Source organism: Oceanococcus sp. HetDA_MAG_MS8 (assembly GCA_019192445.1).
GTDB lineage: Bacteria > Pseudomonadota > Gammaproteobacteria > Nevskiales > Oceanococcaceae > MS8.
Map to the genome: position 1 here is coordinate 398,585 of JAHCMK010000003.1, position 57,671 is coordinate 456,255.

Sequence of the window (57,671 nt, forward strand, 5' to 3'; positions counted from 1 at the left end):
TAGAAGAGCTGCTGTTTCGCTTTAGGGCGCGACATGCCGCCGAGACCCTGAGCGCCGCTGAACAAGAAGAATGGCAGCGACTCTCCCGCCAGCAAGTCGAATTTGCGCCGCACGGGGGTCTGAGCTTGGAAGACTTCATGACCCAGGTGCAGGTCATGGGCCAACAAGCCCAAGGGGAGGACAAACGGGTATTGGGCGAATTATGGCGCTGGGGTCAGGACACGGCGCGCAGCGTAGGGCTGCTCTAAAGTCTGGTTGCTGCGCTAAACCATTTAATCTGCAGAGGAGAGAGACGTGCAGCCTTTACTGAGTCCACTCGCGGTGCCTGTGCGGGTTGCCTACGGTTTGGGCGCTATGGCCGAGGGTGCTAAAGACACCTTATTTAGCGTTTTCCTCTTGTTCTACTACCACGGTGTTGTGGGTCTGGATCCCGCCTTGGCTGGCTTGGCGCTATTTCTAGCCTTGTGTCTGGATGCGGTCAGCGATCCTTTGATGGGGGCCTTGTCCGATCGCTGGAATAGTCGTTGGGGGCGGCGCCATCCATTCATGGCGCTGAGTGTGCTGCCGGTTGTCGTGGCGCTATATGCCTTAGTTCAGGTCCCCCAGGGACTCAATCAGCTTGGGATTTTTCTCTGGCTATTGGGCTTTTCTATACTCGCGCGCCAGGGGATGACGCTGTTTGCGGTACCTGGTAATGCCATGCTGCCGGAGCTTTGTCAGGGCTATGACGAGCGCACCGAAGTGGTGGGGCTGCGATTCTTATTTGGCTGGTTAGCCGGGCTGGGAGTCGCGATCGTCGGTTATGTGGTGTATTTCCAAACACCGCCAGGTATGCCGGATGGGCGCTTGGATCCACAGGCTTGGCCACCCTTCGTGGGCTTTGCCGCAGCCGTAGCGGTGTGTGGCATTGTGATTAGCACCGTGGGAACCTATCGGAGTTGGCAACAACGAGCGGCACCGCGCAGCTCCACTTTGCAATGGTCCCTGCTGTGGAGGGATGTGCGCGCTGTGCTGGCCCTGCAGGCTTTTCGTCCGCTGCTGTGGTCGGCGCTATGCAGCGCTGCCGCCTGGGGCTACATCAATGCCACGAGTTTGTATGTGAATACCTGGTTTTGGGGGCTGAGTAGTCAGGCCTTAGGCGGCTTAACCATATCCATGGTCATTGCAGTGATCATCGCCGCTGCGGCTGCGCCAGGACTGTCGGCGGCGACCGATAAGCGTCAATTAGCTTTGCGCTTAAGTCAGTTTGCCTTGCTCTTTGGCCCTTTGGCCGTTGGGCTCAAGCTGCTCGGCTGGTTTCCCGCTCAAGGCAGCCGGGAGGCCTTTGCCTTGTTATTCATGCATACCCTGATCCTGTTCACGGCCCTCATCAGTATCTCGATTTTGGTGGCTTCTATGCTCGCGGATTTGGCCGACTGGAGTGAGCGCCAACATGGCCAGCGGCATGAAGGTGTGTTTGCCGCAGTGATGGCTTTTGTGATTAAGGCAACCTCAGGCCTGGGGGCTTTGTTGGCCGGCTTGGTTCTGGCCCTCATTGGCGCAGACCCCACGACGGCGATCGCCGCTGGTGGGGCTGTAGAGCAGGCCATGCCCGCTACCAACGCCAACGCTCTGGCCTTGGCGCTCGCTGGCGGGATAGCTCTGCTGTTCACTCTCTCGGTGGTGTTTTTGGCGCGTTATCCCTTGCGCCGCGCCGACTTCAGCCGCGCTGCTTGAGTAGCCATGGCAGCCATTGCGCAAAAATTTGGCGCAGGCTGCGCGCTAGCAACGGACGGGTGAGGCGCTGTACTCGTTCACTGCGCGACTGCCAGCGCAAAAATGCGGGCAAAAGCGGCACGCGCCCCCCGCTGAGTAGCTCAAGACTGTGGGCAAGTTGCCACATGTTGTCCCAAGCATAGTCCGCCATATGCTCCCAAAACGCGGGCTGTGTTTTTGCCGCCTGCAATCCAGCGCTGAGTAGAGGGAGCAGATCCAAGCGGTTGTTGATCTGAGATTGCGGCCGGTAGAGCTGCGGCGCAGCGCGCAGAAAATCCGTACAGCCTGCTTGGCGGGCACACATGATGATGAGCATGCCCAGGTAGCGTTCGGCGGTGCCCTCGGTCACAAAACGCCGGGCGGAGGTATGGAGTTGGCCAGGGAGGGTCATCCATTGGCCTTGCGCCCGAATGGCCTCGCCAATGGCTTGGTCTTCTAGGAATGGCAGTGTCTGGTCAAAGCCGCCCAGCTGTTGCAGCCAGTCGCGGCGAATGAGCAAGCCCTGATCTCCATTGAATGTTTGCGGCAGGTTGAGCCCAGACTTGGACTCCAGGCGGGCGAAGAACCACTCATACCCAGGAGGTTGATCCACAAAACGCAGCTGAAAGTGCGCTGCGGTACGGGCTGGTGCTTGCTGCCAAGCCCTGAGCGCCTGCGCTAACAGCTGCGGCTGAGGGAGACGACTGTCTGCGTGCAGAAACAGTAGGGCCGCGCCTGCGGCTGCGCGCCAGCCCCGGTTGAGCTGGCGCCCGCGGCCTGGAGCACTATGTAGCACTTCAGCGCCGTGCGCTAGGGCGATCTTGGAGGTGTTGTCCTCGGATTGGCCATCAACCACCCAGATTCGCAAGGCCACATCGCGTTGCTCGCGAAGATCGGCCAGGAGGTTTGGCAGTGCCTGGGCCTCGTTGCGGGCTGGAATAATCACCTCCAGCGCTTGCATGCCTACCATGGGCTCTTTAGTGTCAGGTTTCAGCTAACAAGGATGCCCGAAGCCATGAATTTACGGCCCGCTGTTTGGACTCAAGCTCCTGGTTTGAGTGAGCCCGCTGGCAAGGTAGAGGTGAAGGCCCCCTTTGACGGGCAAGTTATTGCGGCTGTGGAAACCAGTACGCCTCAAGCTTTAGCCCAGGCTATGGATAGGGCGGCGGCGCTCTTTACGGACCGCGAGGCTTGGCTGCCAACGCCTGAGCGCATCCAGATACTCGATCGCCTGGGTCAGCTCATGCAAGCACAGGCGGATGAGTTGGCCGTAGAGGCTGCACGGGAAGGGGGTAAGCCTCTGACGGACTCGCAGGTGGAGGTGCAGCGGGCCATTGATTGCGCTCGGATTTGTACCGAAACGCTGCGCAGCCAAGCGGGTGACATGGTGCCTATGAACGTGTCGCCCAGCAGCGCTGGGCGTCTAGCGCTGACGCTGCCCGAGCCGATCGGGCCGGTGTTGGCGGTGTCGGCCTTCAATCATCCCCTCAATCTCATTGCTCACCAAGTGCTGCCGGCCTTCGCCGTTGGCGCTCCGGTGATTGTGAAGCCGGCGCGTAGCACTCCATTGTCGTGTTGGCGGTTGTGCGCCCTGCTGGCTGAGGCTGGTGCTCCGGATGGCTGGGTGACCCCGCTGCTCCCAGACAGTAACGCGGCATTTGCTGATGTGATTGAGGATGCGCGTTTGGGCTTTTTTAGCTTTATCGGCAGCGCGAAAGTCGGCTTTAAACTACAAAAGCAGTTAGCCCCGGGTGTGCGTAGCGCACTCGAACATGGCGGCGTCGCCCCGGTGATTGTTCGTGAGGATGCCGACTTAGACAAAGTGCTGCCTGGATTGGTCAAGGGCAGCTTTTATCACGCTGGCCAGGTCTGCGTGTCCGTGCAACGCATTTTTGTCGCCCGTTCTCGCGCTGAAGAACTGACTCAGCGCTTGGTGCAGGCTGCACAGGCACTCAAGCTGGGCGATCCCATCGAGCACGACACCGAGGTTGGGCCGTTGATTGCCGTTGAAGAGCGTGATCGCGTGGCCGAATGGGTGAGCGAGGCTGTGGCTGCCGGAGCCCAGTTGTTATGCGGCGGACAAGCTCAGGGCTATGCTGGCTACTCTCCCACGGTGCTGTTGAATCCGCCGGATCAGGTGCGCGTATCGACCGATGAAGTCTTCGGCCCGGTGGTGTGTGTATACCCGGTAGATGATGATGCCGAAGCCCTCAGCCGTGCGAATCAATTGCCGGTGAGCTTTCAGGCGGCCGTCTGTACCCAGGATGTGGATGCGGCCCTGCATTTGGCGCGCAGCCTCAAGGCACAGGCGGTGATGGTGAACGATCACACCGCATTCCGTGTGGACTGGATGCCCTTTGGGGGGCAGCAGCAATCTGGCTATGGCCTTGGCGGTATTCCGTACTCCATGGCCGAAATGCAGGTGCAAAAGATGGTTGTGATTCAATCTGCTGCGCTACGCTAGCAAGATGAAATGTAGCCTTGTGCAGGCCTCGGCGGGGGCTGCCATTGGCGTAGGAGTGTGGCCGCGAGGGCGGTCTGGCCATGTTGAGTGGAGTGCGCGGTGAGTAAGTTACAACCCCAGGCTGATCAATGCGCACTAGAGCGCTGCAAAGCCTCCGATTTGTTCGTGCGTTGCCTGGAAGACGAGGGAGTCACCCACATTTTTGGGGTGCCTGGCGAAGAGAATGCCGACCTGATGTTGAGCTTAATGGACTCATCCATTGAGTTCGTGCTCTGCAGGCATGAGCAGGCCGCAGCCTTTATCTGTGATGTGTATGGGCGCCTCACGGGAAAAGCGGGAGTGTGTTTGTCCACCTTGGGTCCCGGAGCGACCAATTTGGTCACTGGTCTCGCCGATGCCAATATGGACCGCGCACCTACCGTCGCCATTATTGGGCAGGGTTCCATTAAACGGCTGCATAAGGAGAGTCACCAAAACATGGACGCCATCGCCATGTTGCAGCCGGTGAGCAAATGGGCGCGCTCCATTCCCGACCCAGAGGTCATTCCGGAAGTGGTGCGCAAGGCCTTCAAGTTAGCTGAGGCCGAGAAGCCTGGTGTGAGCGTGGTGGAGCTGCCGGAAGATATCGCCAGTGCGCAGATGCTTGGGCGCCCCATGCATGTGTACAAAACCCGACGCCCGGCCGCCGACCATAAAGCGGTGGCGGCTGTGGTGGACCTATTACTACGCGCCGAGCAGCCGGTGATCCTGGCCGGCAACGGCGCCGTGCGCAAGCGCGCTGCCGCGCAGCTCACTCGCTTTGCTCAGCAGACGGGCATCCCAGTGATCAATACATTCATGGGCAAAGGGGCGATTCCGCGCTCAGACCCGCATTGCTTGTTCACCATGGGCTTGCAGGGGCGCGACCATGTCAACCAGTTGATGCATGCTGCCGATGTGGTGATCTGTGTGGGCTATGACCTTGTGGAATACAGCCCACACTTTTGGAATGAGTCTCTGGATAAGGCCATCATTCATATTGACTTCACTCCCGCCGAAGTCGACACCCATTACACCGTGGCGGTGGATGTGGCTGCGGATATTGCTGACGCCTTGTGGCAAATCAACGAAGCCTTGGCGCAGCAGCATCAACCTCGCCTGCCGTTGAAGGATATTGGTGGCTGGCAGGAGCTTCGGCAAACGATCTTGGAAGACTTTGCCCTGGAAAAAGACTGTTTGCAGATGCCGATGAAGCCGCAAAAGATTCTGTGGGACGTGCGCGAGTTTCTAGGCCCCGAGGATATCCTGCTCGCTGATGTGGGGGCGCATAAGATGTGGGTGTCGCGCTACTACCAGTGCGATGTCCCGAATACCTGTTTAATTTCTAATGGCTTTTGTTCCATGGGCTTTGCCCTGCCTGGGGCCATTGGGGCGAAATTCGCCAGGCCAGAACAGCGCGTGTTGGCCATCTGTGGCGACGCTGGTTTCCTGATGAATGTTCAAGATTTGGAAACCGCGGTGCGCCTGCAACTTAATGTGGTGTACGTGGTGTGGGTGGACGGCAGCTACGGTTTGATTAAGTGGAAGCAACAAAATGAGTTTGCTGGGCGCCATTCCAATCTAGATTTCGGTAATCCCGACTTCGAGCAACTCGCTCAGGCATTCGGGATGTGGGGGCGGCATTTGCAAGAGGCAGCCGACCTTCCGGCGGCGCTAGAAGAAGCCTTCGCGCAGCAGGGGCCGGCACTCATCAGTGTTCCCGTAGATTACGCCGAGAACCGCAAGCTCACCGAGCGCTTGGGGCAAATACCCACCAGTTTATGAGTCGCCACAGCGCCAAGCCTCAGCGGCGCCTGGCGGGTGCTCCGCAGCAGCTGCGCATCATTGGTGGTCAGTGGCGTGGACGTAAACTGCCCGTGGTCACCGCAACAGGTTTGCGACCCACATCGAATCGGCTCCGCGAGACGCTGTTCAACTGGCTGCAGACGCGAATCTACCAAACCCATTGCTTAGACCTATATGCCGGCAGCGGCGCGCTAGGTTTGGAGGCCCTTTCGCGCGGCGCAGCGCATTGCACTTTCGTCGAGCGTCAACCGGTGGCCCTGCGGGCTTTGGAAGAGAGTATTGATCTGCTGGGCGCCCATCAGGTCAGCCAGGTGATTGGGGCCTCAGCCCTGGACTGGCTGGGCTCTACCCCGCAAAGCTTCGACGGAGTATTCATCGATCCGCCATTCGACCAAGACCTTTGGGAGGATAGTTTGCAGACCCTGCGTTCCCGTCTTAATCCGGGCGCTTGGGTGTACCTGGAGCGCCCATCCGGCTACAGTGCGCCCTGGTTGCAAGACTGGGATGTGCTGCGGGAGAGTCGGGCTGGTGAGAGTCTGGGTTGCCTGCTGCAACTCCCGCCAGGAGATTGACGGATGATTGCCGCTTATACAGGCACCTTTGACCCTATTACCCTCGGCCACGCGGATATGATTGCGCGCGCCAGTCGCATGTTCGATACCGTGATCGTGGCTATTGCGGTGTCATCGGCGAAGAAACCATTGTTTGATTTGCCCACGCGAGTGGCTATGGCGGAGGCCTCATTGGCTGACCTGCCCAACGTCAAAGTGCAGGGCTTCCAGGGTCTGATGGTGAATTTCGCGCGCGAAAACAATATTGAGGTGCTGGTGCGCGGGGTGCGTAACGTCACGGACTTTGATTACGAGTCGCAAATGGCGCGCATGATCAAGCACCTGGATGCCGAGCTGGAGACGGTGATCCTGCCGCCGACGGCGCAATACGCGCATATTTCTTCCACCCTGGTTCGCGAAATTGCCAGCCTCGGTGGGGATATTTCGGGTTTGGTGCCGCAGCCTGTGTTGGAAAAGGTGAACCAGCAGCGCGAGGGTCAGTCTTGAGGAGCGTTAAGCGCCTATCCCAAGCCGGCCTCCTGGCTCTAGTCTGGCTGAGCACTTCGCTGCACGCGGGTCTACAGCCTCCCCAGGCGGCTGTGGCATCAGCGCACCCTCTGGCTACGCAGGCTGGCGAGAACATATTGCAGGCTGGCGGCAATGCCTTTGATGCAGCGGTGGCCGTGGCGGCGATGTTGGCCGTGGCTGAGCCCTCAGGTTCGGGCCTGGGTGGCGGTGGATTTTTCTTGTTGCATAGCGCGGAGGATGGGCGAAAGCACTTTCTGGATGCTCGGGAAACGGCGCCGGCAGCCATTCGTGCCGCCATGTACTTGGACGAAGAAGGCCGACCACAGCGTGAGCTTCTACGTCGCGGTCCGCTCGCAGCGGGAATTCCTGGCTTGCCAGCAGGTTTGGTTCAGTTGGCGCAGGAGTTTGGTTCCATGCCGCTGAAGCAGCTATTGGAGCCGGCTATTCGCGTGGCTCAAGAGGGCTTCGAGATTGATGCCAAATTAGCACGCACCATGGCTTATCGAGAGGCCGATTTAGCGAGCTATGCCCATAGCGCTGCCGTGTTTTTAGATGAGCAAGGCCAGGCCTTGGCAGCCGGCACAACCTTAAAGCAGCCGGATCTTGCACGCACTTTGCAAAAGTTGGCTACCTTTGGCCGTGCCGGGTTTTACTCGGGCAGTGTGGCTGATGAAATGCTGCGCAGCGTTCGCAACGCCGGTGGTGTGTGGACCGCGGAAGATTTGCGCGATTATGCGGTGAAGATGCGCAGGCCCTTGGTGCTGGGTTTTGGTGACTGGCAAATTGTGACCGCCCCTCCTCCATCCTCTGGCGGCCTGGTGCTTGGCGAAATCTTCCAGATGCTTGATCTGATGGGTTTCACCACGGTGGAAGACATCGGGCTGCGCCGTCACATGCTCATCGAAGCCATGCGCCGAGCCTATTTTGATCGGGCGCGCTATATGGGCGATGCCGACTATGTTCCGGTCCCCAGCCGGCGTTTGTTGGCCAGAGAACATGCACAGCAGTGGTTAGAGTCCTATTCGCCGCGCCATGCCACCCCCAGCGCTGAGCTTTCACCCGAGCCCATTGCCTCGGTAGGCATGGGCATGAACACCACGCATTTTTCCATTCTTGATGGGCAGGGCAACCGCGTATCTGCGACCTTGTCTATCAACTTTGGTTTGGGGGCGGCATTCGTTGCGGGCCGCAGCGGTGTGTTGCTGAACAACGAGATGGATGATTTTGTCATTGCCCCTGGTGTGCCTAACGGTTATGGCTTGGTCGGTGGTGAAGCGAATTTGGTGGAGCCCGGCAAGCGCATGCTGTCGTCGATGACGCCGACCTTCTTGGAGGGGGCGGAGCGTGTGGCCATTCTGGGAACGCCAGGCGGTAGCCGCATCATCACCATGGTGTTGCTGGGGCTATTGGACTTAATGGAGGGGCGCAGCGCGTCTGAAGTGGTCGCAGCGCCGCGTTTTCATCACCAGTATTTACCCGACGTGGTGCAGCTGGAGCAGGGTGGTTTTGACGACGAGGCCAAAGAGTTGCTGCAACTGCGCGGCCACCCAATCAAAGAACTCAGTCGCCAGTATGGCAATATGCAGGTTGTGGTCTGGGACCAGGACAAGGCCAAGGTAGATGCTGCGGCCGATCCCCGGGGTGTGGGTAGGGCGAGTAGTTTTGTAGTCCGCCCCTCGATAGAACAACAAGCATTGGAGCTGATTCCTTGATAACCGTTCACCATTTGGAGAACTCTCGCTCGCAGCGGGTGCTGTGGCTGCTGGAAGAGTTGGGCTGCGAGTACGAGATCAAGCGTTACGAGCGCGATCCCAAAACCAGCTTGGCGCCAGCCGAACTCAAGGCGATTCATCCTCTGGGCAAGTCCCCGGTGATTAGCGACGGCGACACGGTGGTGGCTGAGTCCGGCGCCATTGTGGAGTATTTGGTGGATCGCTTCGGGGGCTCATCCATGCGCCCTGAGGCGGACACTCCGGAGTATTTGCAGTACCGCTACTGGCTGCACTACGCCGAAGGAACCCTCGCGCCTTTGCTGGTGATGAGCCTCATCTTTCGGCGCATTGAAACCGCACCTATGCCCTTTTTTATTCGGCCTATCGCTAAGGGCATATCAGCCAAGGTTAAGCAGAGTTACCTGGGTCCTAATCTCGATGCCAACCTGCAGTTTATGGAACAACACCTGCAGGCACATGCGTGGTTTGCTGGGGATAGCTTCACCGCTGCCGATGTGATGATGAGTTTTGGCCTGGAAGCAGCCGCGACCCGCAGTGGTATGCAGCAGAACTACCCAGCTTTAGCGAAAATGCTGCAAACCATGCAGGCTCGGCCGGCTTACCAACGCGCACTGGAGCGCGGGGGTCCTTACTCTCTGATGAGCTAGGCGCTGTTGCGCATCAAGAGTCTGTAAGCATGAGTTCTTCCATGTTTTTCGCCGCTGGGGGCGTGGTGCCGGCAACAGGGCAAACCGTGTCCATGGTGGTGAAGCCAGCTGATCTTCGTTCCATGCAGTCGTTGGTGAAGCTTCGCCAACGCACCTTGGGCGGCACTGTGGAATCTGTGCGGGACGATATCGCTCGCGAGCTTGGCTATGCCAACTGGACGGCCGTCGAGCGATTAGCAGACATGACTGCCAAGCTTGAAGATAAGGTCCGTGATGGCCTTTGCATGTTGCTCGAAAAATCCCGCGTTGACCCCGCCAAAATGGCGGAGTTTGAACGCGTTCCTCTGCTTTGGGAGGTGCGTAAGCGCGACGTGGTGGCCTGGTGGCGCTCTCAGGAAGACAAGCAAGCCCAGCACCACCCCGGAAGCGACGTAAAACGCGCTAGTGTGAAAGAGCTAAATGAGCAGGTGCCACAGCGGTTTATGGGCTTTCGGTATCGCGGAAGCCGCACCCTGCCAGATGCTATTGAACTGCTTACCTGGTGCGATGAACAACAGTTGCCGTTCCCCGATATCGCCTGGATTGACGGGGAATGCGTGACACCGGAAGTGCTGTTCTTTTATGGCCGGCACAGCTAAGCGCTGCTCGCGTGCCGCGCTACTCCAGGGCATCTCGATTTGCTGCGGGGCGTCTGGACGCTAAAACCAGTCCGATACCTCATGCGATAGGCAATAAAAAAGCCGGTGAACAATCACCGGCTTTTGGTTATTTCTGCCTGCCCGCTTACGGCAGCAGCGAAGCGTTGAAATCATCCCAGGTCACGATATCAAGATCATGACCGAGGTAACGCTCCGCATATTCGATGGCCTTAGAGATGTTGGTGTAGTTATTCGACAAGGCGAAGGGGGCAAGTGCCAGCGTACTGGCGACGCCCAGGGCACGGCCATCGTCGGTGATGATGTGGCCGCCGCTATCTCCAGGAATGCCGGGCGTGGCGAGGTAGACCGTGTAGCTCCAGCCCTCATTCGCCGTTTGCAGCACAAAGCCGGCTTTAGGGTGGAGTGGGGACACGCCCAGCTTAAGGGTGCTGGCTCCGTAGCCCCAAATCATGGCCCCTGCAGGCTGCAAATCTTCTGCGGTGGACGGAATTCCGGTAGGGGCACGGAAATGGAGGCTGGCCGGGTGGAGTAGATCAAGATGCTCAGCAGGCACTTCGAGCAGGGCGAAGTCGTTGCCATTACAAGCCGCCGATGAGCTCTCGTTGAAGTCTTGCATGGCATGCCAGGAGCTGTAATACGCTGGCAGGTCAACACTGCTCTCAGGAATCGAGTTTGATGGGTCGTAAATGTCCATCCGGCTGACTGTGGCAGACAGGTCAGTATAGGTGGCTGAGCAGCCATCCACAGAGGTGGACTCCCCAGGAACAATGCAGTGCGCGGCGGTGCTGACAAAATACCGCCCTTGATTATCCGTAAAAATAAAGCTGGTGGTGCAAGATGCACCACTGGTGGTGATGTTGTTGCCAGGGCGAATGCCCTTGGATTCAGGGTCGCCCCAGTTCGTGCTACTGCTAGCGGTTGTCGATTCCCCCAGCAGCGAACCCAGCAGCTCTGCATGGGCAACTGGCACTGCCATGGCGATGGCTAGAATGCCGGCACTGGTAGCTTTGAGCATGCTGCTGCGCTTCGACTGCTTTAGGGTCTGAATGAGCGTTGTCATTGTGTGTCCTTCCGTAGATACATGGCTGTTGGCATGGGCTCACGAGCACGGGGCTGTCTGCCTAAGGAGGCGACAAAGTCGCGTGAGCCATGAACGCTTTCAGCTTGGGGGAGAAGGTCGGCGATGTCTGTAGTGGCGCTGTCGCAACCCTGTGGTGTTTTCACTACAGCGCTCTTAGCGGAGCTATGGGAAAAGCTGAGGACTGTGGTGCTCAGTGAGACGCTGCAACCGCCAATAGCCTTGGCTAACTACCGGAGAGAAGTGTGGCGTCGTGTTTGCAGCAGACCGTGCACGAGGTAGCCACCGCCATAGCGGTCCGCTAGCGCAGACGGCAGCGGAGCCTGATCGTCCTTTCAGGCTGCTCCAGTTCCCGCTAGGGGTGACTAAACACCATCCTCAACATACGGCATGGCAATGAGGTCGTGCTCGGTAGCATCGACGATTTCTGCCTCAATCATTTGGCCAGGGCGGCCGGCGCCGGCGGGGAGGTGGACTACGCCATCAATTTCTGGGGCTTCGGCATAGCTGCGGCCGATGCAGCCTTCGGGGCCAGCCTCGTCAATAAGAATGGCGCAGATTTGGCCGATGCGGTTTTGTAGGCGTTGTGCACTGATGCGGGCCTGATGGGCCATGAAGCGGGCTTTGCGGTCTTCTGCCAAGTCAGCCGCGACTGGGTCGGGCAGCTCGTTGGCGGCGGCGCCGTCTACAGGGGAGTAGGTGAAACAACCCACGCGATCCAATTGGGCTGCGTCCAGAAAATCCAGTAGTTCCTGGAATTCTTCTTCGGTTTCGCCAGGGAAGCCCACAATGAAGGTGCTGCGCAGGATCAGCTCCGGGCAGATTTCGCGCCAGCGGCGCAAGCGCTCCAGGGTGTTTTCGGCGGCGGCCGGGCGGCGCATGCGCTTCAATACACTAGGGCTGCCATGCTGCAATGGAATATCCAGGTAGGGCAGGATGCGCCCCTGGGCCATCAAGGGGATGATGCGATCGACATGCGGGTAGGGGTAGACGTAATGCAGACGCACCCAAATGTCGAGTTCGGCCAGAGCCCGGCCCAAGTCTTCTAGATTGGTGGCGTAATTCTCGCCTCGCCATTCGCCTTCGCGGTAGCGAATATCAACCCCATAGGCACTGGTGTCCTGGGCAATGACCAGCAGCTCTTTGACGCCGGCGCGAGCCAGCCTTTCGGCTTCGCTCATCACATCATCAATGCCGCGTGATGCCAGCTTGCCGCGCATGCTGGGAATAATGCAAAAGCGGCATTTGTGATTGCAGCCTTCGGAAACTTTCAGGTAGGCGTAGTGGCGGGGGGTTAGCCTTAAACCTTGGTTGGGAACCAAGCTTTGGAAGGGGTCATGCGGAGGCGGTAGCTGGGCATGCACAGCCTCCATCACCGCTTGGTAATCCTGCGGGCCGGTAATGGCCAGCACATCCGGAAAGCGTGCGCGAATGCGATCATCGCTTTTACCCAGGCAGCCGGTCACGATCACTTTGCCGTTTTCGCTCAGGGCCTCATCGATGGCATCCATGGACTCCTCAATGGCGGCATCGATGAACCCGCAGGTATTCACTACAACCAAGTCTGCTTCGCTGTACTGCGGAACAATGCCGTAGCCTTCGGCCTTGAGCTGGGTCAGAATGCGCTCGGAATCGACCAGCGCTTTGGGGCAACCCAGGGAAATAAATCCAATGCGTCCAGCAGGAGCGCTGGCCAGGGCAGTATCAGACATCACAGGCAAGGACTGAGGCTCAATCAGGCGCGCAATCATGCGCGCTGGCTAAGGCGCTTGCAACCCAATCCTGAGCTTGCTGGGCATATTCTTTGCGCGATTCCCGTGGCGTGAGCCTGGGGCCAAAATGCAGCCTAGCCGTAATGCGCGGTTCCGCCAAACAGTTCCACAACACGCCAAATAAGGAAGGGCCGCCATCGATGTAGGCCACGCAGCTTTGGCCGTAGTGCAGCATGAAAGGCTGCACGGCGATGTTGCCGTCAATGGCTGCGCCGAAGAGCCGGGGTTGGAAACGGCGCAGGCCTTGACCGTCGGTCGTCGTGCCTTCCGGAAAAATCACGATGCGAAAACCCTGCTGCAGGCGCTGCAACATGTCTGCACGGAGTTGCGCCGTGTGATTGCCGCCGCGGGCAATAAACAGTGTTTTTGCTGCCTTGGTTAGAAAACCAATGATGGGCCAGCCTTTGACGTCATCTTTGGACACAAACAGCACTGGGGTACTGGCGCAAAGAACCACAATATCGATCCAGGATATGTGGTTGCCAACCAATAGCACCGGTGGCGACAGAGCCTCGCCGCCGGTTTGGATGTGCAGCCCCATGGCCCGTGCCAGGCAGCGAAACCAGTGCCGGGCTATGCCCTCGGGATGTTGCTTGAGGCGAGCCGGAATGGCCAGCAGCAATCCATAAAGTATGACGATGAATACGGCGATCAGGCGCCAACTACGACGCCAGGTACGCGCGACGCTGGCGTTTAACCGGCCAGGCGCGGACCCAGGAACCGCCGCCGATACCGCGGATGCAGTTCCTTGATGTTCAGCAGCATGAACACGTCGACGCAATGGAATTCCTCGTCCCAATAAGCCTCACCACAAGCGCGTGCGCCCAGGCTCACATAGGCCTTGAGCAGGGGCGGCATGCGTGACTTGGTCGCAGCGGCCTGAGGTGCTTGCGGATACGTTTTTCGAGATTGTACGCGCAAGTCGGGGGCGCTGAGGTAACGCTCGTTGATGCTTTGTAGGATGTCCAGGGCTTCGGCGGTGTTATCCAGGCCTATACTGGCGCAGCCAAACAAGTAGTCAATATTGTTTTTGGCGACATAGTCGGCCAAGCCCGACCACAAAGTGGCGATGGTCGCGCCGCTGCGGTAGGCAGCATCGACACAGGTGCGACCCACTTCCAATTTCGCGCCCACCAGCATCTTGATGCTTTCAATGGCGAACTCGTGTTCGGAGTAGAAGCCGCCGGCCATGTCTGCTTGCTCACCTGTTAACAGGCGCGTACAGGCCACGATACGGTCTTGGTCGTTGCGCACTATGAGGTGATCGCAATAACGGTCTAGGTTGTCGGCATCAATGCCCAGTTCGCCGCCGTCAATATCTGCGCCCATTTCTTCGGCAAATATGCGGTAACGCAGCTGCTGCGCTTCAATGACATCGGCGGGCGTCTGCGCCAGGCTGACTCGGAATTTCGGCAGTGCCTCAGCGGCGGAAGAGTGGGCCATTGATATTGACCTCCCAAGGTTGAACTACGCACACCGTAGTGAGCGGGCATGTCACCGAGGTGACGTCCAGATGACGTTATTGTGACACGCTGGCGAAACTCTCAGAGCTCATCCGCAATATGTGCCAGGGAGCCTGATCGCTGATCGCCCGGCTGCTTTTGCCCATAAACAGGTGCAGGCCCGAGGCTGTGATGTAGAGGTTGCCTTGGTTATCCATGGATAATCCATCTGGCCAGCGCAGCAAGGGGTGTTCTACCAGCGTCTGCAGTGCTTGCTGGGGGCCTATGGTGTGGAGCGCAGGGTGTTCGGGGTCGGTAAGGACGATCTGCCCCATGGCTGGGGAAAGGATGCCGTCGCTCATGGTTTTCAGCCCTAGGCGCTGAACCTTGGCGGCCAATTGCGCTGCAGTGAGCTCCACATTCCGCAGATCTTGGGTGCGTACTCGCCAGAGATAGTTGCTGGTGACGCTGGCGAAGTACAGCCATGTGCCCTCTGGGTCCAAGGCAATGGAATCCACGCCGGGACGAATGCTCACCAGCCCGAATAGCTCCATACGCCGGCCCGCTACGACCGGGACGTAACGCTCGGCACGGGTGGAGGCATGGCTCTCAAGCAGCCGCCGCGCCTGTTGGGTGCCGAGCTCGAACACGACCAAGGCGGGTGTTTGAGCAAAGAAGCTGGCGTCGGCTATGTACAAGGTTTGCCCGTCAGGACTAATTTGGAAATCGTTAAAGTGCGAGCCTGGGCCGGCAAGTTCAGCATCAAAGTGATGCTCTTGTTCTAGCACCCCGGTGTCGGCATTGAAGGCCATTACACGCGGTGCATGGAGCCCATGCCGGCCGGTATCCAAAACCCACAGACGCCGACGCGGGGCATCCAAGCGCAGCGAAAGCACTTCGTGAAAAGCCTGAGGGTGCTCGCCGCCCGGCTGCCACTGCGGCCCTGGCCAGGGCCGCCATTCGCCGGCTTCCCACAAGGCGACGTTGGTTGGCGGGCGGCCCTCAGGGTGGAAGCTGAAAAATACGCGCTCTGGGTTATCAGCGGCGACATTGCCTGGAGGGTAGGGCAGCTCTACCAAAACCTCGACGGCGTCGGCGCTTAATTGAGGCGAGGTTCGGCGGTCTGGAAATTCGGCGCCGCCCCCATAGTTCCATTTCAGGAATAAGCCCAGTCCAGCGCTGAGCACAACCACAATCACGCCGATCGCGGCTAGTAAGCGTTTCATGTGCCGCGCTGGCGTCCTTGTGTTTGTTCTTCCCATACGGGCTGAACGGCGTTAATCAGATGGCAAAACAACTCTGCGGTGACTTCAGCGTCATATCTGGCGGAGTGGGCGCCGGCTTCATCCCAAGGTAAGCCGATGGCCTCCACTGCGCGCCGCAATACGGTTTGGCCGACCACTGCGCCCCCCAAGGTGGCGGTGTCAAAAACCGAAAACGGGTGGAAGGGGTTGCGCTTAATGCCGCAACGCTCCACGGCCGCATTCAGAAAGCCCTGGTCAAAATGCGCGTTATGGCCGACTAAGATGGCGCGGGTACAACCCGCGTCGCGGATGGCTTGGCGTACCACTTTAAAGGTGCGGCCCAGGGCATCACACTCTTTAACGGCTGCGCGCAAGGGGTTGAAGGGTTTAATACCCGTGATCGCTAGGGCAGCATCTTCGATATTCGCGCCTGGGAAGGGCTCCACGTGGAAGTGCATGCGCTGGTCGATTTCTAGCCAGCCGTGCTCATTGAACTTGACGGTGCAGGCGGCTAACTCCAGCAATGCGTCCTTGGCTGCATTAAAACCACCAGTTTCCACGTCGACGATCACGGGCAGAAAGCCCCGAAAGCGTCGCGCCATGAGGGCCTTTTGCTGAGTCGAACCAGCGTCGATGTCGGTGTCTTCTTCGGGCAGGTTGTTCAACAATGAGATTCCAGCGGACGAGCGTGCAGGGTAGCTTAAGCGCTACCTGCAGCGCAGTCGCCGCTAGTTCTGGCAAGGATAGAACCAGCCTAATCCTGTCCGAATCGAGATCAAAGTTTTCGACTCAGGCCGCCCTGGATAAGGAGTCGTTTTTGCTGCCCAGCGGATAGATGTTGGCCACGGGGAAGGTCATGCTAAACCGCTTGACGGCCACGCTCAGCAGGGGTGTGGCGCGCTGTAAGGCGGGGAAACGCAGCCCGTCGGCCCGCGCATGAACCAGCTTGGCGGGGCTGATCTGGCCGCTCGCCGTGGGTGTATAGCGAAACTCTTGGCCTTCCCATTCTTGGCCTAGGGTATGTAGCCGTGAGGGCAATATGGCCGTGGTAAAGGGCAGGCTTAGCCTGCGATGCTGGTACTGCAGTTCAGCAAAGGGTTCTTGCGCGTCTTGCCGCAGCGCAATCTGCGTTTGTCCAGGTGCAGTGTCGGCGAATTGAAACTCCGCCTCATCCTTGGGGATGCCCCAGTTGGCGCGCCCATTAACCACGCTGGCCATACTGGAGACGAAAATGCGGCCGATGGTGAGCAGCCGGCCGCTATGCGCGAAATGCAACGATCCTGGAATGAACAACAGCTCGTGATAGGGCCCCACGGCCGAATCGGTGTAATCCACGGCCATCATCCAGCAGTAGCGGCTGGGCTGGCCTGTGGCCTGAACGAGCGGGGGAATACCGGCCTCCTGCAAGCTCAGGGGCTCAGGGAAGCGCAGCAGACTAATAAAGCCCCGGCCGGTCAAAGACCATGGTGGCGGCGCGTCGGCATGGGCTGCGGGGTTGGATGACATTGTGAAATCTCCTCAAGCAATGGCCCGATCATGCCAAAGACCTCCCCAGGGTGGTAGGGAGCGGCCGTATAATGCGGGGCTGATTTGCCCTACGGCCCGCCCATGTCCGCCATTAAAAAAGTCGTTCTTGCCTATTCCGGAGGTTTGGATACCTCGGTCATTCTGAAATGGCTGCAAGATCAATATCAATGTGAGGTTGTGACTTACACGGCCGACCTGGGTCAGGGCGAAGAAGTCGAAGAAGTCCGCCCTAAAGCTGAGGCGCTAGGGGTTAAAGAAATCTTCATCGATGATGTGCGCGAAGAGTTTGTTCGCGACTACGTCTGGCCGATGTTTCGCGCCAACGCCATCTACGAAGGCGAATATCTCTTGGGGACCTCTATCGCGCGGCCGTGCATTGCGCGCAACATGATCGAGGTAGCACGCAAGACCGGCGCCGATGCCATTGCTCACGGCGCCACCGGTAAAGGCAACGATCAGGTGCGCTTTGAGCTTTGCGCCTACGGTTTAATGCCTGACATCAAGGTCATCGCACCCTGGCGTGAGTGGGATCTGAACTCCCGAGAGCGTTTGCTGGCCTATGCCGCAGATCACGGTATTCCTATCACCAAGAAAAAAGATGGCAGCTCGCCTTATTCCATGGATGCGAACTGCCTGCATATTTCTTATGAAGGGGAAGAGCTGGAAGATCCGTGGACGGCCCCGAAAGAGGACATGTGGCGTTGGACCACGAGCCCACAGCAGGCGCCGGATGAACCCGAGGACATCACGCTGGGCTTTGTTGCCGGTGATGCAGTGAGCTTGAATGGGGAGCCAATGAGCCCCTTTGGCATTTTGGACCGGCTCAACGCACTGGGTGCCAAACATGGTGTGGGGCGTATTGATATCGTCGAAAATCGCTACGTGGGCATCAAATCGCGGGGGGCTTACGAATCCCCAGGTGGAACCATTTTGCTCAAAGCACACCGGGCCATTGAGTCTATTACTTTGGATCGGGAAGCCGCCCACCTCAAAGATTCCCTCATGCCCAAATATGCAGAGGTGGTGTACAACGGCTACTGGTTCGCGCCGGAACGCGAGGCCCTGCAGGCGCTGATCGACCGAACCCAGCACTGCGTGAATGGCGAGGTGCGGCTGCAGCTGTATAAGGGCAATGTGATGGTGACGGGCCGACGCTCCGAAACACATTCCATGTTCGACGCCGCCATTTCCACCTTCGAGGATGATCGCGGCCGTTATGACCAAAAAGATGCGGACGGCTTCATTAAGCTGAATGCGCTGCGGTTGAAGCTGGCGAAACGCTGACTATGGCCACCCCGGATGCGCAAGAGAATCCGCTTGCGCGCAATCTCCATTGGGCCCTGACCCTGTATACCGTTTTCGTGCTGGCTCAAAGCTTGGCTTTTAAGTTTCTAGGCTCGGCCGAGACGGTGTACATCTTTGAGACCGTGCTCGACGGCTGGGCGGCGCAATGGGGTGCCGAGGGTTTGTTCGCAACCGGTGGGGCCTTGTCGGCAACCACCATTGCGGGCTTAGAGCTTTGCGCAGCGCTCATGTTGTTGATCGGCGCTATGCATCCGCGCTTGCGGGCGGTGCAGGGTTTAGGCGCTGTGCTCGCGTTGGTGTTGATTGTGGGGGCGTTGGGCCTGCATTTGTTGAGCCCGTTGGGCGTGGTCGTGCGCAGCCCCGAAGGCACCGGCGATGGTGGCACCTTATTCATCATGGCTTGTGGCGTCGCCCTGGCCTGCAGCGTACTCACCTGGATGCGGCGTGAGGACCTAGGGAGCCTGCTGCACTTTGGGCGCCGGCGCTCCTAAAACGCCAGCGCCAGTGACCGTCAGGCAGGCCACGCTGGCGGATGCCCACGCTTTGGCCTCGCTAGAGCAGGCCGTGTTTTCCAGTGACCGGCTGAGCCTGCGTCAGTTCAAGCATCACCTACGCAGTGCGCATGCCGAGCTATGGCTGGCTGAGGATGATGTAGGTGTGCTCGGCTATGGCTTGGTGCTTCTGCGTCGCGGCACCCGGTTGGCCCGCTTGTATTCGCTAGCAGTGGACCCGCGCGCTCGGGGCCAAGGTATTGCCGGCCGACTGCTGCAAACGCTAGAGCACCAAGCCCGTCAGCGTGGCCGCGTTGATTTGCGCCTGGAGGTGGCCCAAAACAATCTCAGTGCTCAGGCCTTGTATATCCGTCATGGCTACCAGCCATTCGATGTATGGAGCGACTACTACGCTGATCACCAAGCTGCGGTTCGTATGCAGAAGCGGCTGCACCGCTCACATCCGAATGAGTCGGCAATCAAAGTGCCTTGGCTGGCACAAAGCACAGAATTTACCTGTGGCCCTGCGGCGTTGCAGATGGCCCTCGCGGCCTTGCAGCCTGGGTATACGGCCAGCCGCACCGCCGAGCTGCAACTGTGGCGGGAGGCCACCACCATTTTTATGACCTCTGGTCATGGAGGCTGTCACCCCATTGGTCTGGCTCTTGCGGCCCATGCACGGGGGCTACACGCCCAAGTGTGGCTGAGTACTGCCGAGGCGCTGTTCGTGGATGGTGTGCGCCAGCCAGACAAAAAAGAGGTGTTGGACATTGTCCACCAGCAGTTTGTGGAGCAAGCCCAGCAGCAGTCGATTGGTATTGAATACGCGGTGCCCAGTCCGGATCAGGTTAGGCAATGCTTAAGTGAGGGAGGGCTCTGTTTGGCACTCATCAGTACCTGGCGCTGGGACCGGCGTAAGGCACCGCACTGGGTATTGTTGGTTGATGCGGATGAGCATGGCCTTTACGTGCATGACCCCGATGGGGACGAGCACGACCCCGGCGGTATTGATGCCGCGCAAGTGCCGCTGGCGTGGTCAGACTTTTTGTCGATGGCCAGTTACGGCCGGTCCAAACTACGTGCGTATGTGATGCTACATGCGCAGGCCTCGCAGTCGCCCACCCTTGAGGCCTAAGTATTGAGCCAAGGCTCAAGCCTGCAACCAGGGTCGCGCCAGGAGAAAGCCTTATGACGGGCGCCCCCGGCGTTCCAGGCGCCGGGCAAACTCACTCATGATCTGCATGTAAAGCTCCTGGCCTAAATACGCATCTTCAATCCCCTGGTCTAGGCTGGGATTGTCATTCACCTCGATCACGTAGGCACGACTGCCATGTTGTTTGATGTCGATCCCGTACAGCCCGTCGCCGATCATCCTGGCGGCGCGCAGGGCGGCATCCAAGACAACCTTCGGTGTTTCAAAGGTGGCCAGGGTGGTGAAGCCGCCACTATCGGTGCCGCCCTCGCTATGGGCGTAGATCTGCCAGTGGTTGCGCGCCATGAAATATTTGCAGGCGTAGAGAGGGCGGTGGTTCAGAACGCCAATGCGCCAGTCGAATTCGGTATACAAATACTCCTGCGCGAGCACCAGGGCTGAGTCCTGCAGCATGGCCTTGAGGCTGCGCTCTAACTCCTGGCGAGTTTCCACTTTGCAGACACCTCGGGAGAAGGAGCCGTCTGGAATCTTCAGCACCAGTGGCAAGCCCAGCTCTTGGATGAGTTGCTCAGCCTGATCGACGCGGTCGACGATGCGGCTGCCTAGGGTCGGCACGCGGTTATAGCTGAACGCGTCTTGGAGGAAGACCTTATTGCAGCAGCGCAAGATGGATGTTGGGTCATCCATCACCACCAGCCCCTCAATTTCTGCCTTGCGCGCGAATTGGTAGGTGTGGTGGTCAATAGCGGTCGTCTCGCGAATGAACAGAGCGTCGAACTCCCCCACGCGTGCATAGTCATTGGCGTGAATCCGCTCCACTGCAAAGCCCACTTTTTCGGCAGCTTTCTCGATGCGTTTCAGCGCCGCTTCATCACTGGGTGGTAATTGCTCTTCTGGGTTCACCAGCAGTGCAAGATCCCAGCGTTGCAGCTTTCGCGCGCGCGGACTGCGCCATAGCCTGTGTGAGAACTCTGCCACCAAATTGCGCGCCCAGGCTTGCTCGGTGGCATCCAGATCAGCCAGAGACAGCAAACGGATGTCGCGAATATCCCAGCGTGTGGAGTAATGCATCTCTACTTGCAGTAGAGGGGCGGGAAAACGCTCGAAGAGCTGGCGGCTCAGGGTCTTCCAGCGGGGGTCTGTGGTTTGTCCTAAACAGATGGTGATGCGCTGGCCATGTTGGCCAGACTCGGGTTGCTCGCCCTTGGGCAGCTTGAGTCCGCTGCGCTGCGTCTGCAGCAAGGTCAGCGAGGGCGAGCGTAGGTCGTTCAAGGTGTTCACCGAGGGTAGAACCCGGTGACCACGGGCCTCTGCTAGCAAAGAGCAGTAATAGCCGGTGCTCAAATAACCCAGCGACGAACACAGGTTAATGATGCGTGTTTTCCGTTCGCCGCGAATGGGGTGCTCGGCCAAATATTGAGCGAAGCTGATGATGTTGTCGCCCCCAGAATCGGGGCCCCATTGGGTGGGGTCATCGACCACCAAGAAGGTGCGGCTCATCGGGGCTTAGCCGAAGACCACCATGCATTGGCGACTTAAAGCCACCAAGCTATGGTCGGGCCCATACAAGCGCACCGATTGATGCGTATAGCCATCGGCGCCCGCTTCTAAATGCACGTCCGTGATCCAGTTTTGCAGATCAAACCCTGCTAGGTCTGGCTGGACCAAGTTGAGCATCCAGGTGAGGGTGCTGCCGGGCACGGGCTTGCGGAAATGGCTCAAAGCCAGGGGCGGTGGGAAGTCTGCCAAGGCCAGAACTTGCGCCGCACCGGCACGGGGTTGGGCGTCTTTTAAGCTCAGCCGCAATTGTTGCTGACTCCCGCCACCACCGGTAAAGGGAAAGTGACCAGCAAGTAGATCAGCCTCGAAATGTTGAATAAAGGCGGGTGTGATGTTGGGAATGAAGGGGAAGGTGGTGCCGTGTTCTGCGGCAGGAGTCAGTGCGGGGGCTGTTTGCTCGAGCGCAGATTCCCGAGCGTGGCCGAATATGCCCACGAAAGAGGCGATCAGCGTTTCGCCATCCATGAAATCCGCCGCACATTGCACGGTGTTCTTGCCGGCCCGCAGCAGCCGCGCATGCACCCGAACTTGAGGCCCGCTAATCGGCGCGCACAGTGTGGCTTGCAGGGTTCGTAGTGGCGGCATGTCTGCGCTCAGCCTCTGCATGGCGTCGACGGCAATGGCCGCCTGTAAGCCGCCGAAGAGGCTCCGACCTTGCAGCCAGGATTCGTCCGTGGTGTAAACACACAGGCCGTCTTGGCTACGGGCGCTACGCAGAATACTGCTGAGATCCAACATCACAAGGAGTCCAAAGAAGTACAGGCGCGCTAATGTAGCAGGCAGTCACTGCCTTGGCCTGCTGGTTCGCCTCTTTGCTCAGGCGCTGCGGGGTTGGCGTTTTGTGTGCAGGCCCGAAGCAGGCCCTCCGGCGCTCAGCGCTTAGTTGGCGCCGCCGGAACTCAGACTCTGGTAGCGAACATGGACATCACCAACATAGTCTTCGGGGAGGGGGCATTGGGTGGGGCCGGCGTAGCGCAGGAAGCGCCCGCTCTCAAGCTCCATGATGTAGGTGCGCTCCTGCAGCCGCCTCCAGAACCAGCTGCGTTGATACAGCTCTATCTTGAGCAGGGTGCCTGCGGAGGTTTTTTGGGTGTGGGTTTCTACGTGATACACCTTACGCCGCGTAGAGGGCAGAAAGACCACTGGAATCGCATCCATGCTGCCATCGGCTAGGGCCTGACGATTCGCCTGGAGCATGTGCAGCAAGGCGTCTGCGGGCACATCTTTGGGCTCTAAGCGCAGTTTGCGGCTGGATCCGCTACGGTCCTCTCGCGAGGGCATGGCTTGCAGCTCCCATTGGCTGCCACTGCGGCGCAGCCGCCAGCGCAGATCGAAGTTGGCGTCGCGGACTTCCAGCTGCGCCAACGTGCCATCATCCATGTAGCTGGACGAGCGGCTATGCTGCGGCTGCCCCCAGGGCGTCTCGCACAATACCTGCTCAGACTGAATTTGCCCCGCATCGCTCCACACCGTGACGCGCTTCAGCTGGTACAGCTTGTCGTCGGTGCCTGGAATATAAGCAACTTCGGTGGTGGGATAAGGCGGTGCGGCAGCTTGGACAGAGCCCACAATGGCAATGCCGAACAGGCCCAGCAGGCGAGCATTTAGGCGCATGGGGAGCGGGGATGAGTTGAGGGGAGGCAGATGGGGAGGCAAGCAAAAACCATGCCTGAGCACGTAATTATAAGCCCACTATCGCGCAGGCTCATAGAGCCTGTTTGAACAACTTGGCGAAAGGCTGCCGGGGGGCAGATTGTTGCCGGGAGCGGTCATCCGTCTGCGGGCATTGCCTAGGGACGACTGGACACCCAGCCCTGCAGCTTTAGACCGAATGATGCTGATCGATATGGTTTTTGAGGTGCGTGCTCAGGTCTGGTAGCAGGCTAGGCGGAAAATCATGGCCCCAGCCGGGAATGGTGATGAGCGTGGATTGCGGAATCACCTTGGCCAGATGCCGGCCACCCGAGACGTTGACCAGAGGGTCGTCTTCTCCGTGCAGGACCAGCGTGGGCCTTTCAATCTGGCGCAGCAATGGGCTGCGGTCTGGCTGATTCATGATGGCCGCGTATTGGCGCAAGAAACCGGCCGGGTTCATAGCACGCTCGAGGATGGCACGTAAGCGGGCTTCAACAACGTCTGGAGGCGTGGGATGGCCGCGACCGGAAAGGGCTTGCCAGGAGCGTTTAGAAGCTTCGAGCACCACATCAAAGTCTTGGGTGGCTGGCCGCTGGGTAATTGTCTTGAGTGCGGATTGACGTGGCATGCCCTTGGTGCGTTTGCCGCTAGTGGTCATCACCAAACTCAGTGACTGTGCCCGCTGCGGATGCTGCGCGCCAATAATTTGCGCAATCATCCCGCCCATAGACGCCCCAATAATGTGCGCTTGTTCAATCTGTAGCGCATCCATCAAGCCCACCGTGTCGGCAGCCATATCCTCCAGGCTATACGGGCTGGGAAGGCGAGCGCCGAAGAACCAACGAAGTAGATCGCGCTGACGAATTTTGGGCGCACGCGTGCCCTCGAACCAGGTGGAGTGGCCGGCATCGCGGTTATCAAAGCGAATAACGCGATAGAACTGGTTCAGGGTGGCCACGAATTCTTCGGGCCAATGCAGCAGCTGACAGCCCAGACCCATGATGAGCAAGGCGGTGGGGCTATCGGCCTGCGGGCCGGGGCGGTCTTCGTAGCAAATCTCAATGCCGTTGGCGTTAACCGTTTGGGTGTTCATGCAGAGTAGGACGCGTGTTTTTTGCCGTTTAGTGTAGCCCGAACCGTGCGGCGCACCTGCCGAGCCCAATTCAGGCCGATGATGTGTTGCCATCCCGCGTTGGTGCTGCACACGCAGCTCTGCGCCGGTGGCGCTGATCCCAGGCATTTTTTGCTGCTACCAGCAAAGCCAATCCCAGGAATGCGCCCGGGGGAAGGCTCATCAGCAGCCAGCCTTGGCTGCTGAACTCGATGGTCCAATCACTGGCAGCGGGGCCGAAGAGTAGCTCCGCTCCGCCAAAGAGTTGGCCGCGGCCCAGCACTTCGCGCAATGCGCCCAGGGCGATCAATGCGGCGCTAAAGCCGGTGCCCATGGCAAGGCCGTCGACGGCAGCGACTAGCGGTGGGTTGCGCGCGGCGAAAGCTTCCGCCCGTCCAATAATGGCGCAGTTGGTCACAATCAAAGGGATAAATATGCCCAGCTTGAGATACAAGGCGTGTAGCCAAGCATTCATCAGCATGTCCAGGCTGCTCACGATGGCGGCAATAATCAGCACATAGACGGGGATGCGCACATTGGGTGCAATATGTTTGCGCAGCAGTGACACGCTGAGGTTAGAGATAACCAGCGTGGCAATGGTGGCTAGGCCCAAGCCCAGGCCGTTAATCACGGTATTGCTCACCGCCAGCAAAGGGCACAGCCCCAATAGCTGCACGAGTGCCGGGTTACTACTCCATAGTCCGCGACGCCAGACCTCATTCATCGCTGGGCTCCATAGCGGGCGCTTCGGTCATGGCCTGTGCTTGGTTTTGAATGTATACCAGCGCGGCCTGCATGGTGTTCACGACGGCCCGTGTGGTGATGGTTGCGCCGCTAAGTTGATCGAAAACGCCACCATCTCTGCGCAGGCGCCAATCTTTGGCGGCGATGGAGCCTAGCCCCTGGTGCAGAAACTGCTGCTGCCAATTGGAGCGTTGGGCTTCGATGCCATCGCCTAGCCCCGGCGTTTCCTTGTGCGCTACGACGCGCATCCCCAAGACTTCACTGTGGGGGCTAAGGGCAAGCAAGAAATCAATAGACCCGGAATAGCCCTCGGTCGCGCGCAGCGGCAGGATGAACGCCACGACTTCGCCGTGTTTACGGGCTCGCCAGATGATGTCTGGGCCGGGGGCTGTCCATTCTTCGGGCAGTGTCCAGCGAACACGATCCGCGAGCAGGTCATTATCAAAACTGTTGGCTGGCAGCATGCTCAGCAGTGCAGCGCGTTTGGCGGCTATTTGCGCTGCCGCAATTTGCGGCTGGGTGCATTGATGCACACTGGCGAGCAGTAGCACGGCTGCCAGGCCAAAGCCCAGCAAATTTGCGCCCGCCCCGCGCATGCTCGCAAGCCAGCTGCGTTCACTCATGATCTGTGCTCCTGCCCGTATACCCGAGGCACCGTGTGAGCATCAATGACTGGCACCAGCATGTTAAGTAGCATTACCGCAAAGGCGAAGCCATCGGGGTAATCGCCAAAGCTGCGTATCACCCAGGTGAGCAGGCCAATGCCAAAGCCATAGATAAGCCGTCCGCGAGGCGTTGTTGAGGCAGAAACGGGGTCGGTAGCGATAAAGATTGCGCCAAATATGGTCGCGCCATGCAGCAGGTGGAAGCCTGCGGAGGCAAAACGATCCGCATCGACGGCCTGGGCAATGAGTGCGGGTAGAGCCACCCCCGCGAGGACCGCAATGGGTATACGCCATTGGATCAGGCCGCGGCGCCACAGCCATACGCCGCCTAGCCCCCAGGCGACGGCTAGGAGCCAGGCAAAATCGGTGCTCAGGTCGGCCGTGACTTCGGTAACGGTGAGCTGCGCACGCAGGCCGTTGCGCATCGCGTCTAGTGGGGTGGCGCCAGTCCAAGCATCAACTTCGTGCAACTCTCCCAGACCCAGCCAATAGGCCCAGGGTAGGTTCCAGGCTGTGGTGGTGTCGGCTGGCCACAGCGCCAGGCTGGCAGGCAGGCTGACCAGCACCATCACGTAGCCGACCATGGCCGGATTGAAAGGGTTTTGGCCTAAGCCGCCAAACAGCTGTTTGCCCACGGCAGTGGCCAGGCTGCCTGCCAGCAGGGCTTGCCACCAGGGTAGCCAAGGCGGCAAGCACAGCCCGAGTAGCACGCCGGTGAGGAGGGCGGAATAGTCTCCCAATTGCGAGCTCAGATCTCGCCCACGCAGCCTCAGGATGCCGGCTTCAGCGCCTAATGCGCCTATACAGCAGTACACCAGCTGAAAGAGTATCCCGGGCCCCTGCAGTGCGACGCTGACGAGTACACCGGGTAGCAAGGCGAGGATCACAGCCAGCATGACCTGCGGGACTCGGCGGCGCGGTCGTATCCAGGGGCCGGCGATACGCATCAGTTGTCGCTACCTGAGTTGTGCTCGCGTTGTCGCCGGGCGCGTTCTTGAGCAGCCTTAACGGCTGGCGGTAAGGCTTGCTTGGCCTTTGCTTGTTGCGCCCGCGCTTTGGCGAGGGCGGCGGCAACGGCTGCAGAAGTTGCATCAGCGGGCTTGGCCGCCGCGGTCTGCTCGGCCTGGAGCAGGGCTGCTTGCTTGCGTTGGCGGGCGGCCTCTCGCTCGGCGTGTTCGCGTTGCAGGCGCTTTTCACGCGCGGCGTAACGCGCTTTGGCGTGCTCGGCTTTGCGGCGTTCCACAGCGGCGTTTGCCAGCTCTGCCTTGGCATAGCGGTAGTACTGCACCAAAGGAATCTCGCTGGGGCACACCACCGCACAGGCGCCACACTCAATGCAGGCATCTAAATGTAATTTGGCTGCCGCTTGAAACTCGCGGGCCTGGCTGTGCCAATACAGCTGCTGCGGCAGTAGCCCGGCCGGGCAAACCTCCACACAGTCGCCACAGCGAATACATGCCCGGCTGGCCGCTGCGGGTTGGATATCGCTCGGTGGGCCCACGAGCAGGCAGTTAAACCCTTTGCTCACCGGCACATCTTTATCGGGTAATACCACGCCCATCATGGCCCCACCCATGAGCAAGCGTGGGGCTGGGTCTGGGTGGGTCAGGCCACCGCTGGCTGCAATGAGTTCACTGATGGGAGTGCCCAGCCGCACCCGCCAATTTCTGGGCTGGGCAATGGCTGTTCCAGTGACGGTGACAATGCGTTCCGTGAGTGGCTGTGACTCTTCCAAGGCTTGCTTCACCGCCACGGCTGTAGCGACGTTAAACATGGCCAGCCCTAAATCCAGTGGCAGTCCGTCCAGAGGTACCTCCAGACCAGTGAGGCTTTGAATGAGCTGGCGCTCTCCTCCCTGGGGGTAACGGCTGGGTACTTGGACTAGCTGAATGCGGGCATCGGCGCTGCGCTTCAGCGCTTGATTCACACTATCGATGGCGGCCTGATGATGGTCTTCAATGGCAATGCTCAGCCGCTGGGCTCCGCTCGCTGCCAGCAACCATTGGCCACCGCGAATAATGGCAGCGGCATCTTCTAACATGCTGGCCCCATCACAGGAGATGTAGGGTTCGCATTCGGCGCCATTGAGAATGATGTGCTCAAGCGTGGGCCGATCTACGCCCGCACGGAGCTTTGTTGCACTGGGGAAACTGGCTCCCCCGAGACCGACGATGCCTGCCGCGGCAATGCGTTCAATGATGGTTTCAGCGGCGGTAGCGTCAGGGTCGGTATAGCAAGGCCCCAAAGCCTCGTCGCGGGCTTGGTCTTGCTGATCAGTTTCCAATAGGATGCAGTCAACACTACGGCCTTGATCAAGGTCGCGGGATTCAATGGCGCGCACCCAGCCCGAGCTGCTGGCATGGACCGCCACGCTCGCAGAAGTGCTGGCTTTGGCGATGAGGTCTCCGCGCAGTACATGCTGCCCTGGCTGCACACAGGGGACAGCGGGCGGACCTTGATGCTGATGCAGCGGAATCCACAAATGTCTGGGCAGGGGCGCCGCGCAGGTAGCAGCTTGCTCGCCGTAGAGCTTGTTGCCGGCCAGAGCGAGGCCGCCGCGAAAATCGTGCTGCGCGTTAAGCATTAGGAGGCCGAGTTCTGGGTGGCTTCCGGCCATGCCCAGCGTGGCTGAGCTGTGGGCAGTTCATGCAGGTCTATACAGTCCACAGGGCATGGGGGGATGCACAACTCACAGCCCGTGCATTCCTCGGTGATCACCGTATGCATCAGCTTGTTCGCCCCGACGATGGCATCGACGGGGCAGGCCTGAATGCACAGCGTGCAGCCGATGCACTCGTCTTCGCGAATATAGGCCACCACGGGTGATGTTGGCGCGCTACCAAACTCCGGGTTGAGTGGCTTGGGTTCGCGACCTAACAGCTCTGCAAGAGCAATGACGCCCTCCTCGCCACCCGGCGGGCATTGGTTGATGTCGGCTTCGCCTGCTGCGATGGCTTCGGCATAAGGGCGGCAGCCTGGGTAAGCGCATTGACCGCACTGTGTTTGCGGCAACAAGGCATCAATGCTGTCGACCAGGGGGTTGCTGTCGGCCCGCAGCTTATTTGCAGCCCAGCCCAGCGCTAAACCCAGCGCCAAGCATAGGCCGGCAAAAGCCATCACTGCCGACAGCATCAGGCCAACCCTGCAAAGCCTAAAAAGGCCAGTGACATGATTCCAGCTGTGATCAAGGCAATGGGCGCGCCTTGGAAAGGAGCAGGGATGTTGGCTGCAGCGAGTCTCTCGCGCAGGCTAGAAAACACCACCAGCACCAGCGAGAAGCCCACGGCGGCTCCAAAGCCGTAGAACACGGCTTCGCTAAAACTCAATTCTTGACGGGCTTGGAGTAAGGCCACACCCAGCACGGCGCAGTTTGAGGTGATCAGCGGCAAGTAAATGCCCAGCACCTCGTACAACAAGGGGCTGGTTTTTCGGACCCACATTTCGGTGAGCTGCACGGAGGCGGCAATCACCACAATGAAACTCAAGGTGCGCAAGTATTCCAGGCCCAGGGGGGCCAGCATGAAGTGCTCGATCAGCCAGCTGCTTGCTGATGCGAGCGTGAGGACGAAGGTGGTGGCTAAGGCCATACCTAAAGAGCTGCTGCGCTTGTTGGACACGCCCATAAACGGACACAGGCCCAAGAACTGCACCAACACAAAGTTGTTCACCAGCACGGTGCCCATAAACAGCAGCCACAATTCGGTCATTGCCCAGCGCCCGTGCTGTGATGGCTGAGCACCGCATCCACCGCCTTAGTGCAATGCCGCGAGCGCCTTCTCATCAATCCGGCTGAGCAAATTGTTGTAGGGGTCGATATCGACGGCCAACAAGGGTTGCGCGCGCTCAGACCACGTCGGTAGCCCGTGTAACCAGTCGCCGACCCGGCTCGCCGTACTGGGTAGGATGGGCTGAAGGTAAAGGCTGAGCAGGCGGAACAAATTAATGGCCGTGGTGCACACCGGCAACACTTCGTCGGCATGCTCGGGGTCTTTGGCCAAACTCCAGGGCGCACGCTCGGCCACATAGGCATTGGCTTTATCGGCTAAGGCCATGATCTGCCGCACGGCTTGTCCACTTTCACGGGCGGCATAAGCTTGGCCAATGGCGTCGCCGGCTGCGGCGAATTCGGCCACCAATTCCGGCCGGTCCAGCTCGCTTGCTAGGCGTCCCTCGCCAATTTTCTTCACAAAGCCTGCGCAGCGGGCGGCGATGTTGACGTATTTCCCAATCAGGTCGGAGTTCACTCGACTGCGGAAGTCCTCCAGGTTGAGATCGACGTCATCAACGCCGGCTCCGAGTTTGGCGGCAAAGTAATAGCGCAAATACTCGGCAGGTAGCTGCTGCAGGTATTGCCGCGCGGTGATGAAGGTGCCACGCGACTTAGACATCTTCTCGCCGTTAACGGTGAGAAAGCCATGGGCATGAATGCCACTGGGAGGCTTTAGGCCTGCGCCTTGAAGCATCGCCGGCCAAAACAGAGCGTGGAAATAGGTGATGTCTTTACCAATGACGTGAAAGACTTCGGTGTCGCTGTCGGCACTCCAGGCGGCCCAAGGGTCAGTGCCAGTGCCTGCAAGAAAATGCATCCAGCTGGCGATGTATCCCACCGGGGCATCGACCCACACATAAAAATACTTGCCGGGTGCGCCTGGAATTTCGAAGCCGAAATAGGGGGCGTCCCTGGAAATATCCCAATCCTTGAGGCCGGCCTCAAACCACTCCTGCAACTTGGCTTTGACGGCTTGCTGTAGCTGGGCCGAATCCAGCCAGCCTCGCAAGAAGCCTTCAAAGTCGCCAAGCTTGAAGAAAAAGTGCTCGCTGGGGCGCTGTTCAGGCGCAGCGCCCGAGAGTGCCGAGCGCGCGTCTTTGAGGTCTAGAGGATCGTAGGTGGCACCGCAAACCTCGCAAGCATCACCATATTGGTCAGGCGCATCACAGTGTGGGCAGGTTCCACGGATGAATCGATCGGGAAGAAACATTTTCTCCACCGGGTCCCAGGCTTGCTCGATCGTGCGCTTGGCGATGTGACCGGCGGCATCCAGAGCGGTGTAGATGCGCTCCAAGGCCTCGCGATTTTCTTCGCTGTGGGTGCTATGGAAGTGATCGAAGCCAATCAAAAACTCCCCATAATCGCGTTGATGTTCAGCGCTCACTTGTTGTACCAGCTGGGCTGGCTCCAGGCCTTCCTTTTGGGCCTTGAGCATGATCGGCGTGCCGTGGGCATCGGAGCCGCAGATGTAGTGCACCTCATGTCCTTGCATGCGCATGGCGCGGGCAAAAACGTCGGTTTGTACAGCCTCAATCATGTGGCCCAGGTGGAGCGGGCCATTGGCGTAAGTGAGGGCACTGGTGAGCAGGATGCGACGCATCGCGATGGCACCGTCGGGGTCAACAAGAGAACCTGCTATTTTGCCACAGCAGACCGCGCATTCGGCTGGGCGTAGTGCGGCTAGGCCACATTGTTACTGTGCTTGAGCGGCGCTGCTACCATTAGCGGCTGAATCTGTTAGCGAACCCGCCACCGTTGGATATTGACACTCTCAGGGTGCTCTTGGCCCGCTATCCGCAGAGCTGGTTGGCACCTGTGCTGACATCCGCACTGCGTCATGTTGAGCCTACGGCAGTGCGCCTCGAGCTGCCGGTGCCGGCGCAGCGTTGGGCACCTGTGCTCAAGGCCGAAATCGCTGAGTTCTTGCAGGCACAGGTGAGTGGTTGGCAGCCCGCGATAGAGCTCGATTGGGCCGTCGCTCCGCAGCCTGTACAAGGCGCACTGAAACGTATTCCGAACATTTCTAATGTCATTGCTGTGGCTTCCGGCAAAGGTGGCGTGGGTAAGTCCACCGTGGCCGCAAACTTAGCGTTGGCCCTGGCCGCGGAAGGCGCCACGGTCGGCATGCTGGACGCTGATATTTATGGCCCAAGCCAGCCCTTAATGTTGGGCGTGGCTGATAAAAAGCCGGCCGTAGAGGCCAGCAAGAAAATGCACCCAGTTATGGCGCATGGGGTTGCCCTCATGTCTATAGGCTTGCTGGTCGACCCTGCAGACCCGATGATTTGGCGTGGTCCCATGGTGACGCAAGCGCTGCAGCAGATGCTGGCGGAAACCCGCTGGCCAGAGCTGGACTATCTCATCGTCGATTTGCCACCAGGTACGGGCGATACGCAGTTGTCTTTAGCGCAGCGTATTCCTGTGAGCGGCGCGCTGATTGTGACTACGCCGCAGGAAATGGCTTTGCTGGATGCGCGAAAGGGTCTGCGCATGTTCGAAAAGGTGGGTATCAGCGTGTTGGGCGTGGTCGAAAACATGGCGGGCCACACCTGTTCCCAATGTGGGCACGTAGACCCGGTGTTTGATAGCGGCGGTGCGCAAATGATGGCCGAACAATTTGGGGTTGAGGTCTTGGGCTCGTTGCCGCTTGCCGGGTCGATTCGCGCACAAGCGGACGCGGGCCGACCTACGATGGTGGCCGAACCAGAGTCACCGCTGGCCATGCGTTACCTGCAGCTTGCCCGACGCGCCGCAACGGCGTTGGCAGGAGCAGGCGCTGCAGAATTTCCCGAGATCGTCATTGAGTCTTAGAACATTATGAGTATTAAATCGGACCGCTGGATTACTGAGCAGGCGCGTCGAGGCATGATCGAACCCTTTGCTGAAGAGCAAGTGCGTTCCAACAGCCGCGGCGAAAAAATGGTGAGCTATGGCGTGTCCAGTTACGGCTATGACGTGCGCTGTGCCAGCGAGTTCAAAATTTTCACCAACATCAATAGTGCTGTGGTCGACCCCAAAAACTTCTCCGATGGAAGTTTTGTGAGTTATGAGGGGGATATCTGCATCATCCCGCCGAACTCTTTTGCCCTGGCGCGTACGGTGGAATATTTCCGAATCCCTCGCGATGTGCTGACCATTTGCTTGGGTAAGAGCACTTATGCCCGCTGCGGCATTATCGTGAATGTCACTCCCTTGGAGCCGGAGTGGGAAGGCCATGTGACCTTGGAATTTTCCAACACCACTCCCTTGCCGGCGAAAATTTATGCGAATGAAGGAGTGGCGCAAATGCTCTTTCTGCAATCGGACGAAGTGTGTAAGACCTCGTACGCTGATCGCGCTGGGAAGTATCAAGGGCAGCAGGGCGTCACCCTGCCGCGCGCTTAATCGGCGCAGCTTGATCTGACCGACGTCCCAACTATGGTGTGGGAGTCATCACTGCCTGAGTAGAGCAACCTGTGCGGTTCCGAGCATTGATGCCCTGCAAAGGGTCTTGGGCCTGCGCTGCGGCGACTCTGAGGCGATTCCGGTTGCTGGGCTGACTGTAGCCCACGGGTGTCAGCTGGGTGGGACCAAAAAATAAATCTCTACAAATCGCGGTTTTGACGCGACGTTAGCAGCGCTGACTGCTATATTGCGGTCACCGCGTGTATGCACGGTCATCAGAACTCAGTTTGCTATGGATTGAGCCTGATGGGGTTTTATTTTGATTTGACATAGCGTTGATGAGTTCGATGACTAACATCTATGTAGGAAACCTGTCCTTCCGGACGGACGACGAAGGCTTGCGGGCCGCTTTTGCTGAATTTGGCGAGGTGAGCTCGGCTAAAGTCGTGATGGACCGGGAAACCGGCCGTTCGCGGGGCTTTGGTTTCGTAGAAATGCCTGACGCTTCAGCTGCTCAAGCTGCGATTGAAGGCACCAACGGTAAAGACCTAGAAGGTCGTAACCTGCGCGTGAACGAGGCTCGTCCTCGTGAAGATCGCCCACGTAACGGTGGCGGCGGTTTCGGCGGTCAGCGCCGGGCTGGCGGCGGCGGTGGCCGTTTCTAAGATCCGTGTGATCCAGCCAGCGTAATTGCTGGCGAATCGAGGGACATTGGGCCCGTGGTGCGGAAACGCACCGCGGGCTTTTCTATTTGTGGCTTGGGGAAGTACTGAAGAAATCTGCGCGCGAAGCAAGGTGGTCCGCTGCCGGAGCGCAGAAGCCGCAGCATATGGGCGTATGTGAGGCTTCTTTTGTTGACTGGCGAGCACCGCCGGCGGGTCAGATTGCGAGCACAGCGGTTTATGCAGTGTTTCCTGAGGGCGCGCCGCCAACAAGCACCATGCCCGCGACAAAAGGCCAGACTCGCGCAAATTTGCGGGCGTGCTCACAGGCCGCTATTTTCTTCAAGAAGCTAGAAATTAGATGAACTTGTTGGCGCTAAGCCTCACTGAAGCGCAGTTCCTAGGCTGAGCGTCGTTGCTTACGCTTGGCCGCGTCGCCAGCGCGGGCTTGCGCAGCCAGACTGACGCCTGCTTCCATGGCAGCCGTTGGAATCGACAGGAGGAGACCGTCGATGGCCGCGTCAATCATGGCTTGGGGCCGGTTGCAGGATGCAGCCGACGAAGCACAACATCGCCGGGCTGCCCAGGCCGATCCGGGTGCTTATCACGGCACTATTGCTGCTGCGGAGCTGCATTGGTACGCCAACGGCTGTTGGCTGAGCTACGATCCCGAGCAACAGGCTTGGAGCGGCTTTGCTGCGACCGATGGGCGCACTCCCCATGCCCTGCCAGAAGCAGACTGGAGACCCTGGCATACAGCATTTGACGACTCCGATGCTCCCTTTTACCGCTGGTTTATGGGCGCGCAAACGAATGCCTGCTTCAACGAAGTGGATCGTCATGTACTGCAAGGGCGCGGCGCCGCAACCGCCATCATTTTCGAAGGTGATCGTTGGGATCCCTCACTCAACGAGGGCAAAGGTGGTCCGGTCCATCAGCAGCACATCAGCTACAGGCAGCTGCTGCGCGAAACCATTATCCGTGCGCGCGTTCTTCACAACTTGGGTTTAGGGCGCGGTGACCGAATCGCGCTGAATCTGCCCAATATTCCAGAGCAGATTTACTACACCGAGGCCGCCAAACGACTGGGCATCATTTACACCCCGGTGTTTGGAGGCTTCTCAGCCAAAACACTCTCGGATCGTATCTACGATGCCGGTGCCAAGGTAGTGATTACCGCGGACGGTGGTTATCGCAATGCCGAGGTCGTCCCCTTTAAAGAGGCCTACACCGATCCGGCCTTAGACAACTTTATCCCTTTGGCGACGGGGCTTAAGGTCTTGCAAGAGGTGCTGGAAGGCACCGAGCTTTCGGCCGAGGTTTGTAGTCGTATCCAGGCGCGTGTCGCAGCCGCATTACGCGGTGAAATTACGCTAGAGCGCAGCGACATTATGCGTGAGTTAGGGCAGGTCCTGGCTGCCGAATCGCAACTCTCGCCTACAGTACTGGCGGCTGTACGCACGCAGGTCGCAAGCAGCTTGGCCGCTGCCGAGCATATCGTGCAAACCGTTGTTGTGGTTCGCTACACCGGCCAGGATGTGGTGGTGCAGGATCGCGATCAATGGTCCGCTGAACTGGTCCAGCAGGCCACCCAGCAGGCCTTTGCCGAAGTGGGCATTCCAGAACTGGCCGATGCCGCCGCCGCACACTTGGAGGGGCTGGATGATCGGGACTACTGGCAGGCGCTCAACGCTATCCACCCGGCACTGCCGCTGCCCGCAGATACGCCGCTGTTCATCATTTACACCTCAGGCTCTACCGGCAAGCCTAAAGGCGTGGTGCACACCCACGGCGGTTGGTTAGCTGGCATCAGCCACACCATGCGTATGGTCTTCGCAGCGGGGCCGGAGGATCGGCTCTATGTGATTGCTGACCCCGGCTGGATAACCGGACAGTCGTATCTCATCGCCGCACCACTGGCCTTGGGCATGTCGACAGTGGTCGCGGAGGGCTCGCCCTTGTTTCCGCACGCAGGGCGTTTTGCCTCCATCATTCAGAGGCATGAGGTCACCATTTTTAAGGCTGGCTCCACCTTCCTCAAAGCCGTGATGACTGACCCGGCCAGTACAGCCGATCTACAAAGCTACTCCATGGCGGCATTGAAGGTGGCAACCTTCTGCGCCGAGCCGGTATCACCGGCCGTGCAGCAATTTGCCATGCAGCAGGTCTGCGAGCGTTACATCAATTCGTACTGGGCCACCGAACATGGAGGCATGGTGTTTTCCTGTCCTTGGGGAGATCACAAGAATCTTGCCCCGGATGCCAAGACCTGGGCTTTACCCTGGATCGATGCCCAAGTGCGAATCGCCGAGGAGCAAGATGAGCAAGGGCAGGCCACACAGTGGCGCCTAGCCGAAGAGGGTGAAAAGGGTGAACTAGTCATCCAGCAGCCCTATCCCTATCTGGCACGCACCATTTGGGGCGATGCGCAGAACCTGCACAGTGAGCAGTGGAAAGGTGATTTGGAGCGCTTCAGCCAAGTCTATTTTCAACGCTGGTCTGGCGGATGGGCCTACACCCAGGGTGATTACGCGCGCCGACATGCCGATGGTGGCTTTACCCTGCATGGGCGCTCCGATGATGTGATTAATGTCTCCGGCCACCGCCTAGGCACCGAAGAGATCGAAGGCGCTATCCTACGTGACAAGGTGCTCCGTGCAGACTCGCCCGTGGGTAATGCCGTAGTCGTCGGAGCGCCCCATGCCGAGAAGGGCGAAACGCCCGTCGCCTTTCTGATCCCCGCGCCTGGCGCACGGATCAGCGATGATGATCTGGACCGGCTCAAGGGTTTGGTGCGGGACGAAAAAGGCGTGACCGCAGTGCCCGGGGACTTTCTGGTGGTGTCGGGTTTTCCCGAAACCCGTTCCGGCAAGTACATGCGCCGCACCCTGCGCGGCATTTTGCTGGATCAACCCCTGGGCGATTTATCCACCTTGCGCAACCCGGAAGTGGTGGAGGAAATTCGCGAGGTGGTGGAGGCTTGGCGCAATCTCGGACAGCTGGGCGAGGTGCGCAATATTGTGCAGACCTACCGCTATTTGCGCTGGGAGACGCATAGCCTCAGTGCCGACACCAGTGTCGCTCTGCTTTGGGTCAATCACCCGCCCGTGAACGCGCTCAATGAACGGGCTCTGGATGAGCTGAACACGGTTCTGCAGCATATTCGCGACAAGCCAGACATCCGGGGGTTGGTGATATCTGGCGCCGGCCGGGCCTTTGTGGCCGGGGCCGATGTCAAAGAATTGCTCGACGTGGGCGAGGCCGGCGATATGGATAGCGCTCGCACCCCTCCAAATGCTGCGCAAACAGCCTTTGCTGCCTTGGAGAATCTGCCGATTCCGGTGCTGGCGGCTGTGAATGGCCCTGCACTGGGCGGTGGCTGTGAGTTAGCCCTGGCCTGCGCCTACTTGGTGGCGGATGGTCATGCTCAATTTGGGCAACCCGAAATTAACCTGAACCTATTGCCTGGCTACGGTGGCACCCAGCGCCTGCCGCGGCGTTTGTACGCTCGGCGTGGCGAGGAGGGGCTGCGCGATGCTGCGCAAGTCATTCTCAGCGGGCGCTCTATGACCGCAGCCGAGGCCAAGCAGCTGGGTCTGGTGGATGAAGTGGTAGGCGATCAGGCCCGTAGTCCAGTGGCGGTGGCCGTGCAACGGCTGCGCGAATACCTGGCTGGTGCTGGCCCCTTGGTCGCCGCCATGGAACAACGGCATGCCTATCTGGAACAGCGGGAGCAGGTCTTACCCTGGCAACCGGATTGGCTCCAGCAACAGCCACTGGCAGGCTTGCTGCAGCAGCTGGAAGGCAGCGGTCGCCGCGCCTCCAGAGATCGCATTGTGGAGGCCATCCAAAGTGGTGCTAGCCAAGGGCAAAGCGCAGGCTTAAGACGAGAAGCGCAGCTTTTCGCTGAGGCCGTCTGCGATCCGCAATCCGGGCCGGTGGGGATTCGAGCCTTTCTGGAAAAGCGCAGTGCACCGCTGCCCTTGAAACCCGGAGGACTGGTCAATCCGGTCGACCCGGCCACTCAGGAGCAACTCCAGGCCCAGGGGCAATTATTGCCACTCGACGCCAGCTTTTATCCGGGGGTGACGCCCATACCCGCATGGCAGTACGGCATGGGGGTGCGCAAAGACCCGCACACCGGGGCGGCTTTGCATGCAGACCCGGCTCAGGCCGAGGAACTGCTGATTCTTCCCACTCCGCAGCCTGGGCCGAATGAGGCTTTGGTCTATGTGCTGGCCTCTGAGGTGAACTACAACGATATCTGGGCCATTACCGGAATTCCGGTATCGCCTTTTGATAATCGTGATGCCGATGTGCAGGTGACCGGCTCCGGTGGTGTGGCCCTCATCGCGGCTCTGGGCAGTGAACTGGTGCGCGAGGGGCGTTTGAGCGTGGGTCAACTGGTCACGATTTACTCGGGGCAAAGCGAGCTACTGTCGCCGGATCAGGGCTTGGACCCCATGGCCGCCGATTTTCATATTCAAGGCTATGAAATTAACGACGGCAGTCATGCTCAATTTTTGGTGGTGCAGGGCCCGCAGCTACAACCCAAGCTAAATGGTTTGACGATTGAGGAGGCCGGCTCCTACGCCTTGACCCAGGGCACCATCCACCGCGCGCTCTATCGCACCTTGCAGGTTCAGCCTGGCAAACGTCTGTTTGTGGAGGGCGCCGCTACCGGCACCGGGCTGGAATGTCTGCGCGCTGCACAGCAGTCGGGTTTGCCTGTGGTGGGCCTGGTGTCCTCGGCAGAGCGTGCTGAGCGGGTCAGCGCCTACGGCGGGTCTGCGGTCAGCCGCAAAGATCCGCGCTGGGAACAGGCTTTCACGCCGGTTCCTGATGATCCCGCCACCTGGGCCGACTGGGAGGCTGCGGGTGAAGCTTTTGTGGAAGAGGTCCATGCGCGGGCCGGTGGCCCCATCGACTATGTGGTGTCCCATGCTGGCGAAGCTGCTTTTGGCCGCTCCTTCCAGGCCTTGGGCCCGGATGGTGTACTCACTTTCTTCGGCGCGTCCTCTGGCTATCGCTTCAGCTTCATGGGCAAGCCCGGCGCAGTGAGCCCAGAAGAGATTCTGCAGCGAGCAGCCTTGCGCGCCGGCCAGGCCTTGTTGGTGCGCTACGGGGTTGGCGCTGCAGATGGCATCGTGGACCAGCTGGCGATACAGGCCATTGAAGTGGGCTTGCAGCGCGGAGCGCGTGTGGCCGTGCTCACCGATACCTTGTCGCAGCGCGAGTTCGTGAACTCCCTGGGTTTTCGCGCACCCTTCGCGGGTGTGGTCAGTGTGGAGCAATTGCGGCGCCGTTATGGAGACGATTTCGACCCTCCGGGCCCCTTGGCCCCTATGCCGGACCCATTTACAGAGTCGGCTGCCTTCAAAGAAGCGGTGCGCCAGTTTTCGGATCGCACTCTGAAACCCATTGGCAGTGCTATTGCCCCCTTATTACGCAACACCCTAGATCGGCGCGGTCTCCCCGATGTGATTTTTTCCCGTGGTGGTCAAGACGAGCTGGCCCTGGCTACCTCTTTGGTGAAACCGCATGTGGGCTGCGTGGTGTATGCCGAAGATTTGCAGGGACAGCGGCTGAGCTTTTACGCCCCGCAGGTGTGGATGCGCCAACGCCGCATCATGATGCCGACGGCGGAAATTCGCGGTACGCACTTGAACACCGCGCGCGAATTCGCCGAAGTCCAGGAACGCATTGCCTCCGGCATGTTGGATGTGGTGACACCCACCGCAATACCCCTGGCAGAGCTTGCCGATGCACATCAGGCCATGTGGGATAACGCGCATGCCGGTGCCAACTATGTGGCCATACACGCTCTTCCACGATTGGGGCTGAAAACTCGTGATGAGCTGTACCGAGCCTGGGCTTTGCGCGATGCGCAGGCCCAAGGTATTGCCTGGGAAAAAATTGACACTGGCTCAGCAGGAACATTGCGATGACACATTCCGATTCTCATCAACGCCTGCAAGGCCGTCATGTCATTTTGACCGGGGCCGCCGGCAACATTGGCTCGGTGATTTCCAGGCATCTGCTGCGCGAAGGCGCTCGTTTGGTGCTGACCGGGCGCAACCTAAACAAGCTGCAAGGCTTTGTAGAAACGCTGGTTAGCGAGGGTTTTGCGCAAGATCACATGGCCGTGGTGGCGGGGGATTGCGCCGATGCCCAGGCTTGCCGCGATATCGTGGCGCAGGCCGTAGAAACCTTCGGCCCCATTGATGTACTCATCAACAACGCTGGTGGTGCTGGCCCCAAGCGCACCCTGCGTGAAATTCCCTTTGCCGAGGCTGAAAAGAGTAGCCTGGGTGAAGCCGAAACCATGTATGAGTCGGCGCTCAACCTGCTGGGTGGTCCTTGGAATATGGTCCGCGCGGCGGTGGCGCAGATGTCAGCAGGTGGATCCATCATCAATGTGTCCACCATTTTTTCGCGTACCGGTTACTACGGCCGTATTCCTTATGCGGTGCCGAAGTCTGGATTGAACGCCTTGTCGCAAGGTTTGGCCCAGGAGCTCGGGGCAGAGGGTCGCGCCATTCGTGTGAACACCATTTTCCCAGGGCCCATTAAATCTGAGCGTATCGACACGGTTTTTGCTGCCATGGACCAGCTCCAGGATCTGCAGCCTGGGAGCACTTCGGCCCAATTCCGCGGCTTGATGCTGTTGCAACGGGCAGAAGGAGACTCTCCCCCAGATTTCCGTTATCCCACGCCCACAGATGTGGCTGGTGCCGCCGTGTTTTTGTCCAGCGACGAGTCCGCAGCGTTGTCCGGGCATGCCATCGAGGTCACCAATGGCATGCAGGTGCCGGCCCAGAGCCGCTCCAAACTGGTGTCCTGGCCCGATGAGCGTTTGGTAGATTTGCGGGGCCGCGTGATTCTGGTGCTCGGTGGTGAGGATGTAGAAGAGGCCTTGGTCTTTGCCGAGCACAATCAGCGGCGCGGGGCACAGGTGGTGCTGGCCTTCAGAAACTTGGATGCTGCCGGTGCAGCGCGTGCGCGGGCCCAGGGCCGGCTCAAGGGAACGGCTCATGTGCAGTTGCTAGATCCGCTGCGTCCAGAAACCATGCAGCGTAGTTTGCAGTTTGTCCGAGATCACTTTGGCCGTTTGGATGGCGTGGTGTTTTTACCCGCGCTGCGCAATGGCGAGCATGGGTATTCGCTGGCCCAGGCCGAAGATGAAGACGTTGCGCACTTTATTCGCCGTGAGGTGGTGGCGCCGGTGGCCTTCGCTGCTGCATTAGCGAAGCATTTGCAAAGCTGGGATCCCCAACCGCCGCCACCGCCGGTGACCTTTGTGACCAATGGCGACGATGGCCGCGGCAACCGCCTCAATGAGATTCGTCGCGCCGCCGTTGAGGAGTTAATCCGAATCTGGCGCGATGAGGAAGAGCACCGTGTATCCAAGGGCGAGTGGGGTTGGTCGGCATTGCCGAACCAATTGGTGCGCTATGCCAATGCCGAAGACGACAATCTCGCCTTTAGTGCAGATTGGACCGCGACGCTGAACAACGGCGCGCGCAAGATGGATGCGATCAACCTCTGGGTGCCAAAAAGCATCCAGCGCGCCACCGGGAAGTCGGCTATGCCGCAGCCCATACAGCGGGTGTTACCTGGTCTGCATCATGGCAAAACGGCCCTCATTACCGGGGGCAGCTTGGGCATCGGCATGCAACTGGGTCGTTACTTGGCAATGGCCGGCGCGCGGGTGCTACTGGCCGCGCGGAGTGCTGAAAAACTCCAGGCTGCCCGTGAGGAGATCATTGCGGAGCTGCGCGGCGTGGGATATGCCAGGCCCGAGCAGCGGGTGTTCGTACTGGACAATATTGATGTGTCGCGGGAAGCGGATCTGCAAAGGCTGTACGACCACACCTTGGCGGTGTTTGGCGAGCTGGACTATCTGATCAATAACGCAGGTATTTCTGGCGCCGAAGAAATGGTGGTGGATATGAGTCTGGAGGCCTGGGATATGACCATGGAGGCCAACCTCGTATCCAACTATTCGCTGATTCGAAAATTTGCGCCGCGCATGAAAGAGCGTGGGCGCGGCGTGGTACTCAATGTCTCCAGCTATTTTGGCGGCGAAAAATACGTCGCTGTGGCTTATCCGAACCGCGCGGATTACACGGTCTCCAAAGCGGGGCAGCGCGCTCTGGCAGAGATTCTCTCGCGGCATCTCGGGCCGGAAATTCAAATTAATGCCATGGCGCCAGGGCCGGTAGATGGAGCGCGTTTGCGGGGATTGGGAGGCAAGCCGGGTTTATTCGAGCGGCGGGGGCGCTTAGTCAAAGAGAATCAGCGCCTGAACCAAGTGCATGGAGCATTAGTCGCCGCACTCAATGCTGGCGCCTCAGCCAATGACATTCTGCAGACCCTGGCCTGTAACGACATTGAACAGTTGCAGCGATGGGAAGATGCCCCCGCGGCGATGCAAAAACTATTTGCCAAAGTGGCCCAAGGCGACCCAGCGTCGGGGGCCAGCCACTCTTTGTTAAGCGCGGCTTTGGTTCCCAAGTTGTTGAACAGACTGCGCGCCGTAGCTCTCATTTCCGCAGCAGACGCGCAGGCTTTTGAGTCAGCCTTCGTGCCTCCAAGTGGGGACTTTTTCAGTGCCTCTGAGGTGCAACGCGCAGCGGAGAAAATTGAGGCGGGCATTTTGGATCGGCTGCACTTACACAAAATGCCCACCGATGAACAAGTGGGCTTGTCCACGGTGTTCAGCTTGGCCGACGACAGCGTCAGCGGGGAAACCTTTCACCCATCCGGTGGCTTGAAGTTTGATCGCTCCGTGACCGAAGGCGAGTTAATGCTCAAGCCTGGCGCGGCCGATCTGGAGCGCTTGCAGGGCAAGCATGTGTTGTTAATCGGTGACGCCATGCGCGAGGAAATTGTGGCCATTGCCGAGGGCTTCCTGCGTCACCGTGTGGCGCGGATTAGCATGCTCACCCGTACCGAGGAAGTCGCCGAGTATTTGCGACATCGGGTGGAGGGTCCAGGTGGGGCTTTGTTCGAGGTGCGCGCTAGCAGCGCCGATGTTGAAGAGGACATCCGGCAACTGATTGAGCGCCATGGCCCGCCAGATGTGGTGGTCAATACGCCCTGTGTGCGTTTGCCGTTGAACGCCTTGGCCAGCGAGGCAGGCGGTGATTGGAGCCGAGTCCTTAGCCGGGATGAGTTTGCGGGCGTGGTACGCGATCAGCTCACGCATCATTTCCGGGTGGCGCGTGTTGCGGCTTTGCTGCCGCGCTGCCAGGTTGTTCTTCTGACTCCCGACACCTCCCGCGCCTCAACGCGCGAAGAGTTTGCATTAGCGCTGTTCATCAAAACGGCTTTGCACGCCTTCACTGTCACCCTGGGTGTAGAAGGCGAGCGCCTGCCAACGGCGCCGGCCGTGAATCAAGTTCAGCTCACCCGCCGAGCCAGAGCAGAAGAGCCCGGTACCGATCAGGAGTTGGCTGAAGAAATGGAGCGCGTGGTAGACGCTGTGTTGGCGTGTTCGGTACCAGCCCCCACGCCTAGCCAAAGTCGTTATCTATCGCGTATCTTCCGGGGCAATGCAGTGACCGTGTAGGGGGCGACGCCGCATTTTGCACAAGGCGGCCTAGGCTCAGTTCGGTTCACCAGCGTCCCAGGCTGTGTGCCAGCCAGTGCTGTATGCACTCGCCTTGATCATGCTCGAGGCGCAGCGTCGAGCGCGTGGAGGAAACCCGTGCTAGTAGTCACTCAACAAGGGGCTGTGTAAGGCTTCGCCGTCCAGGGCGGGGCGGCCATGACGCAGCTCAAGGCGTCCGCTGGCCAACCAGTCCACTACTTCTGGGTAGAGCTTGCACTCCACTTCGGCGAATACCCGCTGGGCTAAGCTCTCCGGCGTGTCTGTCGGGGATATCCGCAGGCGGCCTTGCTTGATGACCGGACCTCCATCAAGTTCAGGAGTGACGAAGTGAATACTCGCACCATGCCATTGCTGCCCATCCTCGAGTGCTCGTTGATGGGTTTTTAGGCCACGATACAGAGGCAACAAGGAGGGGTGAATATTCAGCATGCGACCAGCGTAGCGCTGAACGAACTCTGCTCCCAGTACGCGCATGAAGCCGGCCAAAATCACTGCATCACTGGGGATGCTCTCAATGGCTAGGGCCAGGGCCGCATCAAAGTCGATGCGGTCCTTGTACTGACGGTGATCAACGACGGTGGCCGGAATGCCAGCTCGCTGCGCAATCTCGAGTGCCGCCACTCCAGGCTTGTTGCTGATGACCTGCACCACCTCCCAGCGGCGCTTGGCTTGACTGCGGAATTTCAGCAAGGCATCGAGATTCCTCCCAGTGCCCGACACTAGGACCGTAAGTCGACGCCGTTTCACAAGATTTCGACGTGGCCGTTACCTGCAGTCACTTCCCCGATGGTCCAGACGGTTTCGCCTTGCTTTTCAAGGCATTGTTTGGCCGCGGCAGCACTGGCGGCCGGTACGATGACGGTCATGCCAATGCCGCAGTTGAAGGTGCGCCACATTTCATCCGCCGCGACGCCGCCAGTGTCTTGCAGCCACTGGAATACGGCGGGGCGCGGCCACGCCGAGGAATCGATTCTGGCGTCCAGACCCTCGGGTAAGATGCGCGGCAAGTTCTCGCTGAGGCCCCCTCCGGTGATATGGCATAAGCCTTTTACCGGAACCTCCTTCAGTAACTCCAGCACCGGCTTCACGTAGATCCGTGTTGGAGCCATGAGTTGCTCAATCAGAGGGCGCTCGTCGCCAGGTATGAGCTGGCTATGCTCGGTGTTCGAGGCTTCAAGAATGCGCCGGATGAGCGAATAACCATTGCTGTGAGGCCCGCTAGATGCCAAGCCCAGGATCTGATCACCAGCGGAAATCGATTCGCCGCTGAGGATTTTGCTGCGTTCTACAATGCCGACCGTGAAGCCGGCCGCGTCAAAGTCCGACCCGTGATAAAGGCCCGGCATTTCCGCGGTTTCACCCCCGACGAGTGCGCAGCCAGCCTGTTGGCAGCCACGAGCCACACCAGCAATGATGCGCGCTGCCACGGCGCGATCCAGCTTGCCCGTGGCGAAATAGTCCAGGAAGAACAATGGCTCAGCCCCGCTCACCAGCACGTCATTGACGCACATGGCGACCAAGTCAATACCCAGGCCGTCGAGCCGATCGCTATCGATGCCTAACCGCAGCTTCGTGCCTATACCATCTGTACCAGACACCAATACGGGTTGCTCATAGCCCGAGGGCAGGGCAAACAGGCCGCCAAAGCCCCCCAAACCACCAATCACTTCCGGCCGCTGGGTGGCGGCAATGAGTGGTTTGATGTCTTCGACGAGTTGGTTCCCAGCGTCAATATCAACGCCAGCGTCACGGTAACTAAGATTTAATGGGGTGGACATGGTGGACCACAAAGCATGGCAAGGCAGCAGCTATTGTAATCTGTGCGCCCTGATTTATTGGTTGTTGTCGGGGACGGGAAGTCGATGAGACGAAAGCTGTGGAGTTGCATACAGGCGCTAGCGCTGCTGCTGGTGGCCTGGGCCTATGGGCCGCTAGCGGCCGCAGAGCCTGATTCACCGGCCGAGTTGGTGCAGGTGGCGGTGGCGGATCGCAGTCGCGAGGCGCGCGATGCGGCCTTGCGCGCTGCGCTGGACCAAGCCGTGGTTCGCCTCGCAGGAGAGCGCGGTTTGCGCGAATTCTGGATTGCGCCGGGGGCGGTTCTCACCAGTTATCAGTATCGCCGTGTGTTTGATGGCCAGACCGCAGAAAACCTGGCTTTGGATGTGCGCTTCGATGTGCCGGCCTTACGTCAGGCCCTGGCCGATGCCGGGCTTCCAGTGTGGAATCAGGCCCGACCCGATGTTTTGCTCTGGCTCCATGCAAACAATGACTGGCTCGATGCCATGGCCGCAGCCGAGCGGGTTCCCGAGGTGATTGAAGTCAGCCAAGGCTGGGGCTATGGGCTGCGCTTTCCGCAGCTGGATTTGGCCGAGCGCCGGCAGGTGTCCATCAATGACTTACAGGCCGGTTTTCAGCAACCCTGGATCGAGGCCAATGCGCAATACGCCATGCCCTTGAGCTTGGCGGTGGCCCTGGAGCCTGCCTCCCCCCCTGCGCCTTCAGCATCCATGCAGCCTGCAGAGGGCGCGGGCCCCGTTGAGGCGCAGTACACCAGCTACTGGTGGCTGCTGGCGGGTGATCAGCTTTTGGCCGAATTTGGCTTAGCAGCGGCGCCCTTGGCGCAGGCCCTGGATCAAGCCTGGAGCCGCATGAACGGGCAGATCCTGGAGTATCAGTTATTCCTCCGTCAGAGCACTCCTACCGAGGTGTGGACCCTGCGACTCGAGGGCGTGAATCAGGCTGATGATTACCTTCAGGCCTTGCATGAACTCCGAGCCCTTGAGGCCCAACCCGAAGTGCAAGCGGTGCGGCCTGGGGAGCTGGTCCTGCAAATTCGCTGGCAGGGAGAGATTGAAAAACTGCACCGTTTAGCCACCCAGTGGGGCTGGGAATACGTACCCCCAGCCCTTGCGCAGCCCCTGCAAACGCAGGCCAGCTTGCAGAGTTATGGCTTGCAAGCCGCCCCCTCGCGGCAGCAGCGTTTCCGCCTGGTGAGTCCATGAGTCATGCCCCATGGCGGGTGCCGCCTATGCTGTGGTGGTTGCTCGCAGCCGCTGCTATTTTTTGGCTGCTACATTTGCTGGGGCCGATCTTGATGCCCTTTGTGCTTGGCGCGGCAATGGCCTATGTGGGTGACCCCATCGTTGATCGCCTGGAAGGTCGCTATATCAGTCGCACCGCAGGCGTGGCCTTGGTCTTTTTACTCTTTGGTCTACTCGGCCTCGGCTTGACCCTGGTGCTGGTGCCGCTGCTGTTCGACCAGATCGCGGAGGCTCTGAAGCGCATACCGATATTGTTGGATTGGGTGCAGAACCAAGCGCTTCCGGCCCTGGGGCTGGAGTTGCCTGATGGCGCCAAGCTCGACAGCCAGGGCGTGCGCGATTTACTCCTGCAAAACTGGCAAGCGCTGAGTGGGAGTGCCCAGAATCTGCTTGCGCCCCTGTCGCGCTCCGGAGCGGAGCTGTTGGCGGTTGGGCTGAATCTGGTCATGGTGCCGGTGGTGACCTTTTATCTGCTGCGTGACTGGGATGTACTCGTAGCCCTGATTGGGCGCTACCTGCCGCGGCGTCAGGAGCCAATGATCCGGCGATTCTTCCTGGATGCCGACCAGGTGCTGGGTTCCTTCATCCGGGGGCAACTCCTGGTCATGGCAGCCCTGGGCACCATTTACACCTTGGGTTTATGGGCTCTAGGCCTGAATTTGGCGCTGTTGGTGGGCTTGAGCGCGGGCCTGCTCAGTTTTGTCCCCTATTTAGGTACCTTCTTGGGCGTGGTGATGGCTTTCATCGCGATGTTTCTACAAGACCCAGGGCTATTGTCCTTATTAGGAGTCGGCGCCGTGTTCGCCGTAGGCCAGGTACTTGAAGGTGCGGTACTGACTCCGTGGTTGGTGGGTGATCGTATTGGCCTGCATCCGGTCGCGGTGATTTTCGCCGTCATGGCGGGTGGTCAACTGTTTGGGTTCCTGGGCGTGCTATTGGCTCTGCCAGCGGCCGCGGTATTGGCCGTCGGCGTCCGCCGCGCCAGTGCAATGTGGTTGGCCTCGGCCGCGTATCGCGGCGAGGTCTGAGGCAAAAATGCCAGAGCAATCTCGTCTGCTGCTGGAGTCGGGGCGCAAGCTGCGGCTGGATAATTTTCTATCCACTGCGAACCCCGGGGTCATTGGCGCATTGCGCGACTGGCTGGCTTCGGAGCAGGCCGATATCTGCCTCATACTCGGGCCGGCCGGCTGTGGAAAGTCGCATTTGCTGCAGGGCTGCGCTGCTGCATGGGCCGAGCAGGATCGTCCATGGCGATATGTGCCGGCCGCCGTACAGCCCATACCACAGGCCAGTGAGTGCGCCGGCGGACTGCTGGTGCTGGATGGCTTGGAAGCTCTGCCTCAAGAGCAGGCTTTACCGCTTATGCGCGCTATCGATGATGCCCGTCAGGGGCGCTGGCGCATTCTGCTGAGCAGCCGTTTGCCGGTCAGTCAACTCTCGTTGCCGGTGGAGGATCTGCGCTCGCGCCTGCAATGGGGTGTGAGCCTCAGTGTGCGTCCGCTGGATGACGCCGGATTGAGCGAGCTGCTGCAGCAACAGGCGCAGGAACTCGGCGTCCATTGGGCACAACGGAATACTGACTATGTGCTGCGCCGCCTGCCGCGTTCGCCGGGAGTATTGCTCGCAGTGCAGGCCAAGGCCGTAGACGAGGCTATACGGCAGCAGCGTCAGCTAGGACTTCCCTTGCTGGGCGATCTGCTGGCCTCGTCTCAGCTCGCCACGGCAATACAACAAACTGCCAGCGAACCATAGACTGGCGCTGAGCAGCAGCCAGCCAGCGGCTGTCCATTGGTTGGCTGCAAACACATCGGCGGCGGCAATCGCCAAATACAAACAGCTCAGCATGCTGCCCAGCTGGTGACTACGCAGCCGACCACGTAGGTGTCCTGGTAATAAGGCCAGCAGAAGAATGCTCGCCGGAATACTCAAAAAGACCCCAAGCGGACTGCGTTGCAGCCAGCCTGTCCACACCCAGAGGCTTATCAGACTGAGGATTAAGCCTGCGGTAGCAAGACGTCCGGCCAGGCTCATGCGCAGTCTCCTAAGCTGTGGGCGATGTGGGCCAGGCGGCGGCCCAGAGCACGGGCCAAGTCACGCTCAACACTATCTAGTTCGGCACCGTTTGAGCCGCCAGCGAGGTGGGTGGCGCCATAGGGACTGCCGCCACTTTGGGTTTGATGCAAGCCGTCCTCCGTATAGGGCAGGCCCACCAATAAGCAGCCATGGTGAAGTAGGGGAAGCATCATGCTGAGCAAGGTACTTTCCTGGCCGCCATGGGCGCTGCCCGTGGAGGTGAATACCGCCGCCGGCTTGCCTACAAGGCCGCCGCTGGCCCAAATATCTGCTGTGCCGTCTAGGGCATATTTCAGCGGCGCCGCCATATTGCCAAAACGGGTTGGGCTGCCGATGGCCAAGCCTGCGCAATCACGCAGGTCCTCAGGCTCCAGGTACACAGCGCCATTGTCTGCATTCGCGTCCTCCGTCCCCCCACCTCCAGGGCGCACGGCGGGGACTGTGCGCAGCCTTGCTTCCAAGCCGCCCTCGCGAACGCCACGGGCAATGTGCTGGGCTAAGGCTTCGGTGCTGCCGTGGCGTGAGTAGTACAGAACCAGGATGTAAGGGGCGGTTGAGGTCATTGTTATTGTTGGAACCAGTGCTGGCGAAGTCGGTGCAGAACTTTGTCGGCGTATGGGTTGTTGCGCAGACGCCCGTTGTAGCGGTTGAGGGCCCGTCGCCAATCACCGGACTCGCGGTGCAGGTAATGGGCCAAAATGGTACAGCCGTAACGGATGTTGGTGCTGGCGTTGAGCAGGTTGTCGTCAGGGCGCCCTAGCTCTCGCGTCCAAAACGGCATGACCTGCATGAGGCCTAAGGCTCCCGCCGATGAGATAGCTTTGGCATCGAAAGCAGATTCCACTTCAATCACGGCAAGCACCATCTCCGGCGGTAGGTCATGGGCTAAAGCGGCAGCATGAACATCACGCAGCAAAGCCAGCCTTTGCTGAGGATCTACGAGATAAGGCTGCAGGCGGATGCTCATATCCAAGAGCCACACCTGGGCTTCAGCCGAGTCGGCGAAGCTGGAGCTTTGCTCTAGCTGAGTCTCTAGGGCGTGGAGCAGATCAGGGTCGACCTCCATCACCGCGGCTTGGGCGGGAACGCTCAGGCAGCTCAATGTCGCCACGAGCAAAGGGAGGACGGCGCGCCAGCGGGTACCAGGCTCGGCGAGGCCGGTGCTCAGTACAGCTTTTCCTGTACCGATGCCACCGACCATACGATATCTTCCGCGCTATCAGCGCCGCGCCGCTTGTACTCTAAGGTTTGGGTGGAAAAACCCCGTGCCCCGGCGACAATGCGATGGGGAATGCCGATGAGATCCGCGTCGGCAAAACGGTGGCCGGGGCGCAGATCGCGATCATCCAAGGCGACGTCCACACCGGCAGCGATTAAACCTTGGTAAAGATCCTCGATGGCCTGTTCCACTTCGGGGTCTTTCTTGGGGTTCAAGGCCACGATCAAAACCTGGAACGGGGCGATGGATTGGGGCCAACGAATACCGAACTCGTCATGACATTGCTCGATGACCGCGCCCACAATGCGACTCACGCCCACGCCATAACAGCCCATAAATGGCACCAGAGGCTGGCCCTGTTCGTCAGGCACGGACAAATGCATGGATTGCGAGTACTTCTGGCCTAGCTCGAAGATGTGCCCCACCTCAATACCGCGCTTGAGTTCGATGCGGCCGCCGTCTGGAGCCAACTCTCCGGCTTCGATGTTGCGCAGGTCGGCCACTTCGCCCAGGGGCAGGTCACGCTCCCAATTGACATGCTGCAGATGCTGACCCTCGGAGTTGGCACCGCACACAAAGTCGGCCATCACGCTGGCGTCCCGGTCCACCAGGATACGCATGGTGTCGATCCCCACGGGGCCTACAAAACCTGGGACGGTGCCGCATTCTTTTTGCACGCGGGCCTCGGTCGCCAAACCGCAATTCACGCCGAGGTGGCGGCTGACCTTGATGAGGTTGAGTTGGTGGTCGCCGCGTAAAACTACGAGCACGGCCTCGTCGTTGTCGGTACGTAGCACCAAGGCTTTGAGGCAGCGCGCGAGGGGGACTTTCAAAAAGCTGCTGACATCTTCCAGAGTCCGCTGCTCTGGTGTGCTCACCGGCTCCATCGCGACGCCTGGTGCTGGTCGTGCCGGGAGCGGGTGGGTGCAGGGTGCCGCTTCCACATTGGCGGCGAAGTCCCCAGAGTCTGAAATCGCCAAGAGATCTTCGCCGGTATCGGCGAGAACGTGAAACTCCTCCGAGGCCGAGCCACCGATGTTGCCGGAGTCAGCCGCGACCACGCGGAAATCCACACCAATCCGCCGCAGGATATGGGTATACGCCGTGCGCATGGTGGCGTAGGTGTCGCGTAAGCAGTCGGGGTCGCGATGAAAGCTGTAAGCGTCCTTCATCAAGAACTCGCGGGAGCGCATCACCCCGAAGCGCGGGCGGGTTTCGTCGCGGAATTTGGTTTGAATTTGAAACAAATTCAAAGGAAGCTGGCGGTAGCTTTTCAGCTCCCGGCGCATGAAGTCTGTGACCACTTCTTCGTGGGTAGGGCCCAGGCAAAAATCGCGATGATGACGATCCTGAAGGCGCAATAGCTCAGGGCCCATCTTGTCCCAGCGCCCCGACTCTTGCCAGAGCTCGGCCGGTTGAACCATGGGCATCAGCACTTCCAGTGCGCCCGCAGCCTCCATTTCCTCGCGCACGATGCGCTCTACATGGCGCAGCACCTTGAGGCCCAACGGACTCCAGGTGTACACGCCGGCGGCAATACGGCGGATCATGCCGCTGCGCAGCATCCACTGATGGCTAGGAATCTCGGCATCCGCCGGGATGTCCTTACTGGTTGTGATTGGGAAGCGACTTAGACGCACAGTGAGTCAATCCGTCAAAACAGGGTGATGGGAATGCCCTGGGCATCCGCTTGATGGTTATCGAAGGCGCGCATCTCCAACACGCCTCGGGTGTTGAGCGACGCGATGAGCAGGAGTTGGCTTTGCGGGCGAGGTAGCTCGCGCTCCGCCACGCTGGGCTCCGGTGGGGTGTCTGGGTGCGTGACCAATGTGGCCAAAGCATCCGGATGTTGAGCGAGGGTCGTATCCAGAGCAGACAATTCCACCCAAAGCACCCTAGCCGCCTCGAAGTTTGAGCCGCAGATGAGTCCGCAGCGAGTGTCGTTCGGGCAGTCCTGCGCGCCAGCCAGGATGTCCTGCACGAGGCTGCGAGAGAAAACAAAAGACGAAGTCATCAGCAGTCAGGGTGAACTCAAGATCGAGGAAGTGCCGCTGTCCCCAGGCCAGCGGAGCCACAGCTGACGCATTCCGGATCTTTGCTGACTTGCGCTGAAGTCAGTCGGCCGGAAGCGGCAGACCAACGCCACAGAATGTCCGCTTGGCCTCGCCCCGTCAAGATTTGCAATGCCAAAGCCGCCTGCCAGCTGGCAACCACCCCAACGCTAGGCCCCAATACGCCGCTGTCACTGCAGCTTTCCGCGCGCGCTTGCTCGGCTTCGGGGAAGACGCAGGCATAACAGGCGCGTCCTTGGCGACCAGGCTCCAAAGCCAGCACCAAACCGTCCAAGCGAATCGCCGCTGCGCTAACCAGACTCACTCTGTGTTGAACGCATTGTTGGTTAATCAAATACCGCGTGGGGTAGTTGTCGCAGCAATCCAACACTAGGTCTGACTGAGCGAGTAGCTCTTTGAGCAATGAGGCCTCCGCGCGTTGGGTATGCGCCACCACATCGACTTCTGAATTGAGCTGAGCCAGGCGCCGCGCCAGTTGCTCGGCCTTGGGCAGGGCGACATCGTCTTCGGTGTAGAGCACCTGCCGGTGCAGGTTATCCAGGCTAAGGTGGTCATGGTCGACAAGGTTGATTCGGCCGACGCCGGCGCCTGCCAAGTAGGCCGCCGCGAGATTGCCCAGGCCGCCACAGCCCACCAGGGTGACACTGGCATCGCTTAAAGCCGTTTGTCCGGCCTCTCCGAGTTCCGGGAGTACAAGTTGCCGCCCATAACGATTCATGGGTGGACTCCCACACTGACGCGCTCCAAGCCCGCCATGTCGGCTTGGGTGCGAATGTTTTGGTAGCCCGCGGTGGCAAGTTGCTCACGGACCGCCGCGCCTTGTTCGCTGCCATGCTCGATGAGCAGCGGCCCCTGAGGCATCAGATGCGAAGCGGCCTGCGTAATGATCTGCTGGATGTCGGCCAGGCCGTCCTCGGCGGCTACCAGGGCGCTGATGGGCTCATGCTCTAAGGCGCGCAGGTGGGGGTCGCCTGGAGCCACGTAGGGAGGGTTGCTAAGCACCATATGCACGGACTGCCCGCCCAGCGGATGCAGCCAGTCGCCCAGGCGCCAATCGACCTCTAGCCCCAGTCTTTGACCATTGCGCTGGGCGACTGCCAGGGCCTCGGGGCTGCGCTCCACAGCAATGATCTGCCATTGCGGCTGCGCCTGCGCGAGTGCCAAAGCGATGGCCCCAGATCCCGTGCCTAGGTCAACCACGGTTGCGTCTGCAGGGAGCTGTGCGGCTTGCGCCAGAGCCATGTCGACCAGTACTTCGGTATCGGGGCGTGGGATCAGCACAGCTGGCGTCACTTCAAGCTCAAGCCCATAGAAGCCTTGGTGCCCGAAAATATAAGCCTCTGGCTCGCCGGCCAATCGACGACTCCAAGCGCTGGCCGATAGCGCTCGAGGAGGAGCTTGGTTTAAGCGCGCGAAGAGTTGGGCGCGGCTCCAGCCGTATTCCTGGCAGAGCCAGCGCTGTACTTCCTGCTCCGGGGCCGCGCTCAGCTCGCCCAGCTCCTCAGCCAGTGCGCGTAGATACGCACGCACCGTGGGCGCAGGGGCTGTCAATCGCCTAAGGCCGCCAGGGCCAAAGCCTGGCTTTCTTGGGTGAGTGGGTCGATCAGCAAGTTGAGCTCACCAGCGAGCACCGCGTCCAGCCTATACAAGGTGAGGTTGATGCGATGGTCGGTCACTCGGCCCTGTGGGTAGTTGTAGGTGCGAATTCGCTCCGAGCGGTCACCACTGCCGACCATGGCTTTGCGGTCGGCCGCCTGCGATGCGCTTTGGGCCTGGCGCTGCTCGTCCAGCAGTTTGGTTTTGAGCAAGGACATGGCCCGCGCGCGGTTTTTATGCTGGGAACGCTCTTCCTGACACTCCACCACTGTGCCGGTAGGGAGGTGGGTAATGCGCACGGCGGAGTCGGTCTTATTCACGTGCTGGCCGCCGGCACCGGAGGCGCGGTAGGTGTCGATGCGCAAATCGCTGCTGGCAATGTCCACATCTTCTACATCGTCTGCCTCGGCCAAAATGGCGACCGTACATGCCGAGGTGTGGATGCGCCCCTGAGACTCGGTATCTGGAACGCGCTGCACGCGGTGTGTGCCGGCTTCAAATTTCAGCCGCGAGTAAGCCCCGTGGCCAACGACTCGGGCAATCACTTCTTTGAATCCGCCATGCTCGCCCTGATTGGCGGACAACACCTCCAGTTGCCAGCCCAGCTCGGTGACGTAACGTTCATACATGCTGAAGAGGTCGCCAGCGAAAATCGCGGCTTCATCCCCGCCGGTGCCAGCGCGTACCTCGAGGTAGATGTTGGCGTCGTCTCGCGCATCTTTGGGCAGGAGCTGGACGCGGAGTTCTTCGACCAGAGCTTGTTCTTGCTCTTGCAGCGCAGGTAGCTCGGCGCGGGCCATATCGCGCAGCTCAGCATCGTCGCCCTGCGACCAGCTGGTGAGCTCGGCTTGCTCCTTCTGCACCGATTGCAATTGTTGCCAATTCGATACGACCGGCTCCAATTGCGCATATTCCTGCGAATACTTGCGGAACCGCGCTTGGTCGGAAATGACTTCCGGGTCGCTGAGTTCGGCGCCAAGGTCTTCGTGGCGGGCCAGCAGGTCATTTAGCCGGGCGGTAATAGAGGGGCTCAGTGAAGCCAAGGTGCTTAGATGTCCTGGTCGTCGGAGGGGTCGATGGGAGGCAAGTCAAACAGGCTTTGCAGCTGATTCACTGCGCGGCCGCGCAGTTCTTGCGGTAATTCACGCACATGTCGGCGTGGAGCATGCAGTAAACGCCGAATGGCTGCATGCTGCATCCGCTCCAGTACGGCTTGGGGATCGTCGCCAGCTTGCAGCCTCGTGAATGCGCGCTCGCGCAGGGTGTTGAGTTCCTCTTGCCAGCGCTGCTCCAGGGTCGTGAGGCCGAGGTCTAGCTCCCGACTTTGCAGCCAGCTGCTGAACTCTTCACTGCGTGCGGTCACAATTCGGCTTGCTTCTTCGGCGGCCGCAGCACGGCCGGCAGCGCCCAGGTCGACCCGGCTTTGCAGGTCGTCTACGCCGTAGAGGAACACATCTTCACTGTTGGCCACATCATCGGCAAAGTTTCGCGGAACGCCCAGGTCGAGCATGAGCACTGGCTTGCGTTTACGCCGTCCAATCGCGGCGCGCAGCCGCTCGGCGTCCAAGATGGGGTGTTCCAGGGCGGCGCAACCCACAATAACGTCGGCCACACCGACAAATTGCGGTAGCGCATCCAGCCCGCAGCTGGCGCCGTTGAATTCCTGAGCCAGCGCCTGGGCGCGTGGCTGGCTACGGTTGGCAATGGTGATGCGTGGCCGCCCGTTGTCGGCCAAATAGCGGGCCATGAGCTCCGCAGTTTCACCGGCGCCGATAATGAGTACGTCGCGGCCACGCAAGCTGCCGAAGATCTCGCTAGCAATGCGCGCGGCGCAGGCCGCCACCGAGACCTGTCCAGCACCTAGCGCCGTGGCGTGGCGGACAACCTTGGCTGTACCGAAGGCATGCTGAAACAAGCGTTCCAATACCGGGCCTAGGGCGCCACCGCGCCGGGCGTGCTGCCAGGCCTGCTTCATTTGCCCCAGGATCTGCGGTTCTCCCAACACCAGAGAGTCCAGCCCGCAAGCCACGCGCAGGGCGTGTTCGGCTGCGTCGGTGTCTAGCTTGACGTAGCTATGCTCGCGCAAGTCCGCCAGCGGCAAGCCGCGTTGGCGCGCCACCCAGTCATGTATCTGTTCGGGGGCTCCGCCGAAGGTGTAAATTTCGGTGCGGTTACAGGTCGAGACAATCAGCCCCTCCTGCACATCGGGCTGGCTCAATAGATCATCCAGCGCAGCGGGCAGCGTGTCCTGTTGGAACGCAGCCTGTTCGCGCAAGTCTATGTGAGCGGAGCGATGATTCAGCCCGGTAGCGAGGAGCGGCACGGAGTCTTGGTTAACCTAAACATCTTTATTCTCGTGCTGTTCTCGCACAGACTCAAGCTATTCGGGCCTGTTAGTCCGGGCCATGCACTACCATGCGCAGCATGAAGATTGAGTTTTACCTATTCAGCGCAGCCCTATCGCTGGGGTTGGCGGGCTGTGCACAGCTCGGTCCCAACAAGCCTTGGGCGCCGGCGACAGCAGATGCTCAGCTCGGTTCTGCCGCGGACATGGGGCCGGGGACGCGGGCTACCGCTCTGGTTTTGGCGGGCGAGGTGGCAGCCGGGCGTGGTCAACTTGGAGTGGCCGCAAAGGCATTGCTGGAAGCAGCGCAGCTGCGCAAGGATGGCGCCTTGGCTGAACGGGCTGCGCGCATGGCCTTTGCCGCAGAAGACCCTGAGTTGGCGCTTAAAGCCAGCAAGGTCTGGCGCGACCTGGTTCCCGAGAATCATCTGGCGGCCAATCTCGAGCTGCGTGCGTTGCTGGGTTTGGGACGGGCCCAGGTCGAGGATTTGGCGGCCTGGTTGGACTCGGATCATGGCTTGCAGACAGCAGAGGCCGAGCGTCAGTTAACCGCAGTTGTGGCTGCGGCTAGCCCGGATGCGCAGGCGGCTCTGGGCCTCATGGGGGCGCTGGAAGCACAACGGCCTAGCGCGGCTCTGGCCTATGGGCTGGGGGTGTTGGCAGTGCAGTTTGAGCGTCCGGATATTGCGCTCGATGCCTTGGGGCGTGCGCGTCAGCGCGGCTGGCCCGCAGAGCAATGCGATGAACTGATGCTGCGCGTGCATCTGGCTCAGGCTGAGCTTGACGCGGCGCGGGCCGTGCTTTCCCGTTTACAGCAGCAGCGCAGCGATGATCGCGCGGCGCTGCTTGGCTTGGGGCAAATTTTACTGGATGCCGAAGCCTGGGATCTGGCGCAGGCGCATTTTGAGTTATTACAGCAGCGTTGGGCTGACGATCCGGCCTCGCTGTTGGCGTTAGGGCTACTCGCGGCCCAGGCTGGGGACGATGCCCAGGCGGGAGACTATTTTGAGCGGCTATGGGAGCAGGGTACGCGCTCGGATGAAGCCGCTTGGCAGCTCGGGCGTTTGGCCGCGAGGGCCGAAGACTGGGACGCCGCCGCCGATTGGTTTGCGCGCGTCAGTGGTGGTAGTCGGGCCGTCGATGCTGAACTGGGTTTGGCGCAAGCTCTGGCGCGTCAAGGTCAGTTATTACAAGCGCGAGCGCGCCTTGCGGCGCTGCGCGCCGCGCAACCGGCGGAGGCCGCACGAAGTTTTCAGGCCGAGGCGGAGCTTTTGCAGGCTCTGGGGGATGCGGGTGAAGCTTTGCTGGTGCTGGATGCCGGCATTGCGCAAACCGGTTCCTTAAGCCTGCTGTACACCCGCGCCCTTGTTCGCGCCGATGCAGGCCAAATTGAGGCCGCAACCGCTGACTTAGAGTCGATCCTCGCCGAGGAGAGTGACAATGTGCAGGCGCTGAATGCCTTGGGCTACATGTTGGCGGACTCTAATCGGGACCTGCCGCGAGCACGCAAGCTCATCGAGCGGGCCTTGCGTATGCGTCCCGATGACCCTGCTATTCGCGACAGCTTGGGCTGGGTGTTGTTCCGTTTGGGAGAGCTGGACCGTGCGCGCGAGCTGCTAGCGAGTGCTTACGCGGATTACCCTGACCCAGAGGTGGCGGCGCACTTAGGCGAAGTGATGTGGCGGCAGGGTGACCTCAGTGCGGCGCGGGAGTTTCTGCGTGAAGCCTTGCGTCAACACCCACAAAGCGAGCCACTGAACCGTGTTTGGCAGCAGATGTTGCAGTCCCCCTAATGCCAGGCAAGGCTGGGGTTTGGCGACACCTATGGCTGGGCTGGTGGTGTGCGGCGCTTGCTAGCTGTGCGATCTGGCCGGGTTCTATGCGCCCTGCGCTAGAACAGCGCCCGCCGCAGTGGGAGAACTGGGATTTGCGCGCCACACTATTGGCGCGGGGGCAGCGTAACGCCCGTTTGAACATGCTTTGGGAGCAGCGCGGGGGGGTGTTTCGCTGTGTGCTCTCCGGACCATT

At 59.9% G+C, this 57,671-nt stretch carries 52 protein-coding genes (2 of these 52 running past the window's edge); 22 read left to right on the forward strand and 30 right to left on the reverse strand.

Translation table 11 applies throughout. From position 1 onward, the window contains the following. Both sbcB and KI787_07605 read left to right on the forward strand, forming a co-directional pair. Positions 1 to 248, forward strand: partial view of an exodeoxyribonuclease I gene (gene sbcB / locus KI787_07600; protein MBV6629814.1) — the end only. It extends 1,186 nt beyond the left edge of the window; only the last 248 of its 1,434 coding nucleotides appear in the window; its start codon lies beyond the left edge, outside the window; it ends in the stop codon at positions 246 to 248. 46 nt (positions 249 to 294) lie between these two features. Beyond that, entirely contained in the window at positions 295 to 1,716 is a 1,422-nt protein-coding gene (locus KI787_07605) for an MFS transporter (GenBank protein ID MBV6629815.1), read from the forward strand. Here KI787_07605 and KI787_07610 read toward each other — a convergent pair. Continuing rightward, positions 1,700 to 2,695: a TIGR04283 family arsenosugar biosynthesis glycosyltransferase gene (locus KI787_07610; GenBank protein MBV6629816.1), complete on the reverse strand. Its 996-nt coding sequence runs from the start codon at positions 2,693 to 2,695 to the stop codon at positions 1,700 to 1,702. The two genes, KI787_07605 and KI787_07610, sit on opposite strands and share 17 nt — an antisense overlap. Positions 2,696 to 2,749: 54 nt before the next feature. On the opposite strand from KI787_07610, the gene KI787_07615 reads away from it, so the two are divergent. From KI787_07615 to KI787_07645, 7 genes are all read left to right on the forward strand, one after another. After that, a complete protein-coding gene (locus tag KI787_07615; GenBank protein MBV6629817.1) occupies positions 2,750 to 4,198 on the forward strand; it encodes an aldehyde dehydrogenase family protein in 1,449 nt (482 codons plus the stop codon). A gap of 159 nt (positions 4,199 to 4,357) precedes the next feature. Then, positions 4,358 to 6,001 carry an acetolactate synthase large subunit gene (locus tag KI787_07620; GenBank protein MBV6629818.1) on the forward strand — a complete coding sequence of 548 codons (1,644 nt, stop codon included), beginning with the start codon at positions 4,358 to 4,360 and terminating at the stop codon, positions 5,999 to 6,001. Further along, positions 5,998 to 6,594: a 16S rRNA (guanine(966)-N(2))-methyltransferase RsmD gene (gene rsmD, locus KI787_07625; GenBank protein ID MBV6629819.1), complete on the forward strand. Its 597-nt coding sequence runs from the start codon at positions 5,998 to 6,000 to the stop codon at positions 6,592 to 6,594. Before KI787_07620 ends, rsmD begins: the two co-directional genes overlap by 4 nt. Before the next feature lie 3 nt (positions 6,595 to 6,597). Continuing rightward, positions 6,598 to 7,080: a pantetheine-phosphate adenylyltransferase gene (gene coaD, locus KI787_07630; GenBank protein ID MBV6629820.1), complete on the forward strand. Its 483-nt coding sequence runs from the start codon at positions 6,598 to 6,600 to the stop codon at positions 7,078 to 7,080. After that, on the forward strand, positions 7,077 to 8,813 hold the full coding sequence (ggt, locus tag KI787_07635) for a gamma-glutamyltransferase (GenBank protein MBV6629821.1): 1,737 nt from the start codon (positions 7,077 to 7,079) through the stop codon (positions 8,811 to 8,813). The genes coaD and ggt overlap by 4 nt, the downstream gene beginning before the upstream one ends. Continuing rightward, positions 8,795 to 9,481 carry a glutathione S-transferase gene (locus KI787_07640; GenBank protein ID MBV6629822.1) on the forward strand — a complete coding sequence of 229 codons (687 nt, stop codon included), beginning with the start codon at positions 8,795 to 8,797 and terminating at the stop codon, positions 9,479 to 9,481. Before ggt ends, KI787_07640 begins: the two co-directional genes overlap by 19 nt. A gap of 29 nt (positions 9,482 to 9,510) precedes the next feature. Further along, positions 9,511 to 10,119 carry a hypothetical protein gene (locus KI787_07645; GenBank protein ID MBV6629823.1) on the forward strand — a complete coding sequence of 203 codons (609 nt, stop codon included), beginning with the start codon at positions 9,511 to 9,513 and terminating at the stop codon, positions 10,117 to 10,119. 145 nt (positions 10,120 to 10,264) lie between these two features. Here the strand turns inward: KI787_07645 and KI787_07650 are convergent, their stop codons facing one another. From KI787_07650 to KI787_07680, 7 genes are all read right to left on the reverse strand, one after another. After that, a complete protein-coding gene (locus tag KI787_07650; GenBank protein ID MBV6629824.1) occupies positions 10,265 to 11,200 on the reverse strand; it encodes a hypothetical protein in 936 nt (311 codons plus the stop codon). Positions 11,201 to 11,583: 383 nt separating this feature from the next. Then, complete coding sequence (rimO, locus tag KI787_07655) at positions 11,584 to 12,930, reverse strand: 30S ribosomal protein S12 methylthiotransferase RimO (GenBank protein MBV6629825.1); 1,347 nt, start codon at positions 12,928 to 12,930, stop codon at positions 11,584 to 11,586. 19 nt (positions 12,931 to 12,949) lie between these two features. Further along, complete coding sequence (locus tag KI787_07660; protein ID MBV6629826.1) at positions 12,950 to 13,771, reverse strand: 1-acyl-sn-glycerol-3-phosphate acyltransferase; 822 nt, start codon at positions 13,769 to 13,771, stop codon at positions 12,950 to 12,952. Further along, positions 13,684 to 14,433 (reverse strand): GNAT family N-acetyltransferase, encoded by a 750-nt coding sequence (locus KI787_07665; protein MBV6629827.1) that lies wholly within the window; start codon positions 14,431 to 14,433, stop codon positions 13,684 to 13,686. The genes KI787_07660 and KI787_07665 overlap by 88 nt, the downstream gene beginning before the upstream one ends. Positions 14,434 to 14,509: 76 nt before the next feature. Beyond that, complete coding sequence (locus KI787_07670) at positions 14,510 to 15,658, reverse strand: hypothetical protein (protein ID MBV6629828.1); 1,149 nt, start codon at positions 15,656 to 15,658, stop codon at positions 14,510 to 14,512. Further along, on the reverse strand, positions 15,655 to 16,278 hold the full coding sequence (rnt, locus tag KI787_07675; protein MBV6629829.1) for a ribonuclease T: 624 nt from the start codon (positions 16,276 to 16,278) through the stop codon (positions 15,655 to 15,657). The genes KI787_07670 and rnt overlap by 4 nt, the downstream gene beginning before the upstream one ends. 187 nt (positions 16,279 to 16,465) lie before the next feature. After that, positions 16,466 to 17,182 (reverse strand): hypothetical protein, encoded by a 717-nt coding sequence (locus KI787_07680; protein ID MBV6629830.1) that lies wholly within the window; start codon positions 17,180 to 17,182, stop codon positions 16,466 to 16,468. A 102-nt stretch (positions 17,183 to 17,284) separates the two neighbouring features. Here KI787_07680 and KI787_07685 point away from each other — a divergent pair, with 102 nt between their 5' ends. Genes KI787_07685 through KI787_07695 form a run of 3 tightly spaced genes read left to right on the forward strand, consistent with a single transcriptional unit; the run spans position 17,285 to position 20,134 of the window. Then, positions 17,285 to 18,487: an argininosuccinate synthase gene (locus KI787_07685; GenBank protein ID MBV6629831.1), complete on the forward strand. Its 1,203-nt coding sequence runs from the start codon at positions 17,285 to 17,287 to the stop codon at positions 18,485 to 18,487. A gap of 2 nt (positions 18,488 to 18,489) precedes the next feature. Continuing rightward, entirely contained in the window at positions 18,490 to 18,999 is a 510-nt protein-coding gene (locus tag KI787_07690) for a hypothetical protein (GenBank protein MBV6629832.1), read from the forward strand. Positions 19,000 to 19,012: 13 nt separating this feature from the next. Then, complete coding sequence (locus KI787_07695) at positions 19,013 to 20,134, forward strand: GNAT family N-acetyltransferase/peptidase C39 family protein (protein MBV6629833.1); 1,122 nt, start codon at positions 19,013 to 19,015, stop codon at positions 20,132 to 20,134. 51 nt (positions 20,135 to 20,185) lie between these two features. On the opposite strand, the gene KI787_07700 is transcribed toward KI787_07695, so the two are convergent. From KI787_07700 to metG, 11 genes are all read right to left on the reverse strand, one after another. Beyond that, positions 20,186 to 21,652, reverse strand: a complete 1,467-nt coding sequence (locus KI787_07700; protein MBV6629834.1) for a RimK family protein — start codon at positions 21,650 to 21,652, stop codon at positions 20,186 to 20,188. A gap of 6 nt (positions 21,653 to 21,658) precedes the next feature. Continuing rightward, positions 21,659 to 22,450 carry a thioesterase family protein gene (locus KI787_07705; protein MBV6629835.1) on the reverse strand — a complete coding sequence of 264 codons (792 nt, stop codon included), beginning with the start codon at positions 22,448 to 22,450 and terminating at the stop codon, positions 21,659 to 21,661. A gap of 141 nt (positions 22,451 to 22,591) precedes the next feature. Continuing rightward, a complete protein-coding gene (locus KI787_07710; GenBank protein MBV6629836.1) occupies positions 22,592 to 23,326 on the reverse strand; it encodes a hypothetical protein in 735 nt (244 codons plus the stop codon). A 208-nt stretch (positions 23,327 to 23,534) separates the two neighbouring features. Then, complete coding sequence (locus tag KI787_07715; GenBank protein ID MBV6629837.1) at positions 23,535 to 24,440, reverse strand: alpha/beta hydrolase; 906 nt, start codon at positions 24,438 to 24,440, stop codon at positions 23,535 to 23,537. A 70-nt stretch (positions 24,441 to 24,510) separates the two neighbouring features. Further along, positions 24,511 to 25,182 carry an electron transport complex subunit E gene (locus KI787_07720; protein MBV6629838.1) on the reverse strand — a complete coding sequence of 224 codons (672 nt, stop codon included), beginning with the start codon at positions 25,180 to 25,182 and terminating at the stop codon, positions 24,511 to 24,513. Continuing rightward, positions 25,175 to 25,825: an RnfABCDGE type electron transport complex subunit G gene (locus KI787_07725; GenBank protein ID MBV6629839.1), complete on the reverse strand. Its 651-nt coding sequence runs from the start codon at positions 25,823 to 25,825 to the stop codon at positions 25,175 to 25,177. Before KI787_07725 ends, KI787_07720 begins: the two co-directional genes overlap by 8 nt. Continuing rightward, entirely contained in the window at positions 25,822 to 26,814 is a 993-nt protein-coding gene (locus tag KI787_07730) for an RnfABCDGE type electron transport complex subunit D (GenBank protein ID MBV6629840.1), read from the reverse strand. The genes KI787_07725 and KI787_07730 overlap by 4 nt, the downstream gene beginning before the upstream one ends. Further along, positions 26,814 to 28,451: an electron transport complex subunit RsxC gene (gene rsxC / locus KI787_07735; GenBank protein MBV6629841.1), complete on the reverse strand. Its 1,638-nt coding sequence runs from the start codon at positions 28,449 to 28,451 to the stop codon at positions 26,814 to 26,816. Before rsxC ends, KI787_07730 begins: the two co-directional genes overlap by 1 nt. Then, positions 28,451 to 28,999, reverse strand: a complete 549-nt coding sequence (gene rsxB, locus KI787_07740) for an electron transport complex subunit RsxB (GenBank protein MBV6629842.1) — start codon at positions 28,997 to 28,999, stop codon at positions 28,451 to 28,453. The genes rsxC and rsxB overlap by 1 nt, the downstream gene beginning before the upstream one ends. Continuing rightward, on the reverse strand, positions 28,999 to 29,574 hold the full coding sequence (rsxA, locus tag KI787_07745) for an electron transport complex subunit RsxA (GenBank protein MBV6629843.1): 576 nt from the start codon (positions 29,572 to 29,574) through the stop codon (positions 28,999 to 29,001). Before rsxA ends, rsxB begins: the two co-directional genes overlap by 1 nt. A 45-nt stretch (positions 29,575 to 29,619) precedes the next feature. Further along, complete coding sequence (gene metG, locus KI787_07750) at positions 29,620 to 31,236, reverse strand: methionine--tRNA ligase (protein MBV6629844.1); 1,617 nt, start codon at positions 31,234 to 31,236, stop codon at positions 29,620 to 29,622. A gap of 128 nt (positions 31,237 to 31,364) precedes the next feature. Here metG and apbC point away from each other — a divergent pair, with 128 nt between their 5' ends. From apbC to KI787_07775, 5 genes are all read left to right on the forward strand, one after another. Then, positions 31,365 to 32,447 carry an iron-sulfur cluster carrier protein ApbC gene (gene apbC / locus KI787_07755; protein ID MBV6629845.1) on the forward strand — a complete coding sequence of 361 codons (1,083 nt, stop codon included), beginning with the start codon at positions 31,365 to 31,367 and terminating at the stop codon, positions 32,445 to 32,447. A gap of 6 nt (positions 32,448 to 32,453) precedes the next feature. After that, the gene (locus KI787_07760) at positions 32,454 to 33,020 is read left to right on the forward strand and encodes a dCTP deaminase (GenBank protein ID MBV6629846.1); all 567 of its coding nucleotides are present in this window, start codon (positions 32,454 to 32,456) and stop codon (positions 33,018 to 33,020) included. A gap of 347 nt (positions 33,021 to 33,367) precedes the next feature. After that, entirely contained in the window at positions 33,368 to 33,685 is a 318-nt protein-coding gene (locus tag KI787_07765) for an RNA-binding protein (GenBank protein ID MBV6629847.1), read from the forward strand. Positions 33,686 to 34,194: 509 nt separating this feature from the next. Beyond that, positions 34,195 to 39,630 (forward strand): AMP-binding protein, encoded by a 5,436-nt coding sequence (locus KI787_07770; protein MBV6629848.1) that lies wholly within the window; start codon positions 34,195 to 34,197, stop codon positions 39,628 to 39,630. Further along, entirely contained in the window at positions 39,627 to 43,256 is a 3,630-nt protein-coding gene (locus KI787_07775) for an SDR family NAD(P)-dependent oxidoreductase (protein MBV6629849.1), read from the forward strand. Before KI787_07770 ends, KI787_07775 begins: the two co-directional genes overlap by 4 nt. A gap of 141 nt (positions 43,257 to 43,397) precedes the next feature. Here the strand turns inward: KI787_07775 and KI787_07780 are convergent, their stop codons facing one another. After that, complete coding sequence (locus KI787_07780) at positions 43,398 to 44,045, reverse strand: phosphoribosylglycinamide formyltransferase (GenBank protein MBV6629850.1); 648 nt, start codon at positions 44,043 to 44,045, stop codon at positions 43,398 to 43,400. Further along, positions 44,042 to 45,076: a phosphoribosylformylglycinamidine cyclo-ligase gene (gene purM, locus KI787_07785; GenBank protein ID MBV6629851.1), complete on the reverse strand. Its 1,035-nt coding sequence runs from the start codon at positions 45,074 to 45,076 to the stop codon at positions 44,042 to 44,044. The genes KI787_07780 and purM overlap by 4 nt, the downstream gene beginning before the upstream one ends. Before the next feature lie 84 nt (positions 45,077 to 45,160). On the opposite strand from purM, the gene KI787_07790 reads away from it, so the two are divergent. From KI787_07790 to KI787_07800, 3 genes are read left to right on the forward strand one after another with little or no spacing between them, the layout of a single operon-like run. Then, positions 45,161 to 46,300 (forward strand): DUF2066 domain-containing protein, encoded by a 1,140-nt coding sequence (locus tag KI787_07790; protein MBV6629852.1) that lies wholly within the window; start codon positions 45,161 to 45,163, stop codon positions 46,298 to 46,300. Further along, on the forward strand, positions 46,297 to 47,367 hold the full coding sequence (locus KI787_07795) for an AI-2E family transporter (protein ID MBV6629853.1): 1,071 nt from the start codon (positions 46,297 to 46,299) through the stop codon (positions 47,365 to 47,367). The genes KI787_07790 and KI787_07795 overlap by 4 nt, the downstream gene beginning before the upstream one ends. Positions 47,368 to 47,374: 7 nt before the next feature. After that, positions 47,375 to 48,091, forward strand: a complete 717-nt coding sequence (locus tag KI787_07800) for a hypothetical protein (protein ID MBV6629854.1) — start codon at positions 47,375 to 47,377, stop codon at positions 48,089 to 48,091. On the opposite strand, the gene KI787_07805 is transcribed toward KI787_07800, so the two are convergent. From KI787_07805 to hemA, 9 genes are all read right to left on the reverse strand, one after another. Then, the gene (locus tag KI787_07805) at positions 48,011 to 48,370 is read right to left on the reverse strand and encodes a DUF2069 domain-containing protein (protein MBV6629855.1); all 360 of its coding nucleotides are present in this window, start codon (positions 48,368 to 48,370) and stop codon (positions 48,011 to 48,013) included. The genes KI787_07800 and KI787_07805 overlap by 81 nt on opposite strands. After that, positions 48,367 to 48,975 carry an NAD(P)H:quinone oxidoreductase gene (wrbA, locus tag KI787_07810; GenBank protein MBV6629856.1) on the reverse strand — a complete coding sequence of 203 codons (609 nt, stop codon included), beginning with the start codon at positions 48,973 to 48,975 and terminating at the stop codon, positions 48,367 to 48,369. The genes KI787_07805 and wrbA overlap by 4 nt, the downstream gene beginning before the upstream one ends. A gap of 2 nt (positions 48,976 to 48,977) precedes the next feature. Continuing rightward, entirely contained in the window at positions 48,978 to 49,478 is a 501-nt protein-coding gene (locus KI787_07815) for a lytic transglycosylase domain-containing protein (GenBank protein MBV6629857.1), read from the reverse strand. Positions 49,479 to 49,576: 98 nt separating this feature from the next. Then, positions 49,577 to 51,271, reverse strand: a complete 1,695-nt coding sequence (locus KI787_07820; GenBank protein MBV6629858.1) for a proline--tRNA ligase — start codon at positions 51,269 to 51,271, stop codon at positions 49,577 to 49,579. A gap of 14 nt (positions 51,272 to 51,285) precedes the next feature. Then, complete coding sequence (locus KI787_07825; protein MBV6629859.1) at positions 51,286 to 51,645, reverse strand: hypothetical protein; 360 nt, start codon at positions 51,643 to 51,645, stop codon at positions 51,286 to 51,288. 17 nt (positions 51,646 to 51,662) lie between these two features. Beyond that, the gene (locus KI787_07830; GenBank protein MBV6629860.1) at positions 51,663 to 52,421 is read right to left on the reverse strand and encodes a HesA/MoeB/ThiF family protein; all 759 of its coding nucleotides are present in this window, start codon (positions 52,419 to 52,421) and stop codon (positions 51,663 to 51,665) included. Continuing rightward, positions 52,418 to 53,254, reverse strand: coding sequence for a peptide chain release factor N(5)-glutamine methyltransferase (gene prmC / locus KI787_07835; protein MBV6629861.1), 837 nt, complete (start codon positions 53,252 to 53,254; stop codon positions 52,418 to 52,420). Before prmC ends, KI787_07830 begins: the two co-directional genes overlap by 4 nt. After that, positions 53,251 to 54,333 carry a peptide chain release factor 1 gene (prfA, locus tag KI787_07840; GenBank protein ID MBV6629862.1) on the reverse strand — a complete coding sequence of 361 codons (1,083 nt, stop codon included), beginning with the start codon at positions 54,331 to 54,333 and terminating at the stop codon, positions 53,251 to 53,253. Before prfA ends, prmC begins: the two co-directional genes overlap by 4 nt. Positions 54,334 to 54,347: 14 nt before the next feature. Next, on the reverse strand, positions 54,348 to 55,622 hold the full coding sequence (hemA, locus tag KI787_07845; protein MBV6629863.1) for a glutamyl-tRNA reductase: 1,275 nt from the start codon (positions 55,620 to 55,622) through the stop codon (positions 54,348 to 54,350). A gap of 92 nt (positions 55,623 to 55,714) precedes the next feature. On the opposite strand from hemA, the gene KI787_07850 reads away from it, so the two are divergent. After that, positions 55,715 to 57,436: a tetratricopeptide repeat protein gene (locus KI787_07850; protein MBV6629864.1), complete on the forward strand. Its 1,722-nt coding sequence runs from the start codon at positions 55,715 to 55,717 to the stop codon at positions 57,434 to 57,436. 86 nt (positions 57,437 to 57,522) lie between these two features. Continuing rightward, a protein-coding gene (locus KI787_07855; GenBank protein ID MBV6629865.1) for a hypothetical protein crosses the window boundary here: on the forward strand, positions 57,523 to 57,671 show its beginning. Its footprint extends 343 nt past the window's final position; only the first 149 of its 492 coding nucleotides appear in the window; its start codon is at positions 57,523 to 57,525; its stop codon lies beyond the right edge, outside the window.

Excerpts from the sequence above, each read along its gene's own strand:
- KI787_07610 (MBV6629816.1), bottom strand. The coding sequence starts at position 2,695 with ATGCAAGCGCTGGAGGTGATTATTCCAGCCCGCAACGAGGCCCAGGCA.
- KI787_07615 (MBV6629817.1), top strand. The coding sequence starts at position 2,750 with ATGAATTTACGGCCCGCTGTTTGGACTCAAGCTCCTGGTTTGAGTGAG.
- rsmD (MBV6629819.1), top strand. The coding sequence starts at position 5,998 with ATGAGTCGCCACAGCGCCAAGCCTCAGCGGCGCCTGGCGGGTGCTCCG.
- coaD (MBV6629820.1), top strand. The coding sequence starts at position 6,598 with ATGATTGCCGCTTATACAGGCACCTTTGACCCTATTACCCTCGGCCAC.
- KI787_07645 (MBV6629823.1), top strand. The coding sequence starts at position 9,511 with ATGAGTTCTTCCATGTTTTTCGCCGCTGGGGGCGTGGTGCCGGCAACA.
- KI787_07650 (MBV6629824.1), bottom strand. The coding sequence starts at position 11,200 with ATGACAACGCTCATTCAGACCCTAAAGCAGTCGAAGCGCAGCAGCATG.
- rimO (MBV6629825.1), bottom strand. The coding sequence starts at position 12,930 with ATGTCTGATACTGCCCTGGCCAGCGCTCCTGCTGGACGCATTGGATTT.
- KI787_07665 (MBV6629827.1), bottom strand. The coding sequence starts at position 14,433 with ATGGCCCACTCTTCCGCCGCTGAGGCACTGCCGAAATTCCGAGTCAGC.
- KI787_07670 (MBV6629828.1), bottom strand. The coding sequence starts at position 15,658 with ATGAAACGCTTACTAGCCGCGATCGGCGTGATTGTGGTTGTGCTCAGC.
- rnt (MBV6629829.1), bottom strand. The coding sequence starts at position 16,278 with ATGGCGCGACGCTTTCGGGGCTTTCTGCCCGTGATCGTCGACGTGGAA.
- KI787_07680 (MBV6629830.1), bottom strand. The coding sequence starts at position 17,182 with ATGTCATCCAACCCCGCAGCCCATGCCGACGCGCCGCCACCATGGTCT.
- KI787_07685 (MBV6629831.1), top strand. The coding sequence starts at position 17,285 with ATGTCCGCCATTAAAAAAGTCGTTCTTGCCTATTCCGGAGGTTTGGAT.
- KI787_07690 (MBV6629832.1), top strand. The coding sequence starts at position 18,490 with ATGGCCACCCCGGATGCGCAAGAGAATCCGCTTGCGCGCAATCTCCAT.
- KI787_07700 (MBV6629834.1), bottom strand. The coding sequence starts at position 21,652 with ATGAGCCGCACCTTCTTGGTGGTCGATGACCCCACCCAATGGGGCCCC.
- KI787_07705 (MBV6629835.1), bottom strand. The coding sequence starts at position 22,450 with ATGTTGGATCTCAGCAGTATTCTGCGTAGCGCCCGTAGCCAAGACGGC.
- KI787_07710 (MBV6629836.1), bottom strand. The coding sequence starts at position 23,326 with ATGCGCCTAAATGCTCGCCTGCTGGGCCTGTTCGGCATTGCCATTGTG.
- KI787_07715 (MBV6629837.1), bottom strand. The coding sequence starts at position 24,440 with ATGAACACCCAAACGGTTAACGCCAACGGCATTGAGATTTGCTACGAA.
- KI787_07720 (MBV6629838.1), bottom strand. The coding sequence starts at position 25,182 with ATGAATGAGGTCTGGCGTCGCGGACTATGGAGTAGTAACCCGGCACTC.
- KI787_07725 (MBV6629839.1), bottom strand. The coding sequence starts at position 25,825 with ATGAGTGAACGCAGCTGGCTTGCGAGCATGCGCGGGGCGGGCGCAAAT.
- KI787_07730 (MBV6629840.1), bottom strand. The coding sequence starts at position 26,814 with ATGCGTATCGCCGGCCCCTGGATACGACCGCGCCGCCGAGTCCCGCAG.
- rsxC (MBV6629841.1), bottom strand. The coding sequence starts at position 28,451 with ATGCTTAACGCGCAGCACGATTTTCGCGGCGGCCTCGCTCTGGCCGGC.
- rsxB (MBV6629842.1), bottom strand. The coding sequence starts at position 28,999 with ATGCTGTCGGCAGTGATGGCTTTTGCCGGCCTATGCTTGGCGCTGGGT.
- rsxA (MBV6629843.1), bottom strand. The coding sequence starts at position 29,574 with ATGACCGAATTGTGGCTGCTGTTTATGGGCACCGTGCTGGTGAACAAC.
- metG (MBV6629844.1), bottom strand. The coding sequence starts at position 31,236 with ATGCGTCGCATCCTGCTCACCAGTGCCCTCACTTACGCCAATGGCCCG.
- KI787_07760 (MBV6629846.1), top strand. The coding sequence starts at position 32,454 with ATGAGTATTAAATCGGACCGCTGGATTACTGAGCAGGCGCGTCGAGGC.
- KI787_07765 (MBV6629847.1), top strand. The coding sequence starts at position 33,368 with ATGACTAACATCTATGTAGGAAACCTGTCCTTCCGGACGGACGACGAA.
- KI787_07770 (MBV6629848.1), top strand. The coding sequence starts at position 34,195 with ATGGCCGCGTCAATCATGGCTTGGGGCCGGTTGCAGGATGCAGCCGAC.
- KI787_07775 (MBV6629849.1), top strand. The coding sequence starts at position 39,627 with ATGACACATTCCGATTCTCATCAACGCCTGCAAGGCCGTCATGTCATT.
- purM (MBV6629851.1), bottom strand. The coding sequence starts at position 45,076 with ATGTCCACCCCATTAAATCTTAGTTACCGTGACGCTGGCGTTGATATT.
- KI787_07790 (MBV6629852.1), top strand. The coding sequence starts at position 45,161 with ATGAGACGAAAGCTGTGGAGTTGCATACAGGCGCTAGCGCTGCTGCTG.
- KI787_07795 (MBV6629853.1), top strand. The coding sequence starts at position 46,297 with ATGAGTCATGCCCCATGGCGGGTGCCGCCTATGCTGTGGTGGTTGCTC.
- KI787_07800 (MBV6629854.1), top strand. The coding sequence starts at position 47,375 with ATGCCAGAGCAATCTCGTCTGCTGCTGGAGTCGGGGCGCAAGCTGCGG.
- KI787_07805 (MBV6629855.1), bottom strand. The coding sequence starts at position 48,370 with ATGAGCCTGGCCGGACGTCTTGCTACCGCAGGCTTAATCCTCAGTCTG.
- wrbA (MBV6629856.1), bottom strand. The coding sequence starts at position 48,975 with ATGACCTCAACCGCCCCTTACATCCTGGTTCTGTACTACTCACGCCAC.
- KI787_07815 (MBV6629857.1), bottom strand. The coding sequence starts at position 49,478 with ATGGAGGTCGACCCTGATCTGCTCCACGCCCTAGAGACTCAGCTAGAG.
- KI787_07825 (MBV6629859.1), bottom strand. The coding sequence starts at position 51,645 with ATGACTTCGTCTTTTGTTTTCTCTCGCAGCCTCGTGCAGGACATCCTG.
- KI787_07830 (MBV6629860.1), bottom strand. The coding sequence starts at position 52,421 with ATGAATCGTTATGGGCGGCAACTTGTACTCCCGGAACTCGGAGAGGCC.
- KI787_07850 (MBV6629864.1), top strand. The coding sequence starts at position 55,715 with ATGCGCAGCATGAAGATTGAGTTTTACCTATTCAGCGCAGCCCTATCG.